The organism is Niastella yeongjuensis (genome assembly GCF_900110245.1).
Classification (GTDB): Bacteria; Bacteroidota; Bacteroidia; order Chitinophagales; family Chitinophagaceae; genus Niastella; species Niastella yeongjuensis.
In genome coordinates, this window is sequence record NZ_FOCZ01000003.1 from 519,043 (window position 1) to 576,713 (window position 57,671).

The 57,671-nt window shown below is 43.5% G+C and carries 43 protein-coding genes; 16 read left to right on the forward strand and 27 right to left on the reverse strand.

Features of this window, described 5'->3' with window-relative positions; genetic code table 11:
- Positions 1-161 precede the first annotated feature (161 nt).
- The 9 genes from BMX95_RS10605 to BMX95_RS10645 all read right to left on the reverse strand — a co-directional run bounded on the left by BMX95_RS10605 (position 162) and on the right by BMX95_RS10645 (position 16,400).
- Positions 162-1,826 carry a RagB/SusD family nutrient uptake outer membrane protein gene (locus tag BMX95_RS10605; protein ID WP_081204427.1) on the reverse strand — a complete coding sequence of 555 codons (1,665 nt, stop codon included), beginning with the start codon at positions 1,824-1,826 and terminating at the stop codon, positions 162-164.
- A gap of 30 nt (positions 1,827-1,856) precedes the next feature.
- A complete protein-coding gene (locus BMX95_RS10610; protein ID WP_081204428.1) occupies positions 1,857-5,087 on the reverse strand; it encodes a SusC/RagA family TonB-linked outer membrane protein in 3,231 nt (1,076 codons plus the stop codon).
- A gap of 106 nt (positions 5,088-5,193) precedes the next feature.
- Positions 5,194-5,943 carry a DeoR/GlpR family DNA-binding transcription regulator gene (locus BMX95_RS10615; RefSeq protein WP_081204429.1) on the reverse strand — a complete coding sequence of 250 codons (750 nt, stop codon included), beginning with the start codon at positions 5,941-5,943 and terminating at the stop codon, positions 5,194-5,196.
- Between the two features lie 429 nt (positions 5,944-6,372).
- Entirely contained in the window at positions 6,373-6,831 is a 459-nt protein-coding gene (locus BMX95_RS10620; RefSeq protein WP_090519379.1) for a hypothetical protein, read from the reverse strand.
- Positions 6,832-7,029: 198 nt separating this feature from the next.
- Positions 7,030-10,464: a TraB/GumN family protein gene (locus tag BMX95_RS10625; protein WP_081204431.1), complete on the reverse strand. Its 3,435-nt coding sequence runs from the start codon at positions 10,462-10,464 to the stop codon at positions 7,030-7,032.
- A 48-nt stretch (positions 10,465-10,512) separates the two neighbouring features.
- Positions 10,513-12,852: an OstA-like protein gene (locus tag BMX95_RS10630; RefSeq protein ID WP_081204432.1), complete on the reverse strand. Its 2,340-nt coding sequence runs from the start codon at positions 12,850-12,852 to the stop codon at positions 10,513-10,515.
- 12 nt (positions 12,853-12,864) lie between these two features.
- Positions 12,865-13,833 carry an MlaD family protein gene (locus BMX95_RS10635; RefSeq protein ID WP_081204433.1) on the reverse strand — a complete coding sequence of 323 codons (969 nt, stop codon included), beginning with the start codon at positions 13,831-13,833 and terminating at the stop codon, positions 12,865-12,867.
- Positions 13,834-14,183: 350 nt separating this feature from the next.
- On the reverse strand, positions 14,184-15,161 hold the full coding sequence (locus BMX95_RS10640) for an N-acetylmuramoyl-L-alanine amidase family protein (protein WP_081204434.1): 978 nt from the start codon (positions 15,159-15,161) through the stop codon (positions 14,184-14,186).
- A gap of 210 nt (positions 15,162-15,371) precedes the next feature.
- Positions 15,372-16,400: an N-acetylmuramoyl-L-alanine amidase family protein gene (locus BMX95_RS10645; RefSeq protein WP_081204435.1), complete on the reverse strand. Its 1,029-nt coding sequence runs from the start codon at positions 16,398-16,400 to the stop codon at positions 15,372-15,374.
- Between the two features lie 77 nt (positions 16,401-16,477).
- Here BMX95_RS10645 and BMX95_RS10650 point away from each other — a divergent pair, with 77 nt between their 5' ends.
- The gene (locus BMX95_RS10650) at positions 16,478-19,240 is read left to right on the forward strand and encodes a putative LPS assembly protein LptD (protein ID WP_081204436.1); all 2,763 of its coding nucleotides are present in this window, start codon (positions 16,478-16,480) and stop codon (positions 19,238-19,240) included.
- A gap of 187 nt (positions 19,241-19,427) precedes the next feature.
- On the opposite strand, the gene BMX95_RS10655 is transcribed toward BMX95_RS10650, so the two are convergent.
- Both BMX95_RS10655 and ung read right to left on the reverse strand, forming a co-directional pair.
- Positions 19,428-20,171 carry a lysophospholipid acyltransferase family protein gene (locus BMX95_RS10655; protein ID WP_081204437.1) on the reverse strand — a complete coding sequence of 248 codons (744 nt, stop codon included), beginning with the start codon at positions 20,169-20,171 and terminating at the stop codon, positions 19,428-19,430.
- Between the two features lie 48 nt (positions 20,172-20,219).
- Positions 20,220-20,891: a uracil-DNA glycosylase gene (ung, locus tag BMX95_RS10660; RefSeq protein WP_081204438.1), complete on the reverse strand. Its 672-nt coding sequence runs from the start codon at positions 20,889-20,891 to the stop codon at positions 20,220-20,222.
- A 195-nt stretch (positions 20,892-21,086) separates the two neighbouring features.
- Between ung and BMX95_RS10665 the strand changes: the two genes are divergently transcribed.
- The 6 genes from BMX95_RS10665 (at position 21,087) to BMX95_RS10690 (ending at position 32,389) form a co-directional block, all read left to right on the forward strand.
- Entirely contained in the window at positions 21,087-21,689 is a 603-nt protein-coding gene (locus BMX95_RS10665; RefSeq protein ID WP_081204439.1) for an RNA polymerase sigma factor, read from the forward strand.
- Positions 21,690-21,793: 104 nt separating this feature from the next.
- Complete coding sequence (locus BMX95_RS10670; protein WP_081204440.1) at positions 21,794-22,903, forward strand: FecR family protein; 1,110 nt, start codon at positions 21,794-21,796, stop codon at positions 22,901-22,903.
- A gap of 241 nt (positions 22,904-23,144) precedes the next feature.
- Complete coding sequence (locus BMX95_RS10675; RefSeq protein WP_081204441.1) at positions 23,145-26,639, forward strand: TonB-dependent receptor; 3,495 nt, start codon at positions 23,145-23,147, stop codon at positions 26,637-26,639.
- A gap of 36 nt (positions 26,640-26,675) precedes the next feature.
- The gene (locus tag BMX95_RS10680) at positions 26,676-28,253 is read left to right on the forward strand and encodes a RagB/SusD family nutrient uptake outer membrane protein (RefSeq protein WP_081204601.1); all 1,578 of its coding nucleotides are present in this window, start codon (positions 26,676-26,678) and stop codon (positions 28,251-28,253) included.
- Between the two features lie 15 nt (positions 28,254-28,268).
- The gene (locus BMX95_RS10685; RefSeq protein WP_081204442.1) at positions 28,269-31,727 is read left to right on the forward strand and encodes a VCBS repeat-containing protein; all 3,459 of its coding nucleotides are present in this window, start codon (positions 28,269-28,271) and stop codon (positions 31,725-31,727) included.
- A gap of 203 nt (positions 31,728-31,930) precedes the next feature.
- On the forward strand, positions 31,931-32,389 hold the full coding sequence (locus tag BMX95_RS10690; protein WP_207631725.1) for a group I intron-associated PD-(D/E)XK endonuclease: 459 nt from the start codon (positions 31,931-31,933) through the stop codon (positions 32,387-32,389).
- A gap of 346 nt (positions 32,390-32,735) precedes the next feature.
- Here BMX95_RS10690 and BMX95_RS10695 read toward each other — a convergent pair whose 3' ends face one another.
- The 6 genes from BMX95_RS10695 to BMX95_RS10720 all read right to left on the reverse strand — a co-directional run bounded on the left by BMX95_RS10695 (position 32,736) and on the right by BMX95_RS10720 (position 37,948).
- Entirely contained in the window at positions 32,736-33,281 is a 546-nt protein-coding gene (locus BMX95_RS10695) for a CRISPR-associated endoribonuclease Cas6 (protein WP_133054084.1), read from the reverse strand.
- 1,055 nt (positions 33,282-34,336) lie between these two features.
- Positions 34,337-34,831, reverse strand: a complete 495-nt coding sequence (locus BMX95_RS10700) for a hypothetical protein (RefSeq protein ID WP_081204444.1) — start codon at positions 34,829-34,831, stop codon at positions 34,337-34,339.
- A gap of 127 nt (positions 34,832-34,958) precedes the next feature.
- Positions 34,959-35,960 (reverse strand): hypothetical protein, encoded by a 1,002-nt coding sequence (locus BMX95_RS10705; RefSeq protein ID WP_081204445.1) that lies wholly within the window; start codon positions 35,958-35,960, stop codon positions 34,959-34,961.
- A gap of 6 nt (positions 35,961-35,966) precedes the next feature.
- Positions 35,967-36,500 (reverse strand): peptide-methionine (R)-S-oxide reductase MsrB, encoded by a 534-nt coding sequence (msrB, locus tag BMX95_RS10710; protein WP_081204446.1) that lies wholly within the window; start codon positions 36,498-36,500, stop codon positions 35,967-35,969.
- Between the two features lie 139 nt (positions 36,501-36,639).
- Positions 36,640-37,494: a helix-turn-helix domain-containing protein gene (locus BMX95_RS10715; RefSeq protein ID WP_081204447.1), complete on the reverse strand. Its 855-nt coding sequence runs from the start codon at positions 37,492-37,494 to the stop codon at positions 36,640-36,642.
- A 40-nt stretch (positions 37,495-37,534) separates the two neighbouring features.
- A complete protein-coding gene (locus BMX95_RS10720; protein WP_081204448.1) occupies positions 37,535-37,948 on the reverse strand; it encodes an OsmC family peroxiredoxin in 414 nt (137 codons plus the stop codon).
- A 187-nt stretch (positions 37,949-38,135) separates the two neighbouring features.
- Between BMX95_RS10720 and BMX95_RS10725 the strand changes: the two genes are divergently transcribed.
- From BMX95_RS10725 to BMX95_RS10745, 5 genes are all read left to right on the forward strand, one after another.
- A complete protein-coding gene (locus BMX95_RS10725) occupies positions 38,136-39,278 on the forward strand; it encodes a DEAD/DEAH box helicase (RefSeq protein ID WP_081204449.1) in 1,143 nt (380 codons plus the stop codon).
- A gap of 361 nt (positions 39,279-39,639) precedes the next feature.
- Positions 39,640-40,668, forward strand: a complete 1,029-nt coding sequence (locus BMX95_RS34935) for a hypothetical protein (protein ID WP_165759107.1) — start codon at positions 39,640-39,642, stop codon at positions 40,666-40,668.
- 6 nt (positions 40,669-40,674) lie between these two features.
- The gene (locus BMX95_RS10735) at positions 40,675-41,919 is read left to right on the forward strand and encodes a hypothetical protein (protein ID WP_090519381.1); all 1,245 of its coding nucleotides are present in this window, start codon (positions 40,675-40,677) and stop codon (positions 41,917-41,919) included.
- 33 nt (positions 41,920-41,952) lie between these two features.
- A complete protein-coding gene (locus BMX95_RS10740; RefSeq protein WP_081204453.1) occupies positions 41,953-43,521 on the forward strand; it encodes a hypothetical protein in 1,569 nt (522 codons plus the stop codon).
- Between the two features lie 34 nt (positions 43,522-43,555).
- Complete coding sequence (locus BMX95_RS10745) at positions 43,556-44,830, forward strand: hypothetical protein (RefSeq protein ID WP_081204454.1); 1,275 nt, start codon at positions 43,556-43,558, stop codon at positions 44,828-44,830.
- Here BMX95_RS10745 and BMX95_RS10750 read toward each other — a convergent pair.
- The 9 genes from BMX95_RS10750 to BMX95_RS10790 form a co-directional block, all read right to left on the reverse strand.
- The gene (locus BMX95_RS10750; protein WP_165759108.1) at positions 44,775-45,779 is read right to left on the reverse strand and encodes a helix-turn-helix domain-containing protein; all 1,005 of its coding nucleotides are present in this window, start codon (positions 45,777-45,779) and stop codon (positions 44,775-44,777) included. The genes BMX95_RS10745 and BMX95_RS10750 overlap by 56 nt on opposite strands.
- A gap of 344 nt (positions 45,780-46,123) precedes the next feature.
- On the reverse strand, positions 46,124-46,666 hold the full coding sequence (locus BMX95_RS10755) for a TetR/AcrR family transcriptional regulator (RefSeq protein ID WP_081204456.1): 543 nt from the start codon (positions 46,664-46,666) through the stop codon (positions 46,124-46,126).
- 85 nt (positions 46,667-46,751) lie between these two features.
- Entirely contained in the window at positions 46,752-47,303 is a 552-nt protein-coding gene (locus BMX95_RS10760) for a TetR/AcrR family transcriptional regulator (RefSeq protein WP_081204457.1), read from the reverse strand.
- A 94-nt stretch (positions 47,304-47,397) separates the two neighbouring features.
- On the reverse strand, positions 47,398-47,934 hold the full coding sequence (locus tag BMX95_RS10765; protein ID WP_081204458.1) for a DUF417 family protein: 537 nt from the start codon (positions 47,932-47,934) through the stop codon (positions 47,398-47,400).
- Between the two features lie 113 nt (positions 47,935-48,047).
- A complete protein-coding gene (locus BMX95_RS10770) occupies positions 48,048-48,902 on the reverse strand; it encodes a helix-turn-helix transcriptional regulator (protein WP_081204459.1) in 855 nt (284 codons plus the stop codon).
- A 78-nt stretch (positions 48,903-48,980) separates the two neighbouring features.
- Positions 48,981-49,988, reverse strand: a complete 1,008-nt coding sequence (locus BMX95_RS10775; protein ID WP_081204460.1) for an L-histidine N(alpha)-methyltransferase — start codon at positions 49,986-49,988, stop codon at positions 48,981-48,983.
- 39 nt (positions 49,989-50,027) lie between these two features.
- Positions 50,028-51,203, reverse strand: a complete 1,176-nt coding sequence (gene egtB / locus BMX95_RS10780) for an ergothioneine biosynthesis protein EgtB (RefSeq protein ID WP_081204603.1) — start codon at positions 51,201-51,203, stop codon at positions 50,028-50,030.
- A 577-nt stretch (positions 51,204-51,780) separates the two neighbouring features.
- Positions 51,781-52,002, reverse strand: a complete 222-nt coding sequence (locus tag BMX95_RS10785) for a hypothetical protein (protein ID WP_081204461.1) — start codon at positions 52,000-52,002, stop codon at positions 51,781-51,783.
- A 17-nt stretch (positions 52,003-52,019) separates the two neighbouring features.
- Entirely contained in the window at positions 52,020-53,318 is a 1,299-nt protein-coding gene (locus BMX95_RS10790) for a spondin domain-containing protein (protein ID WP_081204462.1), read from the reverse strand.
- Positions 53,319-53,440: 122 nt separating this feature from the next.
- On the opposite strand from BMX95_RS10790, the gene BMX95_RS10795 reads away from it, so the two are divergent.
- The 4 genes from BMX95_RS10795 (at position 53,441) to BMX95_RS10810 (ending at position 57,287) form a co-directional block, all read left to right on the forward strand.
- On the forward strand, positions 53,441-54,151 hold the full coding sequence (locus BMX95_RS10795) for a response regulator transcription factor (RefSeq protein WP_081204463.1): 711 nt from the start codon (positions 53,441-53,443) through the stop codon (positions 54,149-54,151).
- A complete protein-coding gene (locus BMX95_RS10800; RefSeq protein WP_081204464.1) occupies positions 54,152-55,621 on the forward strand; it encodes a sensor histidine kinase in 1,470 nt (489 codons plus the stop codon). It begins immediately after the preceding gene.
- A gap of 130 nt (positions 55,622-55,751) precedes the next feature.
- Entirely contained in the window at positions 55,752-56,414 is a 663-nt protein-coding gene (locus BMX95_RS10805; RefSeq protein ID WP_133054086.1) for a hypothetical protein, read from the forward strand.
- Positions 56,415-56,462: 48 nt separating this feature from the next.
- On the forward strand, positions 56,463-57,287 hold the full coding sequence (locus BMX95_RS10810; RefSeq protein WP_081204466.1) for a hypothetical protein: 825 nt from the start codon (positions 56,463-56,465) through the stop codon (positions 57,285-57,287).
- Between the two features lie 31 nt (positions 57,288-57,318).
- Here BMX95_RS10810 and BMX95_RS10815 read toward each other — a convergent pair whose 3' ends face one another.
- The gene (locus BMX95_RS10815) at positions 57,319-57,528 is read right to left on the reverse strand and encodes a hypothetical protein (RefSeq protein WP_081204467.1); all 210 of its coding nucleotides are present in this window, start codon (positions 57,526-57,528) and stop codon (positions 57,319-57,321) included.
- Between the last annotated feature and the right edge of the window lie 143 nt (positions 57,529-57,671).

The following is a 57,671-nucleotide window of genomic DNA, read 5'->3' on the forward strand; positions in this document are numbered from 1 at the left end:
TTACGGTCATATAAATCTACTGATAATTTGATGTACTCCGGATAAAATTATACCGGCCTTCATTTTTAAGGTGTTTGAGGTACGCTAAAAGAAAAAGTCCCCCGATGTAGCGGGGGACTTTTTGTATAACCTGTAATATCGTTGACCGAAATACGAAATTATTACCAGAATGGATTTTGCATAGCTTTCTGCATATCGCTGGGGTATAATAGTATTTCTTTGGTAGGAATCGGTGACAGGTAATATTTATCTTCATTAAACTTTCGTGTGGTACCGGCATCATACACCATCAAATAACCGGCTGGATTCAATTTTACGGAAGGGTTGACCGGTACTTTGGCGCCCAGGAGAATATCCGGGTTTTCATTTGTGTCCATCTTAACGCCTTTTTTCCAGCGCATAAGGTCCTGGTAACGGAAGCCGTCCATCATAAGTTCCACCCGTCTTTCGCGGCGTATTTCCCAAATGAGTGATGATACATCCGGATCTTTATTTGCATCAGTAAAAGCAGGAGTATTTACCAGGGTTAATTTCAGGGAATCTACGCCTGCCCTTGTTCTCAGTTTGTTGATGGTTATATCGATTTCGGGTTGCGTTATTGAACCCAGTTCGGCAGCCGCTTCTGCATAGTTGAGGTATACCTCCGATAAATAGAACAGGGGCGCATCGGTAAGGTTAGCGCCGGCTCCAACCGGATAGGTTTTTATTGCATTGGTATCTGGCAGGAACTTGGTTACTCTGTAACCTGTTGTTGAGCTAAGAGAGTTTTTAACATGCCCCTTATAATAAAGATAGGTGGTATCGATAGATAATTTTAATCGTTTATCCCGGTTGGCAAATACATTATTCGAATTAGCGTCACCCTGGTATAAGGGTGATTGGGAGATCGGTTTTCCATCGGTACACAGGTAAGATTCTACCGCATTTTTATTTAACCCACTGATGATTGTGCTACTATATAAATAAGTGATGGTGGAATGTCCCAGATAGGTTGACTCATATCTTTTATACAGGAGTACTTCTTTATTACCTTCTAATTTATCAGCATTATAAATGGTCTGGTATATTGGGTTAAGCGCATAGTCAGGGTTTAATATCAATACCCCGGCTGCATCTTTGGCTTCCTGCAGGAATTTATTTGCTTCGGCTGTAAGGCCCAGGGCAGGGTGGTATTTGCGATAGGTACCTTCGTATAAACAGATCCTTGCTTTCAGCGCCAGGGCTACATCTTTGTTAACAGTATTGGTAGTAGGTTTTTCGGCAGCAGGTGTGCGTAAATTATTAACCGCAAAATTTAAATCCTCCAGTACACTGTCCATAACCAGTTTGCGGGGATCACGGGGTTTATACAATTGTGCGCTGTCTGATGCTGCTATAGTATGACCATACCAGGGTACATCGCCGAAGTTTTGCACCAGGCGGAAATATTGCAGGGCACGAAAAAAACGGGCAATTCCCTTCCAGTGATTTTTTGCTTCATCGTTCATAGGAACTCCGTCTATCCGTTCCAGCATAATGTTCGCCTTTCTTACCCAGGTAAACGACCAATCGCCATTGGTAGGTGGTGCTGTTGCGGCATATTGTGCAAGGCTACCCGCGCACTGGTCATCGTTGAAGGTGGTGAAGTAAAAATCACCATTGAGGCTGCCCTTATCACCAAAACCGGGAAACATATTATAAAACTCCCAGCTATAGGTGCGTACATTGTTCTCATTCTTCCAAAACTCAGGGTCCGACAATGAATCCGGATTGGAAACATCGATGTACTTTTTACAGGATGTACCTGCCAGTAACAACAGGTACAAAAAAGCTTTATTTAATTTCATATATAGAAATTATAATGATTAGTTAGATGTTTAGTAGGTGATCTGAATGCCAAATGAGTACTGACGGTTGAAAGGGTAAACCCTTCCTGTATAACCGGATGTTAAGCTGGCATCTGTGATCTCCGGATCAAGCGGAGCACCTACATTGCTTATTTCAGCCAGGTTTTGGCCGCTCACATAAAACCTTACTTTCTGCACTTTGTATTTAGTAAGCAAACTGGTTGGCATGGTGTAACCGATAGACACATTCTTCAACCGGCAATAGGCCAGGTTCATCAGGTATTTTGTTTGCGGAATAAAGTTATTAGTCCCTGAAGATAAACCAGCCAGGCTGCCTCCATTACCCGGGAAAAGCGCCGGATAGCGGGCGTTTGGATTGTCGGGCGTCCAGTAATCCAATTGATTGGCGTATAAGATATCGAGGCCCTGGTACATTGGCAGTACGGTGTTTCCAACGCCCCACCAGCTGCGTTTGCCAACGCCCTGAATAAAGATATCTACATCAAAGTTTTTCCAGCTGCCACCGATACGGGCGTTATAAATATAACGGGGCTGGGTGTTGCCTATCACTTTCAGATCGCCATGGTTGCCCAACGTCATTGCACCAGTGGTAATAGAATCATTGCCATCCAGATCTTTATATTTGATATCTCCCGCCCCAAGGATGAATTTGGTGTTTGTATTCAGATACTGTTGAACCGGTGATTTAGTTACATCGTCTGCTGATACAAAGTACCTGTCTGTTTCAAAGCCCCAGATCTCGCCATACGTTTTTCCTTTGTAGTTAGACGTATTTACGATTGACATGGCCGGGTTATCCCATTTGGTAAATACTGTTTTATAGTCGCTGAAGCCAATGTTACCGTATATCGCAATGTCTTTTCCGATGGTGTAATTCGCATCGATATTGATCTCATAACCACGGGTGCGGAAGTTACCGGCGTTGATCTTGGGACCATCTGCACCAAAAGTAGCGGGCAGGGTAGTGTTCTGGATCATGCCTTTGGTATTGCGTTCGAACCAGTCGAAGGAAATGCCAATGTGATTGTCGAGAATACGGGCGTCGAGACCGAGATCAAGTGTGCTCACCCGTTCCCATGTCAATGCATCAGGAACCGAAATTGGTTGTTGAACGGTATAGGCGGTAATGCCTGCTGTATTTACCCAGTTTGCGGGAACGCCTTTCATGATCCGCTGATACACGCTTTGACCGTTTGCACTTACATCCTGGTTGCCCAGTTCGCCATATGAGCCACGAATCTTCAGATCGCTTACATACGCTTTTGAAAAGTCCATGAAGTCTTCCTGACTAATTCGGTAACCGGCAGATACCGATGGGAAAAAGGCCCAACGATCCTGACTTGGGAACAGGGAGGACCCGTCGTACCGGCCATTTAACTCCAGCAGGTATTTTTCTTTATAATCATAGTTGATGCGGCCAAAATAACCGGCAAACGCCTTTTTACCATGGCCCAGGTTGCTCCAGCCCAGGGGGACAGCTGTTGGTACACCTCCTGCGCTTGCTGCGCCATAGGTTGTATTGAACTCAGCCTGCAAGGGGTCTAATAATCCATTTTTGCCAGCTACATAGTTTATGTTTTCATTGTCTTCGGCATTGAAACCGCCAATCAGTTTCAGGTTATGATCGCCGAATTTATCTATATAAGTAGCAAAGGTGTTGAGGGTGTTAACCTTAACGCGGCCATTGTAATAGTTTAAAATGTTCTGGGCATCCGTGGAGAGGTCTTTCTGCACCAGTGCACCTGCTGTCCAAAAATCCCATCCAACAACTGGGCCGCCGGCCTCATTCCGTAAAATGTTATCACGGCCAATGGTATAATCGGTACGGATGTTTAATTTTTTACTGAGCTTGATAGTAGCGCCCAGGTCTAAACGCTGGTAGTTACTGCTTGCCTTACCCTGGCTGGCAGCAGCGAGGTAGGCAGAGTTGGTGCGGAAATATTTGCCCTGGTAGGTGCCATAAGGGAAATAAGCGCCCCACCGCCAGAAATAATACCAGTAGTCCTGATATTGAAACGGAAAATCATATTCGTAATTGCGGTACAGGGTTTTAACGCTTACATCGAGCCAGTCGGTAACGGCGGCATTAACACTGGCGGTTACGTTGTATTTTTTTACTGATTCAGGATTCATTTTCATGATGCCGCCATCCTTACTATAACCGGCAGAGAGATAATAAGAGATCTTTTCACTGCCGCCGGTGATACTCAGGTTATGTAATTGAGACTGGGTATACTTTTCCAGCATTTCTTTTTTGGGGTCCCATACTTTATAGAAGTAAGTACGGCCATCGGCTTCTACGTTCCAGTCTTCACCTTTTACCATCTCCAGTCCGTTCTTGCCGGCATAGTTGTTCTTCCAGTTAATGATACCATCTCTTAATGTTAACAGGTTCATGCCGAATAATTCCGGATAGGAAGTACCACTTCTTTTGCCTGCGTCCCATAAACCCTGTAATTCCACTACCGGATCGGCAAAGTCAGGTAAAATGGTTGGTTTGTTCCAGGCCAGGTTGTTGGTGTAGGTAATGGAGGCCTTTTGATTTTTGCGGCCCGATTTTGTTTTGATCATCACCACACCAAAAGCTGCACGGGCACCATAAATTGAGGCCGATGCTGCATCTTTCAGTACGGATATGCTTTCAATGTCCTGTGGGTTGATGATGGAAAGGTCGTCTGTTTGCACATTGTCGACCAAAATCAGCGGTCGGCCGTTCCCGTTAATAGAGCCCACACCGCGAAGGGATACAGTTGCGCCGGTAGTTAATCCACCGTTGCCGTATTGAATGGTTAAACCGGGAACAATACCCTGTAATGCCCTGGTAGGGTCGTTCAGTGGCTTACCGCCAAAAGTTTTGTTTACATCTACCGTGGCTACAGCGCCGGTAAGGTTGGCTTTCTTTTGGGTACCATAGGCCACTACCACCACCTCGCCGAGGGCGGAAGCTGCTTCCAGTTCAACCTGATAATTGGTAGTGCCGGGAATTACATTTACCCGTTGAATTTTATAGCCGGAATGAGATACTTCGAGAAATTCATCCCCGGCATCCAGCGTGAGGGTGAATTTTCCGTTCAGGTCGGTAATCGCTCCTTTTTTGCTTTTACCAGTGAGTACGTTTACACCGGGAATGGGGTTGTGGGTGGTTTTGTCGTACACCTCCCCGCTTATTGATTGGCTATATGCAGCGCCAAAGAAAGAGCTGCATAGCACAAACAGTGCAAGGAAATAGGCTTTTCTCATAAATTGTTTATTTATTAGTTAGTAGGAAAGTGCAGGTACGCAAGGGCGTAACAGTTTCTGGTTTTTCAGTTGAACTGGAAGTAAGAATTTGAGCGGATGCAGTAAGTTATAGCACCTGAATGCCGGCATCGATGTAGGGTCTTAAAACCGGTGCATCGGGTGGCAATTCTGTGATTAGTATGTCTATGTCTGAAATGTTGCAAATGTGAATCGGCTGCAGGGTGTTGATCTTTTCTGAAATGGTGCAGCACACTACTTTTTGTGAGGAGTCGATCATGATCTTTTTCAGCTGTGCAATCTCCCAATCGTTTTCGGTAGTGCCCCGTTTTATGTCGATGGCGTTGATGCCAAGGAAGCACAGATCGGCATTGATGTTTTTGATCTTGGAGATGGCTTCCGCGCCAATGGTGATCTTGGCGTTTTTCGATACCCGGTCGCCGATCATCACCACTTCAATACTGGGGTGTTGCATGTATTCGAGAATGGCGGGAATACTACCTGAAATAAACGTTGCCCGCAAAGCCGGGGGAAGTGCCCGGGCCATTTCAATAATGGTGGTGCCGCCACTGGTGAGTACAAACATGCCATCCTGGATCAGGGCTGCGGCTTTTTGCCCAATGATCTTTTTCATGTCTTGCGAATACACGCTCAAACCAGTATAGGTAACATCGTTAAAGGAATGCGAAAGGGCGCCGCCATGAACTTTTATCAGTTTGCCTTCGTCGGAAAGCTCCATCAAATCGCGGCGGATGGTGTCTTCCGATACGCGGATCTCATGACTCAGGAGCGAAGAGAGTACTTTGTTGTGCAGGTTCACCTGATGCAGGATATATGCCTGACGTTCTTTTTTCAGCATAATCTGGTTAGTTGGTTTCAGCCCAAATATAAAAGGAATGTGGCATGAATACGCAAAAACATGATTATTTATGGATGAATAACGCAAAATAAGACGCAGAATTGGATATTATCTTATTGTTAATGCAGGTTTGTGCGGTTATGGTATATGTGGGACGTATTTTTTGTGAAGTGGCTTGCAGGAATTGACAGGGAGTTGACAGGAAGTTGATAAGGTTGGCACGTTGGCAAGTTAATAAGGGATCAAATCAAGAGCGATTGGATGATTCTCTATGCGCTCTCTTTGCTTCCTCGTTGGCATCTCTTTGAATCCACCATGATGCCTCTCTTGGATTCCCTCCCTCGAGAATACAATTAGGTAGGATAAAGAATGGATTACCCTTTCAACCATATCAACCCTGTCAACATGTTAACATGTCAACTGGTGAACTTATTTCAGCGTAAACCGGATAGTAAGCGCAAACGCATCCGGTACAAAATTGATATCGGGGAGAATGTCAAGTTCGGGTTTCCAGTCGAGGGAGAGATTGACCGGCGCACTGGTGAATTTGTAATCCAGTCCTACAATGCCGGTAGGGCCCAGGTAGGTATCGCCATCCTGAAAACCAACATAGGCGCCGCCACCCATAAACCAGCTTAAACCGGGTGTGTTGAATTTATTATGTACTTCCAGCAAACCGCCAAAACCAAACCGGTTGCCCCAGGAGATCAGGCCCTCAAGTGCCGTTTTATCGGTAGCGAAATATTTAACTGAAATACCACTGCTGAGGGTGGGAGAGGAGTTGCCAAGCCGTACGCCGCCCGCCAGTCGGTAATCCTGGGCAGACGCGCGTTGACATACCAGCGTAATGAATACTATAACGGGCAGGGTTATGGAGATCCTTTTCATGAAAAACAATTTTTGATTTTCAATGATTAAATACAATCTCTACAAACAGCTACCGGCACGTTTACGGCTGGCCGTTCTTTATGCGCCAACGTTATTAGCTGGTGTATTGATCAATGGTGGTTTGATAAAAACGAAAATAATGCCAAATGTATTGATTAACTGATCGTTAAAGTAATAGCTTAACTTTTTAACTTATAATTAGTCCGTTTCCTCCTTTTGCATGTCTTCAATAAATGCATTAAACAAACTGTTTATGTTGTTTTCCTTGCAGGGTTCTTCCCAATAGATGCCGGAAAGATCTTCTGCCACTTCCAGCGAAGTGCTGCCGGGTTTATAGCCGCCGGCTATTCCAAGATAAGCCTCCTCATTTTCCATGAACGTTACCCGGTATAAATAGAATGTGTAGTTTTTGCCCCTAAATTTGGTGACCTTCCTGGTTAGGAATGTGATCTTTTTCACATCATAATCATCACTGGAGATATTGTATAACACGGATTCACCCATAGCCTGCTGGGTCGCATATTGTTGGGGAAACAGGCTGGTTTTGTTAAGGGCTTTCAGTTCTTCGTACAGGCTGGTTCGGGTACCTGTATCAGCGGCCAGTTTCAATAATTCACCGGCAGGTACCGATTGTTTGTTTTTGATCAGTTGCAGGGCGGCTGTTTTTTTAATGGCAGGGTCCTTTAGAGTAAGGTAATTCTTTAAGAGGTCATTTCCGGCAGTACTGTTACAACTTCCAATCACCTTTAGCAGGCCTGAGATATAATAGTTGCCATCCCCTTTTTTAAAAGAAGGAAGATGTTTTATAGCCGATTGTATATAATCATTTTCCGCCACCGCTATTTGCTCCTGTGTTATATACCCCTTGTCTTTTAACTGCAGTGCCAGATCGGCCACAACCAGGCAGCTGGCACTGTCTTTTGCCAGTTTTTGCACGGTTGAAAAAATAGGGACCAGTAAATTCAGGCTGTCTTTGAGTGCATACAGGCCGTGATATTCAAGGCCTGTTACCGGCGGGGCGTACAGTTCCAACAACTGCCCTATAACTGCAAAACTTTCCTGCGTTTTCAGTTTGGCCAGGGTTAACAGTGCCGTATTCTTGAGATAATCTTTTTCGTTTATTAATGAGGGGTATTGTTCTTTTATATATGCGATGGCCGTAGTGTCTTTTAAGCGGCCAAGCTCATAGGTCAGCTTCAAATTGATCTCATCTGTTATAGAGTCTGTATAAGGTGAATAATACTGTTTTAGCAATGCCTGGTGAAGGGCAGGCACATCCTGCTGCTCAAATTGACCATACACATACCGGCCTGCCGTAGCTCTTGTCAACGAATCTCTGCTGGTCAGGTCATGCAGCAGCAGCGCTGCTTTCGATTGCGTTATAAAATGGCTGTTTTGTTGTGGAATAAGTATTTTAAAACTATTCAGAAAGGCCGTAGCGTTGGCATTGTTTACAAAATCTTTATCACCTGCGATAAAGATTTCATACACGATATTGCCGTGCGGTACAATGCGCCATCTTTTATAACTGTAATCTTTATTGATCAACAATTCTTTAGCCGGCTGGCCATTGACTAACAGATCTGTTTCGCTTACCAGACTGTCCGTTTTGATGTAATTTTTTAACGTGCTTTTCCAGAACAGGCTGTCATTTTTGTACCAGGTGTATTTTGAAAGGGTGTCGGAACCCACGTAGTAAGAACTGGCGGTGGTAGAATCGAATGAAAACCGGAGACTGCTGTGTTTATTGTTGTTCATCCGGAATGGGCCAGGCGCCAGCGCCGAGAAGGAAGAGTCTTCCGAGATATATGTCTTCCAGGGTACAACAGGCGCCGGAACGGCACGCAGGGATGAAAAAATATTTTGGGCAACCGGTGCCTGCAGGTGAAGGGAGTCGGCAAGCACCATCAGCACGATGTTGCGATTGTTCTTTACCAGCGAAACGGTCTTCATAAAAAGTCCGGACTGAATGGTATTGACGCCTTGCAAACTAATACCATTATACCCCGCCATTTGAACAGGAGCTGTTTGCAGGTTGGCGTATCGCGCCTGCAGGCTTTTTATTAACTGCTTTTGAACAAGTGTGTCACTGTTGAGGAAATGACCGGGCGTCATGTCTTTTAAATATAAAAAGATGTACATGCCATTGGTCATATCAGAGCCGGTAAAGGCGCTTACATTCCAGCCATCGTGTTCGGCGCTCAGCTTCTTGTTATAAGTTAATTGGGCGGGCGTCATAAAAGCGATGCCCATCACTGAATCGATGAAGGGTTTTGCATCAGCCGCTACAGGTAATTTTTTGGTAATGGTGAATGAACTGAAGAAATGTTCGGCATCGGCCGATGTCAGCGTTTCCTGTTTTAGACTGCTCATAAAGGCTATGTACACCACATTCTCATAAACGAATGCCTGCATGCGCATTTGCTCACCCATGATGGGATGCTGGTATTCGTTGCCTTCCACGCCATTATTGAATACTTTTTTTACCGGTATTTTTTCAGTGGTGCGGAAGATATTATGAGCCAGATCGAGCAAAAGACTGTCTTTATGGATGCCTTTGCGTGGATTAATCACTGCCATGGTGCCGTAACTCGACAGGTTAATAAGATCGAGCATGAATTTCATTTCCATAAACCCATATACCTTAACGTTGGCTGCATTGCCCGGTAAGGATACTTTATAAAGACCACCCTGGCCTTCGGTTTCCGTCCAGGGAAGTTTTACTTCTTTGAATGTGTATTCTTTGGCGTTGATCTTTTTTGAGGAGAACACCGGTTCTACCGTAAATCCCCGTTTTTGTAACAACTGTATAACGCCGCTGTCGCCGGGTAAATGGGCGGTACCAATGGCAATAAACATGGTGCGCAGGGCCGTAAGGCTGTCGATGCGCCGCGCCATTTTTATATTCCGTTTTATCAGTAACAGGTCCCGGTAACCAGGTGATTGCCGGGCACTCGTTGCTTCAATACCGGCAAGGTCCTGGTTGCTGTACATACTGACCATGCTTTCCATCGTCTTACTGCCGGTGTTTTTTATATAGGCAGAATCGCCTGCAAGCACATTGTCTATGTCGGTTTTATCAACAAGTTCATCGATCAGGCCGGCCTGATCAGACATGTCTTCCACGCCGCCCACCCATTTACCCTGGTGGCGGGCAATATTGTACAGGTAGGCATCGAGAAAGGTGGGCATTTCGCCTTTTGCCATGTATTCGCGCAGCCACTTATTCTTTTCTGCCACTATATCGCCGGTGGTTATTTCCGCCGCAGGCTTTTTAAATTTTTTGGAAAGGGCGTCACTGTATTTGTTGTAATCCTTTTCGCTCAGTATCTTCTTCAACTGGGCACCTTCCGCTTCATCGAGGGATTTATTTACATAATAGGCGGCCATTTCATCGGGGTTTAACTCAATAGCCAACCCGTCTGATTTTTCAATAGCCCGGTATACCGAATCGCCTAAATTGAACAGGCGTTTATCGGTCAGGTGCATAGTACCGTATAAATAAGATGGTTCTGTGAGCCCTTTGCCGGTAATGCGCCATAATAAAGTTTTGGGAAGGGATTGCTGACTGTAGGAGCAGGTGAATACAAAGCACAATGCCAGCAGACAGCATGCAAATGAAATACGGCGCATAAGTAAGGGTTTAACTATATGATACGTTGAAATTATTCAAACATGATCCTATGGCTTTTTCCTGCGAAACGTAGCTGGTTCTTTCTTATCGGCCGGTGGGATTGACTGCTCAGCGGGTTGCTTTGACTGCTCTTTCGGTTGGTCAACCTTCGGTTGTTCTTTGATCGTGGGCACTGATGGCGTGGTTACGTGCATACTATCCCCGTGCAAACTGTCAACCAGTGTGCTATCCATGAGCGTGCTGTCCATCAACGTGCTGTCCTTTAAGATAACCGGCTTTTTAATATCTTCAAACAATTCAAACTTGGTTTTGGGCCGCAGGCTTTCGAGCCATTTGAAACTGCGCAGCCGTTTGTTTTCATCCTTAGCCTGTTTTATGGGGTACATGGTACCGTTAACTTCGCTAATGAAAACTACTTTATTCAGTTCCTTGTTCTTGAACCGCATGTCGATAATATCGCTGGTAGCGTTGTTGATGCCTACCAGTTTGCCTTTATCGTCTTTTACATAATAGATGCTTTCGCCATTACCTGTTGCCCGCATATAGTCCATTTCCCCGTCTTTAAAATAACCATTCAGGCGATTGCCTTTTATCTGATTATACATTTCTCCTACGGAATCACTGGTGTTAACGGCAAACCCGTTCTCGAACACGTACATTTTATCTGGCTTCTTATTCTTTGTATACAGGAAAATGGTGTCGCCGGTTACCTGGCTTTTGCTGGCCCACAGAACCGGGTCTTTAAATAATCTGAAGATGGAATCTTTTCCTGAATACCAGAGACTGTCAGCTACTGCCTGCATGGAATCGGAAAAAATACGCACGTGGTTCCAGGCCATGAAGTAGCGGTCGGTACTGTCGTTTTTCTTTTCTGTTGCCGGCTTTGCAGGTTTACTGGAATCCGGTTTTGCGTTGGGAGCCGGGGTTTTGGTAATTACTGCTTTTTTAACCGGAGCTTTATCTTTTAAAACAAGCTTAACCGAATCGCGGGGCAGGCTAACCGAATCTTTGACCACTGGTACTTTTGCCAGTGCCGTATCGGTAACCACCTGTTTGGCAGAATCGGGAAGCACCTGAGTTGAATCTTTGATCACCGGGGTCTTAACCAAAGCCGTATCGACAACCACCTGTTTGCCGGAGTCGGGTAGAAGGGGAGCTGACTCTGCGATCTCAGGTGTTTTTGCCTGCACCGTATCCATAATCACTTTCAGTTGCCCGCTGGTTGAATCTTTATTTACAGACAGATTGCCCAATGTATTATAATTGGTAATCCTCCATTTAAGCGCCCTTGGTTGCAGCTTGAGGCTGTCTGGACGTTTGATGACTTTTTTAGCTGCTGCAGAATCTGCTGCCGCTTGTATCTGTTGAAGGGAATCACGCACCCGTTTGGCTTCCATCAATTTCATTAACGTGCTCAACCGGCCCGAAGCCAGGGTGTCACCGGTAATGTATAAGGAATCTTTGTCCTGTTTTATGATCATTAACGGACGCTGGGTTGCCCAGAAAGTCCCTTCCTGGTTATTGGCTTCAATAAAATTGGCCAGTACCGATACGCCCTGGGCTGTATCTACATACACGGCTCTGCCGCGCAAAATACTTTTGCCTGAACTGTTGTCGCTATCTATGTTATCGGCGGTAATTCTTACTGCGCCGTCATTCAGTACGGGGCGTTTGCCAAAAAAGGCTTTGCGGTTTTGTGTATCGTAAAACCCATCACTGGTTTTGATGGTCCGTTTTGAACTGTCTACAATGGTAGTGGGGGCAATAAATGTAGCTATCTGGGTATTGGTATTATATAATAACGAATCGGACTTTAGGGTGTATTGCGGGTCTTTAAGGTCCACATTTCTTTTGAAATATACATCCTTCAGTTCTTCGTAGTAGGTTCCTTCTTTACTGGTTAGTACCGATTCCTTGTTGATGAGTTTACCGCCATTGTGGTATTCCCCGATCTTCAGGTTCATGTCGTACGTTAGGTCATTGGTGGTTAACGTACTTTTGCTATCGGTTAATGATACATTGTTTTTGAGGTAGGCCATCCTGGTGTCAACATAGTATTGCAGGTATTGCGATCTGATGTTGACGGTGTCATTATCTATGATATGCACGTTGCCAAATGCTTCAACGAACCGGGTCTTTTTGTTAAACACGGCGCTGTCGCAATTGATCAGTGTATTTTCCTGTTTTAGCTGAACATTGCCGGCCAGTATTTGCAGATCGGTCGCAGTATCAGTATGTTTATAACTAAGCCGGTCGGCATTGATCAGCGTAACTACTTTCATGGTGTCAGCGCCGGGCCGGGTAGTTATTACCTGGGAATGTACTTTACCAAAAGATAACAACGCTATAAGCGCAACTATCAGCGGTAAACCCACATATCGTATCATTTAATAAGCTTGTTATTTCAGTGAATCCAGCGGCGCTTTTAAGGGTCCCTTTTTGTCTTTTCCTCCAAACAGGGATATATTAATATAACGTTTTGGATTAACCCGCAGGTCGTCGAGCAAGATAGTCAAACTGCGATTGGTACGGCGGATCTCATCGTACAATTGGCGATCATTTAACAGCGCTCCGGCAGTGCCCTCTTTGCTATCGAGTTTGCCAATGGCGCCTTCCAGTTTCGACATGGTCCTGGTCATACTTTCAATCGCTCCGTTAATATTTGCCTTCGCTAATTTATCGGTTGTTGTTTGCAGATTGCTAAAAGTGCTGTCGATCTTTGGTCCATTACGCGCAAAATCACTGGTAATAGTATTCAAATTGCCAATGGTTTTTGCCAGCATTCCGGTTTCAGTATTGAGCAATTTCTGCAAAGAAGCGCTCGATGTGGCCAGGTTGGCAACAATACCCTGTAAATTGTTACGGGTATTGGGGTCCAGAATTGTGTTCAGTTTTTGCAACACATCATCCAGTGAAACCAGGGTTTTATTGATGTTGTTGATAGCTGGGTCAATGCTTTTCTGAAGCTTATCGGTCAATCCCAATGCCCGTTCGGTATGTATGGTATCGCCTTCTTTCAGAAAATCATTGCCATTACCTAAATAAATATTTACAGCTGTAGTTCCTAATAACTCACTGTTAAGGGTAGCTACGGAATTACGGGGAATGTTCAGGTCCTTCGTTAAAGTAATGGTCACAACAATCCCACTCATGTTCTTGTCTTTTTCCTTCAAACCGGTTACTTTACCTACCTGTAACCCATTAATAAAAACCGGGTTACTTGGGGTCAGTTTTTCAACGTTCGGAAACACAGCGTACACGTCATTGCCACCGGTGCTTTTCCCTTTCAAAAAATTAAAGCCAAGTATAAGCACCGTTATCGCAATTGCGGTTAAGGCGCCTACTTTAGTTTCATTGGAGATTTTCATCTGAATTAGCTATATGTTTTCAATGGCCAGACAAATCCCCGCCTGCAATTGTTCACAACTGGGTGAAAATCTTGCAGTGGTGGTTTCATCTGAACGGGTTTTGTTTCAAAGGTTACCCTTATAAAACGGCTAGTTTGCAGCAAAAGTATATAAAAAATTGAAATAGACGGGGTTGGAATAGTTCTTAGTTCAAAGTTGAAAGTTCAAAGTTCCAGGTTCCTGTTATTAAATTGGTGGGATATTGGGTTCTTAGGTTCTGAGTTCTTTGTTTGCTTTGCCCGCTGAATCCGCCGGCTGGCGGAGTAGGAGGGCCTCATCGCGGATCTTTGCCCTCTGCCTGCTGCCCTGTTTTAGGCTTTCTGCTTTTGGCTTTGGGCCTTAGGAGTGGTCACTTTTGAAACAGGCTGGGCGGTAGTGGTAACCCCCACATTCAGGTAGCGTTTAACGGCTTTTACGATGGCGGAGGCCATTTCTCCCTGTCCTTTGGTGCTGTTCAGCCAGGCTTCATCTTTACTATGGGTAATATACCCGGTTTCTACCAGAATGCTGGGCATGGCAGTGGCCTGCAATACCCAGATACCTTTTTCATTTCGTTGTTTAACCCCCCGGTTCAACCGCCCGTATTTGGTAATTTCTTCCTGTACCAGGGTGGCCAGCAGCATGCTTTTATTAAAAAATCGCTTGGTCCATAATAATGATTTGGCCCTGAACTCAGGGTCATTAAGGTCTGGTACAAATTCATCACCTTCTTCAACATCCTCGGCAATACGTTCGCCCACAGCGTCGCCCTTAAAACCGGTACGATCGGCCGCCCAGATATAGGTTTCCGTGCCGCGGGTGGGGCCATCAGTATAGGTGATCTTATAATTCTTAACCTTGCGGGTGTGTTTTATCTTCTTTTTACCTTTTTTGGTATAATAGGTTTCTTTTTTATACCCTATAAATGTCGAGTGTTTGATTTTGGGAGCAGCATTGGCATGAATGGAGATGAACAGATCGCCTTTGTTGCGGTTCGCATAATCGGCCCGGGCTTTTATTTCGGGGTAAGTATCACCCATGCGGGTATAATATACTTTTATGTCGGGGAAGGCCTGTTTTATCTGGTTGCCGAGTTTCAGGGCAATGGCCAGACAAACTTTTTTTTCTGTGGAAAAATCGCCATGGGCGCCGGGGTCACGGCCGCCATGACCGGCATCTATAATAATAGTTTTAATGCCCGGCTTGAATGGAGCATGCGCATGATCGGTCATTGCAGGGGCAGTATCATAGGCGGATACGACCATGCAACAGACTGTGCCCAGAATGCAATAAATCATTTTTTGCAGCATGTATTCCGGGATTTTAAATTTCAATCAGTGTTCCGGTATGCACAAAGATAGTGCTGCAATTGACTTATCAATTAGTTAATGTTCAAAAAGTGTTGAAATTCAAGGTAAAAAGGGATTTCACTAACCCCGGGGCTTAAACTGGCCGACACGAAACACCAACTGCGCCTGCATTAGGTAGTAGTGATCGTAAAACTCCTATCCCAAAATAAATTATTTACTGGTTTCAGCCGGTTCGGTGGCGGGGGCTGGGGTAGTTTGTTGAGCCGGGGCTGCACCTCCTTCCAGGCTTGACTTATATCGTTTGATGGCGTTTACAATAGCGGTGACTATTTCTTCCTGTCCCTTTTCGCTATTAATATATTCTTCTTCTTCAGTTTGGCTGATAAACCCGGTTTCTACCAGTATACTGGGCATGCCGGTGGCCTGTAATACCCAAATACCTTTCTCATTCCGTTGTTTAACCCCACGGCTGAAGCGGCCTTGTTTTCCAAATTCATCTTCTACCATGGTGGCCAGTAACATGCTTTTGCCAAAATATTTCTTTTCGTAAAGCTGGGAGCGGATCAATGCTTCAGGCGAATTCAGGTCAAGCATGTTGGTGCTGTCTTCTACCACCTCACCACCTGTAGTATCATAGGCATTCCCGCCACCGCCGCCGGTTGAGTTGATGGCATTTCCTTTATAGCCGGTACGGTCGGCAGCCCAGATGTAAGTTTCGGTACCGTGCTCATTATTTTTCTGCCAATAACTTTCGTATATAGGTTCGCGAATCGTTTTTTTACGTCTTTTTGGGCCTTTTCCCACATATACGGTGCGGTTTTTATGCCCAACCACGCGTTTGGCATACCAGCCGCCGGCCCGCATACCATTGGCATTACAATGAATGGCAATAAACAGGTCACCTTTGGCTTCATTGGCCATATCGGCCCGGTAGCGTAAGGCGTCGTGAATACTATTTAAACCGCCCGGTAATTCATCGGTGGTGCGGGTAAATATCAATTTGCTGTCGGGTAATTCGGTGGTCAAAGCCTTGCCCAGCTTCAATGAGATGGATAATGCGACTGCAGCCTCGGTGGAAAACTGACCACTGGCGCCCGGATCAATGCCGCCATGGCCGGGGTCTATTATTATAGTACCAAGTACGGGTTTCTGTTGCGCCCATGCGCCGAAGCCTGAAAACAACAAAATTCCTGCAACAAAAAAGCTTTTAACGCAGCGATATAATTTATTTTTATTCATTTATTGTTCAAGAATTTAGGCTTTAATCTTCACATATTCTTAATGCATTAATACCTATTTTTGCCCACCACCTGCATATGATGAACGGACGCAAAAATAATTTAAAAGATGGTTCGGCCCTGATTTTATCTATATGGCTTTTGCTATTAACGAGTAATATCTGGGCCAATTATTTCTATACACCTCATTTTTACAAATCCTTAACCCAAAATAACCAGGATACAACAAAACCTGTACGGCCGCTAGATACTATTCCTAAGAAGCTCGACAGCCTTCCCCGCATAGCCGATACCATTCCTTCGAAAGATACAGTAATAAACAAAACTGACACTGTTAATGTTCCGGCATCAGAAGATTCGCTGGATGCACCTGTAGCTTACAAGGCTTCCGACAGTATGGTTTTAAGCGTACCCGAAAAAAAGATTACGCTGTTCAGCAAAGCGAATATCAAGTATAAGGATATGGACCTTTCTGCCGACAGCATTGAAATGGACAACGCCAAACAGACAGTGACCGCTACCTATCGTAAAGATACGGCAGGTAAGATAATTGGTAAACCGGTAATGGTGCAGAGCGACAGTAAAATGAATTCAGACGTTATCAGGTACAATTTTAAAAGCCAGAAGGGGATCACCGAAAATACCATGACCATTCAGGGTGAAATGCTGGTGATTGGGGAAAAAGTAAAAAAGATAAACGATAAAGACTATTATGCTTACCGGTCGCAGTTTACTACCTGTAACCTCGATACGCCGCACTTTGCCTTTCGTGCCAATAAAATGAAAATGGTCAGTCAAAAGCTGGCCGTATCAGGACCAATTCACCCGGAGTTTGAAGGCGTACCGGTGCCTATTTACCTGCCATTTGGGTTTTTCCCGCTGTCGCAGGGCCGTCACTCAGGGATCCTGCCTCCGCAATTTGCACAAAGCGAACAGTTTGGTTTGGGGTTGGAGGGCCTGGGGTATTATAAAGTGCTGAATGAATATTTTGATGTGACCCTGCGTTCTAATTTATATTCTTACGGCGGATACTCCCTGTTCCTGACGCCTACGTACCGTAAGCGATACCGGTATAATGGTACCATGAACCTCTCGTACCAGTATACGCGGATGTTACAAAACGCCAGCGAACAGGAATTCCAGACTTACAAAACATACAGCATTAACTGGAGCCACTCGGTAGATAGCCGGGCACGACCCGGTCAGTCGTTTTCAGCAAACGTAAACATTGCCTCTACCAAATACAATCAACTCGTTACTAATAATCCAACGGTCAACTTTACTAATACACTCAGTTCCTCTATTTCATATTCCAAAACCTGGGGCAGCCGGTTTAACCTGACGGCTACGGCAAACCACAGCCAGAATAACCAGACGCAGGATATCCAGTTAAGCCTGCCCAATTTGTCGTTCACCGTCAATACCTTTTATCCTTTGCAGAAAAAGGAATTTACGGGTACTCCCAAATGGTATGAAAAACTGGGTATCGGCTTAAACACTACGGCAGCCAACCAGATGAATTTTAAGGAAAAAGATTTTAGTGTCAGAACGCTGCTAGACACCTTGCAATGGGGCGCCCAGCACTCTATTCCTATTCAGTTGTCGCTGCCTTCATTGGGACCAATACAGATATCACCCGGTATCAGTTACCAGGAAAAATGGTATTCCCGCAAACTGACCCGCAGCTGGGATACCGTAAATTATAAGGTGGATACCTCCGTTACCAAAGGCTTGTACCGGGCCAGCGATGTGTCGTTCAGTCTGGGTATCAATACCGCCATGTACGGGATGTTCGACAAGTTTGGGAAGAAAAGCCCTATTGCGGCCATCCGCCACGTAATACGGCCCAACGTTTCTTTTAGCTATAAACCCGACCTCGGTGCCAAACATTACTACAACCTGCAGGTTGATACAGCGTTTGGGAAAAACCAGGTAACTGGAAGGTACGAGGGACACCAGCAACGGTTCTCTTATTTCGATGGAAGCATTTACGGCCCACCGTCTGAAGGCGTTTTTGGCGGTATTGGCTTCGGGATAGATAATAATATAGAAGCTAAAGTGCGTTCGAAAAAAGATACGGCCAACGGTGGCATGAAGAAGGTCCGCCTGATTGATGGATTTGGTTTCACCAGCAGTTACAACTTTATTGCCGACTCATTTAAACTGGCGCCCTTTAGCCTGTACATACGCAGTACCCTGTTCGATAAGATCAACATTACGGCCGGTGCTACCCTGGATCCCTACCGTACCGACTCCATGGGATTCCGCATTAACCGATACACCTGGCAAAGCGGCGCGTTTGGTAAAACAAGCATAGGCAGAATTACCAATGGTAACATTGCCATTTCCACCTCGTTCCAAAGTCAGAATACAAAAGATAAAAAAGCTGCACAAGCAAAAGAAGCCGCATTGCGGGAACAGGGTGGGGTATTGACCGCCGAAGAGCAACAGGCGCAATTGGCGTATGCCCGTGCGAACCCGGCCGAGTTTGCCGATTTCAATGTGCCCTGGTCGCTGAGTTTGTCGTACTCTCTGAGCTTTAGCCGTACTATAAAAACGGATTTTACAGGCTGGCAAACCCAAACGTTCTCGAACCTAAGCTGGAACGGCGACTTTAACCTTACGCCAAAATGGAAATTTGGTATGAACGGGTATTACGACATCAAGTCGTCCAACATACAACAATTTACCATGTACATTTCGCGGGAAATGCACTGCTGGCAGTTAAGCATAAATGTAACACCGGTAGGTTTATACCGTACGTTTAACTTTACCATCAGTCCGAAGTCGGGTATCCTGCGCGATCTGCGGTTGAATAGAACAAGGTATTTCTATCAATAAGGCAGAAGGCAGAGAGCCGCGACGCGGCAACAAAGGAATGGTTAAAAATATTGGGTGAAAGCCTAAAGTTTAAAGCCTAAAGCGAATACAAAGCTGTATTTGCTTTAGGCTTTCTGCTTTTATCTTTAAGCTTGTTGCTTATGGCTGTTTTCTCTCTGCCTTTTGCCCTCTGCCTTCTGCCCATTACCTATTTTGCATTGGCCACATAATAATCATACATTATCTGATGCACCTTTTCTTTCAACGAAACTGTAGTATCGCCGGGTAGAACCGGAATGGGCGGCAGAAAATGCATTTCCATTTTATGGGGAAGCAGAAAAAACGGTTTGCTGGCAGGTAATACTTTGCGGGTATTGAAGATGAGGCTGGGGATTATGGCCTTGCCACTGTCGATGGCCAGGCGAAAAGCGCCATCATGAAAGGTTTTCAGCGGTTGATCGGTAAGGTTACGGGTACCTTCCGGGTAAAGACACATATGTAAACCCATCTCAAGCACTTTCTTCATTTTCAGGTAACTTTCTTTGCGGCTGGCTTCACTTTTACGGTCAACCAATACTGAACCCGTTCTATACATCAGCCCAAAGATGGGGATTTTAGCCATTTCAATTTTGGCGATGGTTTTATTACCACCAGGGATGGCGGGGTAGGAGATAGGCACATCCATAAACGAATTGTGGTTGCAAACCACTACATAGGTTTCACCAGGTACAAAATTCTTTCTGCCGCGCACTTTTAATGGGCAACCGATCAGCGGAAGATACGTGCCCATCCAAATACGGGCTATAGTTGCCCACCGGTTTGTTTTTTTAGGTTCTTCAGCGAAATAACTGAATAACAAAAACGGAAGAAGTATCAGCAGCATGGTAATCACAAATGCCAATGCTGCCCAGAGAGCACATATACGACCTATTATTTCTTTAAAAAACTTCATGGTGTGCAAGTTACAAGTTCTTTGTTGCCGCGTCACAAAACATAGAACTTAAAGTGCCCAATTCACCGGGTCAATCCCATTTCTTACAAGGTATTCATTCGCCTTTGAAAAATGCCGGCAGCCAAAGAATCCATTATAGGCCGACAGCGGGGAAGGATGCGCTGCTTTTAAAACCAGGTGTTTGGTTTCATCGATAAGCACCTGTTTCTCCTGTGCAAATTTCCCCCACAGAATAAACACCACATGTTCTTTTTGTTCGGAGATCTTTTTTATGACGTTATTGGTAAACTCGGCCCAGCCAATTTGGGAATGGCTCATGGGTTCCGCAGCACGAACCGTTAGCGATGCATTCAACAATAACACGCCCTGTTCAGCCCATTTTGTCAAATTACCGTGGTTGGGAATGGCTACGCCGGTATCGGAACTCAATTCTTTAAAAATATTGACCAGTGAAGGCGGTGGCGGTACACCATCCGAAACGGAGAAACACAATCCGTGCGCCTGTCCGGGCCCGTGATACGGGTCCTGACCCAGGATCACCACTTTTACATTATCGATGGGAGTGGTATTAAAGGCATTAAAGATCAGAGAGCCGGGCGGATAAATTGTTCTGCCGGCCATTCTCTCGGTCTTTAAAAACGTAACGATATTTTGGAAATAGGATTTGGCAAATTCGGGTTTTAAGGCTGATTTCCAGCTGTCCTCAATTTGTACGTCCATGGTTTGTCATTAATATTTCGGATAAAAATAAGCAAAGGGAATTTATTTGATATATTAATTTCCCTGCTATGTAACTGCTACGTTTACCAAGTGCTAATATTTTTTTGCAGTTAATTATCGGGGATGCAGTAATATTGTAAGCATTGTAACCAAAACCAAAAACGCTGAACGCACCATTAACGTTAGGTGTTCGGCATGAATATTAACCTATCCAAACTGCTGAAGTTGAATAACGACACCCAGTTGGAAGCCTTGTGGCTACAACGATTGCAACAGAACGACGAGCAGGCTTTGGCTGCCATCATGAGAAAGTATTATACCGCCTTATACAATTACGGGACCCGTTTTACCAACGACGATGCCCTGGCTAAAGATTGTATACAGGAGGTGTTTATCAGTCTATGGCAGCGAAGGGAAAGTGCTGCCGAAATTTTATCTCCCCGTTATTACCTGTTACGCGCGGTAAAGAATAAAGTATTGAAATCCCTGCACAAGCAAACCATCAGAGCAGGTACCATCGATGACGAATCTGCTTACGATTTTTTACAGGAGTTCTCCGTTGAAAAGCTGATCATCGACAAACAAATGTCTGAAGAACAGGCCGCCATCTTACGCAAAACAATGGCGCAGTTAACCAAACGCCAGCATGAATTGATTTACCTGAAGTTTTACCAGCACCTCGATCATGCCCAAATAGCCGGGCTCATGAACCTCAGCAGGCAATCGGTATATAACTTATTACATGAGACAATTCAAAAACTGAGGAGCCTGTGGCAGGCCGAGTTGTTTAATCAATAATACCCTGATACTTTTCCTACCACTTCTGATACTCTTTTAACAAAATCCTTATTTCCCCAGTAGGATTATGGGGTAGCGGGTACTTACAGATATAACCGAGCTGTATGAAGGATTTCCGGCTTTATGATATTTCTGATTTTGTAATAGATGAAGACTTTATCCGCTGGGTACACGAACAGCGCGAAGAAGATAACCTGTTTTGGAATACCTGGCTGCAACAGCATCCCGACAAACACCTGGTGGTTGCCTCTGCCAGGCGTATTGTAGAATCTATACAATTTCCGCAAAGCAATATCAATGAAGCCCAGGTGGAGCAGGAGGTGAGCCGGTTAATGAATACCATCACTTCCCAGCAAATAAAACGGGAGCCAGTAAAGGAAACAGTGATGGTGACAGGTTTTAAATGGTGGTATGCCGCTGCGGCCATCCTGCTGTGTGTAAGCGGCACCTGGTATTTTTATATCAGGGATACCCGCGTGCAACCTTACGCCTATTCCTCCATGGTGGCGGCCAAACAACTGATTGAACATACCAATACCTCGCAAAAACCACTGGTGCTGAAACTGCCCGATGGAAGCCGGATAACCCTGGGTGCTCAAAGCCGTATCAGCTATGCACATACGTTTGGTTCGGCCGATACAGCCAGGAACGGCGTTACACGCGATGTGTATTTATTGGGCGAAGCCTTTTTTGAAGTAACTAAAGATCCGCAACGGCCCTTCCGGGTATTCGCCAATGAAATAGTGACCAAAGTATTGGGCACCAGTTTTACCGTACGTTCTTTTGAAAAAGATACAACCATACAGGTAACCGTAAGAACAGGGAAAGTAAGCGTGTACCCGCAGGCAGCTACCCTGGCTTCTTCGAAAATGAGTGAGATCATACTAACCCCTAACCAGCAACTGGTATATGAAAGAACCGGGCAAAAGTTCCAGAAAGTATTGCTCAACAACCCCATCATAATTGTACCCCCGGCCGTAGAACGATCATTGGTATACGATGATGCGCCGCTCGACAAAGTGTTTGGCGACCTCAGTAAAGTATATGGGATCAATATTGTGTTCGACAGCGATCTGCTGAAAAAATGTACGGTAACTGCCGACCTCAGTAATGAACCGTTCTACCAAAAGTTAAGCCTGATCTGCAGCGCCATTGACGCCCATTACGAATTGATAGACGGACAGGTAGTGATTGAATCGACAGGATGTAAGTAGTGAGTAGTGAGTAGTGAGTGGTGAGTAACCTCAGCGAGGCATGAAATACAAAATATGATAATTGATAATAGTTAAACCCACCAATATGATCCAATTACCACCCTGATAAAGGGTAAAAAAGAACCCCAACATTGTTCGCACCAATGTTAGGGTTGCAGATAATTTGTCCTGCTGGTTTAAACAGTAGCGGGACAATCATTGATTAAAACTGATTGCTTTAACCAACTAATAGTACAAAACTATGAAAAAAGTACTCGTTAACCAGTTAATCTACCGGTTTATGAGAATAGGATTGCTTCCATTACTATTGATCACCGGCTTTGCCGGCATGATGTACGCCCGTCCGGTACACGGACAGGAGGTTCTGAACCAGCGTATTAACCTGGTTGCAGACAACAAGGACGTTAAAACAGTACTGAATGAGATCAGCCGGTTGACTGACCTCAAATTTGTATACAGTTCCCAACGCATTCCGGTTCGGCAAAAGATCTCAGTGGCCGCCCGTAACGAACGCCTGGGCGATGTACTGGAAGTATGTTTGTCGCCATTGAACGTGTTGTATTTCGTTTCGGGCAACCAGATTGTGCTGATGCGGAAGGGCGAAGCCTATAACGTAGCCATGTTGATCACTGATGATCCCCGTAAATTGCTGCTGGAAGAAGAAGCTCCGGCCAAAACCATAACCGGTAAAGTGACCGACGAAAGCGGCGATCCATTGAACGGCGTATCCGTTATCGTTCGCGGTACTAACAGGGGTACCAGCACCAATGAAAAAGGCGTGTTTGTGATCACAGCCGATGCGGGCGAAACGCTGTCATTCACCATGGTCGGGTACAAAGAAAGTACCGTAAAGGTGGGCAGTGAAACCAACATGGCAGTACGGTTGGTATCAGAAACCAGCAACATGAACGAAGTGATCATTGTAGGGTATGGTACCCAGCGCAGAAGTTCATTGACCGGTGCTATTTCATCTATAAATACCAAAGCCATCAATGAACTGCCGGTGGCCAGTGTGGAACAGGCGCTGCAAGGCCGCGTAGCCGGTTTAACGGTTACCAATAATGGTGAGCCGGGCACATCGCCCATTGTGCGCATCAGAGGGGTTAGCTCAATCAACTTCGCTTCTGATCCATTGTATGTGATCGATGGATTTCCTACCAGTAACCTGGTCAACTTCGATAACCGTGACATAGAGTCGGTAGAAGTGCTGAAAGACGCCAGTGCAGCCGCTATTTATGGTTCGCGTGCAACCAACGGTGTTGTATTGATCACTACCAAAAAGGGCAGACGCGACAGAAAGTTAAAAGTAACGCTCGATAGCTATGTTGGTACGCAAAGTCCCTGGAAAAAGATCGATCTGCTGAATACCGAACAATACCTTAAATATGAACGCGCACTGAATGGCGCTGCCAATATTGATCTGCCACCCCGGTTGCAGTCTGCTAATTTCAATCAGCCGCTTTATACAGGAACTAATCAAACCTATGCCCAAACAAATACCGACTGGCAGGATGCTTACTTTAAAAGCGGTGTATTAACGCAACACAATCTGGGTGTAAGCGGCGGCAATGATATCAGCCGTTTCTACACATCAGCCGGTTATTTTAAACAGGATGGGATCTCCCAGGCGGTGTATTATGAAAGAGGCAATTACCGCATCAATTCAGAACATAGGATCAGTAATGTGTTCTCATTTGGTGAGAACCTGTTCCTCTCGTATTCAAAACAACGCTACGACAATACAACCGGTAACAGAACCCGGTTGATGAATGTGATCCGGGGCTTGCCTTATCTGCCCGTGTATGATCCAACAACAAATGGCGGATTCAGAAATGCAGAGAACAGTGTAGACGGCGCCGATCCCACCAATCCGGTTGAAGATGCCGTGTTGCTGGGCAACGCTGTTCGAAAAACATTAAAAGTACTGGGTACAGCCTATGCAGATGTAACATTTACGCCCTGGTTAAAGTTTCGCTCAACCTTTGGGGCTGACCATGTGAACCTGTACCAGCATCAGTTCAAACCTATTTATAACGATAAAGGACGTAGTGATCCGTTAGCTACGATCGATGATGTACGCACCTCCATCACTACTTTATTATTTACTCAACAACTTACGGTAGATAAAAACTTCGGCAACCACCATGTTACGGTTACCGGCGTGTATGAAACACAAAGCGCCAAATCATTTGGAGAACAAATGATCGGTAACCAGGCCACCAACGATGTGGAAACCATGTTAGGTGCTACGAATGTAAGTGCATTCAGTACTAAAAGTGAGAACCTGCTGATCTCCTATGTAGGCCGGTTGAACTATGAGTATGCCGGTAAGTACATGTTAAGTGCAGCCATTCGCCGCGATGGATTATCAGTGTGGGCACCCGGAAAGAAATTTGCCAACTTCCCATCGGCCAGTGTAGGCTGGCGGATAGACCAGGAGGAGTTTATGCGCAACATAAAAGGGATCTCAGAATTGAAACTACGCGGCGGGTACGGCGAAACCGGTTTGAATGGTATTGGCATTTTTGGCAGGCTGCCCAACTCACAATTGTTTAATGATTATCCCTGGCAGGCGATCGTTTCGTTGAATGGGGCGGTGTATCCATTTAATAATACGATGCCGGCAGGTGGTAATGCATCCTACTATAATGCCATTTCAAACCTTGACCTGGAATGGGAAAAGACCAAGCAATTGAATATTGGTGTTGACCTCGGTTTGTTCAATAACCGGATTGCTATCTCGGCCGACTATTACCGTCGTAAAACAGATAACTTAATGCTGAGTGTACCAACACCCGGATCGTTCGGTTTCTCCCGCACGGGCGTACTGGCCAATGTGGGCGCTATGGATAATAATGGGCTCGACTTACAATTGACCTATAAAAAACCGGCAGGTGATTTTAAATGGGACATCACCGGTAACATCAGTTTTATCACCAACAAAGTGGTAAGCCTGAACACGCCTAACGCAACTATTGATCAGGGAGGCGACCAGGATTTTGGTGGTGGTGCACCCATTACCAGAACAAAAGCAGGAGAGGAGATCCAATCGTTCTACGGCTATATTGTTGACGGTATATTTCAAAGTGATGCCGAAGTGACCAGCAGTCCATTCCAGACAGATAAAACAAAAGCCGGTGACCTGAAGTTCAGGGATATCGGCGGCCCGGATGGTAAACCAGATGGTGTTATCACTGCCGATGACAGAACGTTCCTGGGCAATTACATTCCTGACTTTACTTACTCACTGAACTATACGGCCAATTATAAAAACTTCGATGCATCGGTATTCTTTCAGGGGGTGCAGGGCAATCAGATCTTCAATGCAGCCCGCATCATCAGTGAAGGTATGGCGCGTTTGTTTGGTTCCGGTACAGAAGTGTTGAATGCGTGGACGCCAGGCAATACAGGCACCAATGTTCCCCGGGCAATCAGTGGCGATCCCAATCAGAATGTTCGTCCGTCGACCCGCTGGATAGAAAACGGTTCCTACCTGCGGTTAAAAAATATTATGATAGGCTATACGGTCCCTGCCGGTTTTTTACAATCATTTACCAAGGGTACGGTAAGCAGTTTCAGGTTGTATGTTTCCTCGCAAAACCTGTTCACCATTACCAAATACAAAGGCTGGGATCCCGAGATCGGATCAAAAAATACTACACTTACCAACGGTATCGATTATGGGCAGTATCCTGTAGCCCGCTCGTTCCAGTTTGGTTTGCAGGTAGGTTTTTAACCGGATGTTTTATTCATGAAAAAACAATTGATTATTATGAAACCAAAACATATTCTCAGGTATAGCATCGGAGCTGTTTTAATACTTGCCGTTACGATCATAGCCTGTGAAAAGCAACTCAACAAAACTAACCCCAGTTATCCCACGCTGGATACCTATTTCCGTAACACCGATGAATTATTAAAAGGAACCAATTCCATTTACTCGATCTTCCACTCGGGATCATTGATAGGGCGGGAGTGGTTCTTTATACATGACCTGCGCAGTGACGATATGGCATCGGGTGGGGGACAACTGGAAGTGCCCCGGGCACAGATCCTGAACGGGTCCACCACCCCCGATAACTCGGTGATGAATTTGGTATGGAATGGTTTGTATACTGTTATACATCGTTCCAATACTGTTTTAAAATATGCGCCTACCGTTACCGGTAATATGGCATTGCGCGATCGCAATGTAGGCGAAGCAAAATTCTTCAGGGCCTGGGCGTTGTTTGAACTGGTATCTATGTGGGGACCTGTACCTATGTACATGGACCCTGTTACTGCATCGACTCAGTTTCAGTCGCGCGCAACAGAAGCGGCCCTTTACGATCAGATAATAAAGGATTTTACAGATGCTGTGGCCGCATTGCCTACCGTGTATGCAGATGAAGACCGGGGCCGGGTTACCAAAGGAGCAGCTTATGCCATGCTGGGCCGGGTTCAAATGCAAAAAGGTGATTATGCCGCCGCCAAAACTGCTTTGCTGGCGGTGAAAAACCTGGGGTATACCATCAATATACCATATGGCGACAATTTCCTGGAAGAGACAGAATTCAATAAAGAATCCATTTGGGAAGCAGTGTACTTCGAGAATAAACCCAACCAGTTCAACTGGGGTGGAGAGGCTGGCCCTATAGGCGATGATCCCAGTCAGCCACAGGGAACAGTACGCAACCAGGAATATTCACCTATTGCCTGGCGTAACCTGATCCCATCGAACCATTATTTAAATGAGTTTGAAAATACGGCAACCGGTGCCACTAAAACCGATCCGCGTTTTGCCATGTCGGTATACCAATCGGGCGATACCTATAACAATGGTGCCTCTGTGCTTACGGATGATGATCAGAATGGTAATTCATCCGTACTGAATGGCGTTACCAAAAAAATAAGCTGGCGGAAGTTTACGATCATTTATAAACACGGCAAAGGCGGTGATCGTGCGGGTGGGGGTAATAACCAACGGATCATCCGCTATGCAGAAGTGTTGTTGATGCTGGCAGAATGTGAAAATGAATTAAACAATCCGGCAGCAGCCGTAGATTATCTGAACCAGGTGCGCGACCGGCCGGGCGTGAATATGCCGCATTACCCTACCGATCAATTCCCAACTGGAAGCAAAGCAGAAATTGTAAAGGCCATCATGCATGAAAAGACAGTAGAGCTGGGCGGGGAAGAAATTCGAAACCGCGATATTTTACGCTGGCGGAAGAAAGGCTATTTCACTACAGATCCGTTGTCATACTTCAAGGCCGGCCGTGATGAATTGCTGCCCATTACGCAGCAGGAGATAGACAACAATCCGCAGCTGGCTTCGGGCGGTATCAATAAACAAAACGGAGGATACTAAAATTATTTCTAGCCTATGGGTTCATTAAAAAAGCAGATTGCTTTTAGGTTGCCGGTATTATTGATATTTATTTTTTCGATAGGTTGTAAAACAAAAGAAAGGAATAGTTTATTTACGTCATTGCCCTCAACAGCGACAGGTATACATTTTATAAACCAGGTAAATGAAACAGATTCAACCCATTCATTCATCAATGAGTTTGGATATATGGGAGGAGGCGTAGGTATTGGAGATTTTAACAACGATGGATTAAAAGATATTTATTTTACCGGTAACCAGGTGAGCTCAAAGCTGTACATCAATAAAGGCAATAACCGGTTTGAAGACATTACAGCAAAAGCAGGTTGCGGCACCACTGGATGGGCAACCGGAGTAAGTATAGTAGACATCAACAACGACGGATATGATGACATATATGTTTGTGTGTTTGGAAAGAATTTGTTGGAACGCGCGGCCAACCTGCTATTCATCAATCAGCACGATCTTACCTTTAAAGAATCTGCCGCGGAATACGGACTGGCAGACACCAGTTATTCAACCCAGGCAGTTTTTTTTGATTACGACAAAGACGGCGACCTGGATATGTACCTCGCCAATTATTTGCTCAGCAGTGCCAATGCCAATACCATTTACCCTCGCGATCAAACAGGCCGCTCATTGGCCAATGACCGTTTATACCGTAACGATGGGGTAGTGGGCCGGGGGGAGGCTTACCATCCGGTATTTACCGATGTAACGCTGGCCGCCAATATCAAAGACGATGGATATGGATTGGGCGTGGTGGTAAGTGATTTCAACAATGATAACTGGCCGGATATTTATGTGGCCAATGATTTTTTGTCGAACGATATTTTGTGGCTGAACAACCGCAATGGCACGTTTACCAATTGTATAGCCCGCAGCATGCAGCACCAGAGCTACAGCAGCATGGGCGCCGATGCTGCCGATGTAAACAACGACGGCTGGCCCGATGTAGTAACGCTGGATATGATGCCCGAAAACAATGAACGCCGCAAACTTACCTGGTCAGTGATGAATTACGAACGCTACCAGGCCGAACGTTCCTATGGCTATGAGCCGGAGTTTATGCGAAATATGTTGCAGTTGAACAATGGTAATTGGGAAAGTCAGGAAGATATATTCTTGAGCTTGAAAAAACAGCGTGATGCAAATATAAGCGAGACTACCAACACCTCCCCCACCGGGGGAGGCCGGGAGGGGGCCGCCCCCTTCTTCAGCGAAATTGGCCAACTGGCGGGCATCTCCAATACCGACTGGAGCTGGAGTGTGTTGATGGCTGATTTTGATAATGATGGCTGGAAGGACATGCACATCACCAATGGCATTGGGCGCGATTTTATAAATGCCGACTTTCTTGAATTCAGTTCAACTGTAATGGGCAGGGTGAGTGATATAAAGGAACAACGAAAGCTGATCAATAACAAACTGGCTTCACTGCACCATGTTGAATTGGGTAATTATCTGTATCGCAATAATGGCAATTACACGTTCACCGATGTGTCGCAACAGGCGGGGGTGAATGAAGCGGCTATGTCGAATGGGGCCGCCTGGGCTGATCTGGATAACGACGGTGACCTTGACCTCGTAGTGAATAATATCAATAAAGAAGCATTTGTACTCATCAATGGTACCAATGCGGCCGGGAAGCCGGTAGCCAATCACTTTCTTTCCATTGAATTAAAAGGCATGGGTTCCAACCAACATGCCTTTGGCGCAAAAGTAAAGGTGTATACGGGTGATCAGGAGCAGGTACAGGAACAAAGTCCTATACGCGGATATTTTTCAACGGTAGATACCAAACTGTTGTTTGGGGTAGGATCGCATACGTATATCGATTCCATTGTAACCATTTGGCCCGACAATACCTGCCAGGTATTGCGGCAGGTGGCGGTAGATTCGTTATTGGAGATAACGCAACAGCCTGTTAGGGAAACGTGGAGAGCAAAGGACACGCACGATCTGCAGGCTGTATTTTCAGACGTAACATCCGCGACGCAGATCAACTATCGCCATGTAGAAAGTAATTACAACGACTTTGCTGAGCAACGATTGTTGCCACAGAAATTTTCGCAGTTGGGTCCGTATATAACAACGGCCGATATCAATCACGACGGCCTCACCGATCTGTTCGCAGGTGGGGCCTTTAATTTTTCTGGCCGCGTGTTCCTTCAACAAAAGAACGGACAATTCATTGATCATGTCCTCACCGACAGTATAAAAATGGAAGAAGACCAGGATTGTGTTTTCTTCGATGCCGATAGTGACGGCGATGCCGATCTGCTGATCACTGGCGGCAATATACAGGTGGAAGAAAACTCGCCCTACAACACCCCGCGCTTATACAGCAATGATGGTGCGGGGCATTTTCATTTACAACCCAAAGCCATACCACCTGATATCCGAATCATTGCAGGTTGTGTGCAGGCAGGCGATTATGATGGGGATGGACACCCCGATCTGTTTATCGGCAGCCGGGTCACCCATCACTATCCGTTGCCCGGCCGCAGTTATATTTTGCATAACGACAAAGGCGTCTTTACTGACGTGACGGCGAGGGTTTGTCCGGCCCTGCAGCAACCCGGTATGGTCACTTCTGCTGTATGGACAGACCTGAACAACGATCACCAACCCGACCTGATAATAGCCGGCGAGTGGATGCCCATACGCTTTTTCCAAAACGATCATGGCCATTTACAAGAGTTAAACACCGGGGTAGGGCAGTTGAGTGGCATGTGGCGAAGTTTGCGTGCTGTTGATCTCGATCAGGATGGTGATATGGACCTGGTGGCGGGCAACCTGGGTATGAACTGCGATTACCAGGTGAGCGATTCTACCCCCATGGAGTTATATGCCGCCGATCTGGATGGTAATGGAAGCATCGATCCCATTCCTTTTTATTATATAAAAGACCATACGGGCGTAAAGCGATTGTACCCCGGCATCAACCGCCGGCAGTTTGCCGACCAGGTTCCTGCCATCAAAAAGCAGTTCCTGCACCATGCCCAGTATGCGCAGGCTACTTTCGACGACATCTTCAAGGTAAAGGACAGTCTGCACCATTATACCTGTACGGAAACCCGCAGTTGCTGGTTCGAAAACGCCGGGAATGGACAATTCGGCCGCCATTACCTGCCGCCTGAGGCCCAATTTGCCCCGATAAACGCCATTTTGAGCGATGATTTTGATGGCGATGGTATTACCGACCTGCTTTTGGCGGGCAATGAATACCAGTCGGAAGTAATGACTGGCCGGTACGATGCCAGCTACGGCTGTTTCTTAAAAGGTGTAGGACACAAGCAATTCCAGGCAATTCCGCCCGTCCGGAGCGGTTTTATCATCCGCGGTGATGTAAAAGATATGGCATTGATAACCACTGCACGGGGCCAAAAAATGGTGGTTGTAGCCATAAATAATGATTACCTGAAGGTTATGGGAGTGAATTCGATGAAATAGTTTGCTTTGGGTGAGGAAATGTAGCGGTAAAAAGCTATTTTTGCGTCCCCGATGAAAGTTGGGTAGGGTCCGGTAGCTCAGTTGGATAGAGCAACTGCCTTCAAATTACTAGGAGCCTTATAAGGGAAACGAAACCTTATAAGTGGATGCCACTATATCGGTGAAACCTTCCTGCGCAAGCAGATGGCAATACCGAGGAAACTTTGAATCATCTGGTAAGGGTAAATTCTGATGGTACAAATCATATGATATATCATCATACCAAGAACAAAGGTGATTTGGGTGTTTTGAAGGTTAAACTAGATCTTTATTTACAAGGATTTTTGATTCTGGTTCCTGAAACAGAACATGCACCATTCGATATAGTTATTTATAAGGATGGAGTTTACAAGTCTGTTCAGGTTAAGTACAGAAACCTAAGTAAAAATGGAGTGCTTCAAATACCTTTTAGAAGCTGTTACAGTACTTCAAAAGGTGCGATAACAAAAATGATTGATAAGACAAACATTGCTATTTATGCAGTGTATTGTCCACAAACAGATTCTTGTTATTATTTTGATCCGAAGCATTTCAACAGATGTATAAGTTTAAGGGTAAAAACATCATTGAACAATCAGCAACAAGGAATTAGGTTAGCTGAGGATTTCAAAAAGGTTCCGTAGAGACTACACGTGGCACACCTGAAATGGTGAAGATATAGTCCAGACCACAAATTCGCCGCGGCGAAGCAGGGAAACCTGTAGCGGGTAAGCTAAGCAGTAGGTCATTGGTTCGAATCCAATCCGGATCACAGGAAAGCTTCACAGAATTGTGGAGCTTTTTTTATGCCGATAACTTAAAGCATTTGACTATGGAGCAAAAAGGTTTCAGAAAAAGTTAACAGCTCGGTTCCTGAAAAACGGCACCTTTTTTCTTTTTAATTCCTAAGTGGTGCGATTTAAGCATCCATCTGCTTTTTTAGTGTCTCTTTTATTTCGAAGTTTCAATTCCACTATGGTGCGATTCAAGCTATCGTACTTTGTATTTAATGAGTTTTGTTTTTGGAGAGGTATAAGAGGTGTCAAACTTTACTTTGATATTCTCAAAAGGCAGATTAGCAGCTTTTAATTTCTTCTGTAATGATTCAGTTAAATAATCATTACATTGGGCATGGTCAAACGTAATATGTTTTAGGTTATTATCAAATCTTCTTTTGATAAATACAGGACTACCAATTAAAAACCTTTCTGTTGTAGCGAATAACGGCGTATCCTTAATTTGAATCTCAGCAACTTCGGAGCCGAAGCAAATAGATGGATCTTTCATAATGCCATGAATAATTTGCTTTATCAATTCCTCCTTATAAGCACTTATGAAAAAGTAGGAATTGTCATTTAGCATTATTCCATCATTATTTTTCACTGTTGCATTTTCAAACCAGGAAAATGAATATAGACTTAAGAGTCCATGGTGCTCATTATTTCCTAACCATTTATGAATAGCGCCGGTTAAATAGGATTGGTAGTTAAATCCAATAGGCTTACTATTCCTGGTAACTTGCAGATAGAGTCGCATAACTATAGATTTAATGTTTATGATCTTTCGGTTGTATTTATAGCTTCGCCTCCTAAGTCCCATAAGCTTAGTTAATATAATCACAAATAAAACCATAAGTCTTACTGTGTGGGAAATTAGAATGCTCAATGTGTTGGTTGGGGAACTACAGAAAAAGCGACGTTAGAAAAATGAATGCTTTTCTTTTGGGGTGAACTTATGGCCGCATAATAATAATAATAATAATAATAATTTTTATGAGTCTGATGAAATAATCTTTAGATAAATCGCAGTTATTGATTAAAGACAAGTTTACTTATTTCTAACTCCGACTTAAGTATCCGAAGTTCCGGTGCATACAGGGAGGACACGAAGGAGAATTCTTCGTGTTACTCATATGTTGGATCCTTGGCAGAAGGCCATCAATTGCCAAGTAGGAGAGAACATTGGTTTATTCTCATCCATCTAAGAAAATACAATCGGTACGTTATACCGTATCAAAATATTTATAAAAAGATTGTTCCTCTACTTTTTTTGACGATACAGCTGTATCTATAGAAAGATTCAAATTCTTGCTATTTGTTGTGTTGCCTGCAGAAATCGAATCGACACTACATATAAATGATGAGCCGAGAGAAATCTTCCATTATATTGACCAATACAGTGATCGAAAAAGACACCGAATGCAGGTTGATCTATCAAGGGCGGAAAATTTAGTTAAAGAAGGGTATACGCCTCGAATGAGAATTGTGCTTCGTTCAAAATATTTTGATTTTTCCTTGATAAGATACTTTTTAGATTATTTGGCGGAAAATAAAAATAGAAATTAGCACCCCTTATCTGCCTATGCAAGACTATAATGTAAACACTGTTCGGGGCTCTAAGTATGCCATTTGTAAATAGTACCCATCTTCAGCATGGCCAGCATCCGGATATACTATCAACCGGGCATTGGGTAAGCTTTTCGACATAAAACCGCATTTAACTCTATGATCCGACGGTGAAGTCACAGTGAAATGTTTTCAAGTGGGCATATTGGATGCTTAACCAGGCAGATTCAAGGCGCGAACCAGGCATCAGGCCCGCCGCGCCTTATTTATTTCCCGTTGTTTTCTAAATTGTAAAACAGAACCGACTATAAGCATAATAAAAAGCAAAAGAATTGATATTCCAATCAATGGATCATTAGGTCCCTGAGCTAAAGGATGTCCCACCGGAATACGGGTAAATGTTTCATTTACAGTAGGAAGCATTGATAAGAAAAAACTAAATGAAAGAAAGAAATTCTCGACATAACGAGCGCTGTTATTTCCTTGCCTTTTAGCGGAAAGAAAATAAGCCACCGATATCAAAACTATTATCAAAAATGCAAGTATATGTCCAGGATTGACACCCTTAACGCTCGACAATCTTAATGCGGTCAACGAAGTGACTAGTGTAAAATAAAAATAGATTTTGCCTGGGAGTTGTCTCAAATCTATTTTGCCGCTTTTGATAAAAGCCGTAACTGCGGCAACAATCGCAATGACGCCTATAGCCGTGTGAAAAATTCCTAAATTAGAAAGCCCCATTTCTTTAAATTTTAAATTGTAATGTTTTATTGATTATGCGAAATTGCTGTACTGAAAGTGGTTTTATTTTGCGAATCAGGTCAATTATTTGGCAATAAGGCTCAGTAAATACCTGGTAAGTTTTTATCTAGAACGACAAAAGTGACAGGCTGACGTTTACGTAAGCAGCAATTTTATTCTTACTTGTTATAGAAGCACTACCATAGTCTTCCCCATTTCTAAAAATTTTAGAAGATAAAATGTTATTAACTCCTTGTCTTATACTCAGCATGATATTTTTTACAAAAAGATATTCAAATGCTACTCCATTCTTCAATTCGATTGTATTGTAACTTATCTTGCCATTCAGAAACGAATTATGCTGGTTGTAAAAAGTGGAATAAGATTGCTGATTGGAACCAACCATTAACCAGGCATTTTTAGCAACTTCTTTTTTTACATTAATTCCATTGGGCAGGTCCACTATTAATTCAATTCCTGAGGATGTAAACTTATGGTAATAGTTAACGATAGGTTCAACAGGTATGGGTGAGGAAGGATCAATCAATACCAGAAGACCAACAGAGAAGGTGGTATTTTCTTTTCTTACCAAAGGCAAACACAAGCTTCCGTTAAAATTAAAACGACGAACACTGTTTATGCCATCTGAAATGCCTCTTGCCACCAGTGAATAAATAAACTGGTGATTAAAGATCCTATCTGATCTGGAATAATTTAAAGCCAGATCAATCGTATTATTATTAGTAGTCAAAGGTGCCAGTTGTTCATCAGACAATTCATTTGTAATATCTTTCAATTTAAGTGATGTGTATGTATAATAAATAGTGGCCGATAAGGCATTGCCTTTCCATTTGATGGCAGGCGTATTTATAGAAGCGCTGATGCGTTCCGTTTTTACCTTACCGCCAGCAAAATTTTTATCATTCAATTTGGCGTCAAAATCACTATATCCAAAGCTATTAGCTGAGATGTTGAATTGCCTTAAACCCGGATAACGAATGGCCAGCTCTTTTTTGCTGACACCGAGCGTGTCAGCCTCAGCATGTATTGAAGATGTACTGACCATATTCTGCGCCTGGATGCAGCAGGACCAAAGTATAAAACCTGCTAACAGAACTTTTAATTTCATGTTCCTTTATTGTATATGATTTTTAGAAAATGTTTTCTCAGGTTCAAAATCAAGGCTAATGGAATTCATGCAGAATCTTTTGAAAGTTGGTGCCGGACCGTCATTAAAAATATGGCCGAGATGGGCGTTACAGCGTCCACATATTACCTCTATACGATCCATTCCGTAAGAACAGTCTTCAATGTATTGCACACTATTTACCCTTATGGGCTCATAAAAAGCCGGCCAGCCACAACTGCTGGCGAATTTGGCATCCGATTTGAAAAGTACGTTTCCACAAGCAGCACAGTAATAAGTACCTTTTGTGTCGCTTTTCCAGTATTTTCCCGTAAATGGCTTTTCGGTATTTTTTTCTCTTGCTACCGCATATAGATCTGCTGATAATATTTTTTTCCATACAGCATTGGATACGTTCAATTTTGTAGTGTCTGTCGTTGAATAGTATGGATTATTTTCGTGCCCTTTATCTGATTGCTGGTTTTGAGCATAACTTCCAACATAAATTATCACCAGTATATAGCTGAAAATGATTTTCTTCATAGTGATAAAGTTGCGACATAAGAAAGAAAAGGGTTTTGTGGATCAGTCCGGTTATTTGTCAATTTGGTTCAAAAAAAAAGCATACTTAAAACGTAAATTTTAAGTATGCTTTTTGCGGGACGCCAGGCGCGTGTATCCACTATTGCTTTTTGTTAAGTTCTAAACGGTGATTTGTAGGTGTGGTGTTGTATCTATCATGAAAACTTTTAGTAAAATTAGCCAGATCATTAAAGCCGCATTCAAAAGCGATGTCCGTTATACGAGCATCAGAAATCCTAAGCAGTTCGACAGCTCTTTCCAGCCTTTTGTTTTTAATATAATTGGCAGGGGAATCGTTGTACAGCTTTTTAAATTCTCTTTTGAAAGAAGAAACGCTTAAGTTGACTTTTTGCGCCAGATCTTCCACGCTAACCTGTAAAAACAAATTGGCTTCTATAATTTGTTTAAATGTATAGGTGGTTGGCGAAAAGAGTTGAGATAATATGACCTGTATGGTTTCAGCATTCTGTGTCTGTGATAATAAAAGGATTATTTCCTTCAATTTTAAAATCAAAATTTCATCATTTACCAAAGAGGGGTTTTCAAAATAAAAGAGAAGCCCTTCAATATATTTTTGAATCAAAAAGTCATTGTTTATTTTTCCCCATGACTGATTGCTCACTTTATTACCTGGCTGAAATACCAAAGGAAGTTCTCTTTCATAAATTTTCTTTAGTATGTCCGGATGAAAAGTAACGATCACAATTTCCCCTTTGCTCTTAGCGCTTATATCCTGTATTTGTTTCCCGGAGTTGATGCAGTTTAGCAACACTGAATGATTGGTAGGGATATGGATATGATCGTCATGAGATTGATATTGCATTTCACCTTCTAACATATACAAAAAGCAAGCTTGCTCTGCAACAGGAAAAGCAAACTCAAATGGAGGTTTTAATACCACTTTTTGTATGAATGATTTTCCAAATAAGTCAAATTTCTTATAGTCTATAACCATTTCCAAATTTAGAAAAATATAGAATGAGAATGCAAATTTACTATCTAAGATGTGCTTCGGAACTGATGGGTAAATTCAATACTTTGGAAATTAAACAATTCTGTTCGGCCTGCTTCGTGATGGCTTCAAATTCCTCCGCGCTGATACCCGGTACATTACCGGTTATAGAGAGATGCACAGCCGTAATTCCCGCCGCATCCATTGATACAATGGCTTCCGTATCCAATAAAGTTGGATTTAATCCTTTTCCCGTCAATGCAAAACTAACTGCCATTGTAAAACATCCGGCGTGGGCTGCTGCCAGTAACTCTTCTGGATTTGTGCCTTTTTCTTCTCCGGTAAAACGGGTTTTAAAACTGTAGTTGGTGTGGTTTAAAACTTCGCTTTGTGTGGTTAATTCGCCTTTGCCTTCTTTTATACTACCTGCCCAATGTGCTTTTGCTGTTCGCTTCATTTTTTACTTTTTGAATTTTACTGTCATTATTGACAATGCAAAATTGCAAAACAAAAAATCGAAGGATTTTGTGAATCAGGCCAATTATTGGGCAATTTGGTTCAAATAAATGGAAGGTTTCCGGATAGCTGGCACCAGTTGCTTCATTTTATTAGACAAGATAGTATAGTTTTGCGCAAAAAAGAAGATGGCATTTTCCGCATTGGGTTTATCTGCCCCGTTATTAAAGGCAATAGGCGAGCAATCATTTACACAGCCTACGCCTGTGCAGCAGCAGGCTATTCCTGCTATCTTACAGGGAAAGGATATACTCGGCATATCTAAAACCGGTTCTGGCAAAACTGCCGGTTATGTACTGCCTATACTGGAATTGTGCCAGCGCCGGGTAGAAAAGAAAGACAGGCACGTGCGGGTACTGGTAATGGTACCCACCCGTGAGCTGGCTATACAGGTAAATGATGTTTATAAAACCTTCTGTGCTCACCTGCCCAATAAAATAAAAACTATGGCGGTGTATGGCGGTGTTTCCATCAATCCGCAAATGATGACCTTACATGGCATCGAAATATTAATAGCTACACCGGGCCGGTTGCTTGATCTGATAGATCATAAAGCCGTGCACTTGTCACAAGTAGATATACTGGTGCTGGATGAGGCTGATCAAATGCTGAACCTGGGCTTTAAGGAAGAGATGGATAAGGTGTTTCAGCTGCTACCGGCCAAACGCCAGAACCTGTTGTTCTCTGCCACTGCCAGTGATGATATTAAAGATATGCAACGTCACCTGCTGCACCAGCCGGTAACGATTGAGGTGACAGAAGAAGAACAGAACATTGAACTGATTGAACAACTTGCCTATCATGTAACCGCAGCGCGTAAGGGGCCGCTTTTACGCTATCTGATCAAGAATGAAGGTATGCAGCAGGTGCTGGTGTTTACTTCTGCCATAAGAACGGCAGATAACCTTACCGGAAAGCTTATCAAAAATGGTATACAGGCAGCTTCTTTGCACGGTCACTTGAGCCAGACTGGCCGTCTTGAAAAGCTGCAACGCTTCAAAGCAGGAAAGCTGCGGGTACTGGTAGCGTCTGATCTTGCTTCGCGGGGTATTGATATTCCACAATTGCCCATCGTCATTAACTACGAGCTGCCACGTTCCCCCAAAGATTATATTCACCGCATCGGCCGTACCGGCAGGGCAGGGGTTTCGGGCAGGGCTATTTCCCTGATATGTCCTGAAGACCAGCATCATTTTGGCATCATTCAGAAAAAGATGGGGAAAAAAGTAGAGATACTGGAAAGTGACGATATTAATCTGCAGGGCTTTTAATGATTACCGCCTCAATATTGATCTTACTGTAGACTTTGGAAATAATTCAAGATAACCATTCGTCAAACGACGGATGGTTTTTTTATGCCCCTAACCCAAGGCATTTGGCTATGCATTGAAAGGTCTCATGCGATATCACATAATATAAACAGCATACTATCTCCAACAGCCAAAAAATATGGCCGAAAATCAATCCTTTTTGGCCGGAAAACAAACGCGTTTTGGGCGTATTACAGCAACCTTTACAACAGCGGTAAAATAAACTTCCCCACCGCAAATACTAAAATTATGCTTGCCTACAGAAGCATCCGCTGTAGGGGCCCCAAACCGAAAAGCCTAACGAGTAGGAGAAATTGTAACTATGAAAATGCAAAGCGAACTTATTCCCCAAAATCCAGCAGGCCAAATTGTACAACTTACCACCGAGCAAGACTGCTTAAAGTATTTAGGTAAAAGCGGCCTGGAAAAAATGAATGCCTCTTTGCCGGACAATCAAAAAGTGCAAGACTATTTGCCTTTTTATGTAGAGTATTTAAGCACAAGCAGCGTAACCATCAATACTGACATGGTCTATTACGGTTTGCCGCAAGTTATTACCTGCGACACCATAGTGTTCGATGGCGGAAGCATTACTTCTTATGTGCAGTTGGTAATTAATGCCAACACTACACAGTTGGTAACTCCAAGTACTAAAAACGATTACCAGATACTTGTAGTAGGCGCCGCCGGAACTGCAGGTACCAATGGTGCAAATGGCGGACCAGGAACCAATGGCCAAAACGGACAATCAGAATCCGGTAACAGTGGTAAGCCGGGAGGCACCGGAAATACCGGGGGAAATGGATTAAGCGGCGGAAATGGAGTAAATGGCGGGGCTACACCTGTATCAAACCTTAACCTCGGAACTATTCAATTGAGCGGCAGCGACCTCTTCACCATTCTTGCGCAGGGAGGCTCCGGTGGCAACGGAGGTACGGGAGGCACCGGTGGCACAGGTGGAACGGGTGGAACCGGCGGCAACTCAAGCAGCACGGATTGCAGCCAGCATCACAACGGCGGCACCGGCGGTAACGGTGGCGCGGGTGGTATTGGCGGACAAGGTGGCAACGGAGGAAATGGCAGCCCCTCAAATAATCCAGTGACAATCACTGTAGCCACTCAGGCCGATAAAAATAACTTATCAACTACTCCAATACCCGGTAGCGGCGGCCAATTAGGCGCTGGTGGAACTGGCGGTAACGGTGGTGCGGCCGGAAGCGGAGGAACGGGTGAAAAACATGGCCACGACGGAACCTCCGGTTCTAAAGGTACTGCCGGAAGCCAGGGTGGCAATGGTATCAGTGGATCCAACGGCAGTGTGCCTGTAATTAATGTCACCGTTTCTAACTGATCAATTATGGACAGCAGCATTATAGCATTACAAAACCGGGCAAACCTGAACGCCCGTAACACCGTACGCTACCTGCGTATTCCTACGGTTGAAGAAGCCAGGCATTTTTTTGGTCCTGTTGCAGCCGCAGAACGTGTATGGCGTAATGCTGTTTGCTTCGATGCATTACTAACCTCTCCGCGGTCACGGTTAGGCATAGGGGAGCACGACAGGGCAGAGGCTTATATATTCGGGAATGGCGTCTTTCCCGAAGAAGATCGTGCCGCTCATCGAAGGCATTTCCCCGTATCGGTAAAAGTGATGACGATAGATGAATTGTTCATTGCTCCTCATGAAGTGGTTGATCTGAGCGCTCATGCCGATGAATTTCCCTGGAATACTGATGGGGCTGAAATTTATTTACACCTGACGATAAACAGGTTGGCCCTGCATGCTCAAAGTAAGCTTGTAGTGAAAGGCAATGTTTTTATCCTGAATTGTTTAAAAGCGATCGGAAATATCATAGGCGATAACCAGGCTGTGATAGAACTAGGCAGTTCTTCCCTGGTACAACATAGCATCGCCTCTCGTACGATGCCAATGAAACAGTTCAATAATAATGGTCATGATGGTGCAGCTGGTGAACCACTAAAGCAAAGTTCCACACCATTGGGCATACGGGTAAGCGAAGCCTCAGATGCCTGCAATGGACAAAAAGGAGGCGATGGCAGTAGGGGCGCTGATGGATCTGCAGGTGCCAACGGGGCTATGCTTTTCCTGTCAGATCTCCGGTTCGGTGAACTGGAAGGCTTTCAAAAACAGGGCATCAAAATAAGGGCAGGCGCAGCACCCGGCTTTCCGGGAGCTATTGGTGATGTAGGTGGCGCCGGCGGAAAGGGCGGTGAAGGCGCCTCTGGATTGATAACACCCTTTGGCCTTATAAAAGGCTTCGCCGGGGGCAATGGGGGGCACGGAGGCAGCGGTGGCAATGGCGGAAGAGGTGGCAACGGGGGATTGACCTGCGATGTTTTTGTGTCGGTCCCTCATCAGAAATCGACTGTATTTGAAATCGAAACCTTTGCCTCTCCCGGAGGCAAAGGCGGTGATGGTGGCAAAGGAGGAAAGGGAGGTGCGGCAGGTATGCATGGGATGTTTTACGACGATGGCGGTCTTACGCATTCATTAGCCGGTGAAGACGGTGTGAACGGTTTAAACGGACAGGATGGCAAAACAAGAAACGCCCCGAATGTACATATCTATGAAAGACCATAAACAAACAAGCTAACAAACTTAAAATCACTTTTTATGGTTAATGACTATTTTATCAAAGAAGAAGTCTATGATATTCTCGACAACGCCCAAAACAAGATAGGGGTGGATGTTGTAACTTATAAGATCTTCAAATTACTGGACACAAAGAATCTAACCGTATCCAATACCTATTCCGTAACAGTAAAGCACCGGCTTCAGGTAGGTGGATCCGGATGGGAACCAGGTGGCAATTACCAAACAGACGGTTTTAATAATTACCCGATCCTGATAAATGTTCAATCGGGTATAACAGAAGTAAGCAATGCAGGCACAGAAATTATCCTCAAAAAGATCTTTCCAAAAACTATCAACGCAAACGTTGAGCAAAGCACGAATCTCTCTACCGGATCTTCCAGTTCTCAAACAAATCAAACCACATCCGGTTCCAGTTCGTCGAATGTCAACACATTTGGCGTTGACCTCTCATTAGGTTTTTTTGATGAATTGCCAATGGGTTCATTAGGGGTCAGTTATTCCCATAGTTGGGAGAACTCGCAATCACACTCGAATACTGTAGGTATGGCCAATGATACTAACCGTCAGGCGACCTCCGGGAATGAGATGAGTGTGAAAGATTGGTCTGCCTACTCCTTTATACAAAATCTCGATCAAACAAGTGATGATTTTTCAGGTGAATACATCCAATGGAATTGGGGACAAACTTACCCGTGGAATATATTTGATTATAATGAAGCGGGTTCGGGTTCTAACATTCTATTACCTGAAGATGTTGCGGCCCGTCTCTTGTATTATGGTCCTTCCGACAGCGGGGGAACAAATAACCAGAACATTCTTCTTCCTCCCAGTGACCTGTCACTTTTTGGGCTTGATTTTACGATGGCAGCAGAATGGCTGGTAACTTTTCCCAATAGTTTAACTTCTTTTGAAACCTTGTCATTTCAGCACAACGTGACTGTGGTGCAGGCCTCCCATTTAATGACACCTCCTTCCGGAAATGGCGAAGCAACCCTGGTAACCTCATTGACCGCGGGATATAACAACACGATGGCGCAGTCAACGCCAATGGATCTTGGTCAATATGCGCTGGTGCCATTGCTGGAAGGTGACCGCAAGGGCCTGGGAGTAAGTTTTCAAAGCAATCTGTTCGACATACCGCCTGTTAATGCGGCAACAAATTTTAAAATACGATCGAGGGGGAATGATCTGTTGGTCACAGGCCAGGGATTTGGCGCTGGAATGTCGGCAGCGTTTCCGGCCGGTTATACAGGAACGGGAGCAATTTTAAATATAGGGTTTAAAGTGGCCGACGTAACTACCCAATATGCTTTGATCCTGAAACATTGGATAGGGGCGGGAAGTGGGAACATTGTTTTAACCTGTAACGTCAACGGTAATCAAACAGTGATCAATGTTATGGACCTGGAAGGGCAGGGGTCTTCAAACAACATCAATCAACTGGATTTAAGAAATTATGACCTGCGATCTGCTAATTTTCACGACTACCTGGTGCTGGGGTGGAATGTAGTTACCATCGCCATAACGCCATTCAATCCTGCTGCTGCGGCAGAATATATAATCTCAGCATTTTCGTTGGAAGGATAAGCAATTTGATAATGTACTTAATATACAGGAAAAGATGCCAGGGGCTGTAAAAAACAAGGAAGAAAAAAAGGGGCTTAAAAAAGTAGCGCCTTATAAAATTAAAAAGAAATCTGCTGACTCGAATGTAAACAAATCCGGGTCAGCAGATGGCCTTAAGATGTTACGTTCTTATAGCGAACTGGGTTTTGTACGTACCAACAGCGTTAACGATTTAGGTTCGCTGCTGAAACACAGTGAAAGAAACCTGGCGAACGCAGAACATACGGCTATGGCTGTTGACGACAGGGAATATTTCAGCGTTATTGGAGTTTTTTCACGTGAGGCATCCAGGAATTTTGGCAAAGCCTGGCAATCGCAAATGTTGACAGGCCCTCCCGGACAGCGTATGACGGGAAATTCAATGGCCGACGTATCCGACAAGGATATTGCCGCAATGGATTCCCGCCAATCGAGGACTGAGGTATCCACGGACTTTGAAGAGCAAATCCAGGCATTGTTTAAAAACAAAACAGTTCCCCACGTAATTGCAGTCATCGAAGGAAAAGAAGAACAGAACTCTTTTACCTTCAAAACGGAAGTGCCTATGAAAGATGGAAAAAAAGAAAAAAAATCTTCTCTTGCTTCCAAAACAGAGAAAGAAACTAAATCTATTGAACTCGGGTATAAGAAGATGGATTTTTTCCAGGGATACACTGGCGGGGGGACAAAGGACCATAAGCAGAATATGACCTATTATGTGAGGCGTGACCTGGAGAAAGCGTATAGCGTGTCTGAAGTAAAAGTTGATCGAAATGACGAATATATAACCTGTGCTGCTGTAGATTACAAAACGGAAGACGGCAAGCGCTACAGGTCGCTTATTGTTCATATTCCAAATAAATTTATCAAAACAACAGGGGAAGTAGAGAAGACTAATGCCGCTTTTGTCAATTACGCTAAAACAGTTGCAAAGACGAATATCACGGTTACTAACTATTTGGGAGATACCAATTTTAAAAGTCCGTTTTTCGATAAGAGCGTGCCATCAGTGGGAGGACATTTAAAAAAAGGTGAGACCCTCAACCCACAGAGCAGCGGTGCGCAAAGCGAGACCAATTTTATGCAGAGCGTTTCGTTGGGGAAAGGTGAAGAAGGATATAGTGTTCTGCAACCCTCCGTTGCGAATTATATATTTTTAAAAACGGACAGTGACAATAAAGAAGCCACCGATCATCCGAGTACGATCAATTACGTTGCCCATAAAAGTCCGATAGCTAACAGAGATCCGAAGGTTTTTCCGGAATATTATCCATTGGAACAAGTGGTATAAAAGCATATTCAACCCTGCTTTTTTTTACATATTCCGTAGGCGATAAACCATAGAAATTTTTAAAAGCAGTGCTGAAATAGTTCCTGGTTTCAAAACCAACCTTCCAGGCGACTTCCTCAACACAATGCCCGCTTTTAAGGAATTCAGCAGCTTTTTTTAACCGGTAATGTTTGATCATAGTATGGGCGGAGATCCCAGCGATAACGTTCAGTTTCCGGCTCAGGGAACGGGTACTTACGGCTACCCCGGCAGCCAATTTGTCGACGGAAAAACAGGGATCGTCCAGGTGTTGTTCTATGAACTGGTAAACCTGTTTCAAAAAAAGGTTTGGTTTTTCTTCTTCCTGCTCCTGCTTACCCGGTTGGGTTAACTGACTATGGTAACACTTGCGCAGTTGTCGCTGACGGGTCAGGATATTATTTATTCGTAAATTTAATTCACGCGCATTGAATAGTTTGGTAGTACGATCATCTGCTTTCTTTTTTAAGCCTGTTTTAATGCTTTTCCTGGCTTTTACTACCAGCAATTGCAGGGTAAAAGCGGTTCCTTTTTCGAGCAGGTTACTGCTAACTTCAATATAGCCGTTCAGCACTGCTATCAATTCTTTTACCGATGGGTAATACCAGTCGAACGTAAAGGGAGGCTTATCGTTCGATTGCGCTGTTTTGGTATTGGTTATTTTTATAATGAGTAGATCGGTATCGGCGTCTACGTATTGCAAGGTCAATTGTACGGTGATGAACCCTCCGGGCGGCGTACATTCCAGGGCATGGTGTAATAAATTAAGGCATATTTTCCGCAACTTGTTTGCCTCAAACAAATGTTTTCCACGAACATCGGTTGTATTATATATAAGCGATATTCGTTTGGTATGGACATAAGGCATAAATTCATTCGCTATTGCTTTGACAAAAGCGGTTAGGTTATCACGATACAATGCTAACCCCATGCTTTGATGTTCCGGTTTGGGTGGATTAAGGATTTGGATTATTACAAAGCAATGTAAGCAGAGATTAGTATCAGCGACATACATTTTTGTGTATTTAACATACACAATGCCGTTATTGGCCACCTGTAAGCCGGGGATAAATAATTTAATCCGGTTCACAAAAAGATACCCACGTTTTGACGTGGGTATCTTTGCCTATAACAAAAAAACTTGCAAATCTTCCGATTTACGAGGCTTCGTGCCCAGAACTTATCTGAGAATTAGATCAGCAAGGGACGGCGGGTTTTAGAAAATTGGTGGCATGGTTATAAACAGACCACTCTGTTTTTAGAGTATTTCAAAAATTAAATCAATTTTCGAATTGAATTTTTTGCCGAAACGAGCGGCCAGATTTCCTTATGAATCTTGTGAGCGATTAAAGCACCTTCGAATAGCGTGTATATTTCATTGGCTAGTTCCTCCTTTTCTTCAGATGATCCCAGGATGCTGCAGAAAAGTTCTCTGACGTCATCTTTTTGCTTTTTGATCTGTAGTCGTATTCTTTCCTCGCCATCTGGCATTTCATATACGATATTCAAAAAATTGCATCCGCAAAAATCCGTACGACCGACCAACTCCAATAAATGATCGAAAATAGCCAGAATTTTATCTAACGGTGTTTTGCCTTTCTGGGAAGCCTTATTCAAACCTTCCATGGTTGTTACTCCTGTCTCCTCCAGATACGCTATTAGCAAATCCTCTTTAGATTGAAAATGTTTATACAAGGTGGCTTTTGCAATTTTTGCTTCGTCAATGATTTGATTTATACCAGTATTTGAATAGCCCTGCTTATAAAATAACTGGGAAGCTGCTGTCATTATCGCTTTTCTGGCCTGGTGACGATTCATACATTCAAAGGTAAAGTAAAATAATAAAAACAGACAAGTCTGTATTGATATGGCTAAAAAAAATTCGCCTTTTCGCGAATAATTTTTAAGACAGTATTTTAGCAGCTATTTTTTTGGCGCTTTCAACTGGCCATACTTTATGATGCACTTTATTGGCAATGAGCGCGCCTTCAAATAATACATATATATTATCGGCGAGATCTTCTTTCCCTATCGGTTCCAGGATGGTGAAAAAAAGCGTTCTAACGCCATTCTTTTGCTTTTGAATCTGTTTGATCACTCTTTCTGCCTCTGCAGGTATTTCGGAAATAATATTCAAAAAATTACAGCCATAGTATTCTTTTTCCTGTACCAGGTCGATCAGGTAATCGAAGACAGCCAAGACTTTTGCTTTGGGGTCTTTACCTTTATCCGAAGCTGCCTTCAAAGCCGCATCAGTCGATGCACCGGAGCTAATCAGATATTCCATCAGGATATCTTCTTTGGTACGAAACGTAGCATACAGCGTCGATTTCACAACTCCTGATTCTTCAATGATCTGGTTGATGCCCGTATTCACATACCCCTGCTTGTAAAACAGCCTTGTAGCCGTATCTATGATAGTTTGGCGAACAGCATTTTTTCTATCCTTCTGCATGCCCTCAAAGATAGTAAATAAATTGGCAAACAGACAAGTCTGTATAGTTGGTTATGGTTTTTTAAATATATGTTGCATTTCGGAATCTGTCTTATTATTGTTGAATAGCTTTTTCGCCGAAATAGCTGATTAGGTAGAAGGCAACGCCCAAAGAAATGACATCTTTAAATAAGAACAATCCAAGGAAGCTCATGTAGCCAATTCCATTAACTGATATAATAGCATCAGGTGTGGTAATCACCATTGTACTGGTCACAAAGAACATTACCATAGCTATCAGCCCACCGATTACACCTGCTTTAGGCTTAAAATATCCAATGATCATAAATATGGCGGCAATGATTTCTGTAAGACCGATCAAATCGGACCCAATGTACCTGCCGAATAATTTAAATTGCCAGCTAATTAAAGGGCTGTTGGTTACTAACGGCACAATGCCATCAGCTCCTGGTACTGTCATCTTATAAGCGCCTGCCCAAAGGAGCATTACAATCATACCAATACTTGTAATTAAAAAAGGAATGTTGCGGTTATTTACCCAGGTTGCTAATTTAATTAAAGGAGTTTGCGCGGATGTCATTTGATTTGCAGAGACTTTTTGTTTTTCTGTTAAAGTTGAAGCTGTTTTCATGTTTTTTTATTTAATTATTGAGGCCTCAAAGGTCCAATGAAATCCACTTGCGAAACATGTATGAATAGCCCGAAGAATTGGTGATATTTCCCGAGAAAATAAGAACTCGTGGTTTAGCTTCTTGTAAAATTTATTTTTTTAAATTCAGTTGGAGATTGTCCGCTACGACTTTTAAAAAATCTGCTAAAATGTGCTGCGTCTTCAAAACCAAGATCATAACCGATCTCTTTGGCAGTCTTATCTGTATAATATAATAACCGTTTGGCTTCCATGAGAAGTCTGTCCTGAATTATCAACAGGGGGCTTTTATGGTTGTATAAGGCAAATAAATTTGAAAGAGTTTTTGGTGATTTGAAGAGCTGCTCAGCATAGAATTTTACCTGATGCTGATTTTTATAATGCGTTTCAACGAGAATGTTATATTTACGAATAATATCAAATTTATCTGTCGGAAGTGAATCTTTATTGATGTACTGCTGCTTTGCCAGCCTGGTCACAATTATAATGAGTTGTTTTAGCAGGACTTGCATCATGTCACCTTGTATGCGATCCCGGTTTTCAAATTCATCCTGACACATTTGTAAAATCGTTTCAACTTGTCTGCGGTCATTTTCTGCCAGTTGTATAAACATCTTTTTGGGAGGACCAAAAAAGATGAAACCTACGCAACTGACTTCTTTATCATGGTCTACTATGCAGTAAAATTCACGGCTAAATTGCCATGCGACGATATTTTGAGGTTGTTCCAACTGAAATGTTTCACTGACCATCAGGCAGTGTATGGTATTTGCCGGAAAGATGAAGACGTCCTTATCTATGGTGATATTTTGATCTGCTCCCCGGTTCCAGGCAATGGTCAATAATTTCTCTTTATGATCTCTGCCATAAAAGTTCCGGTCCAGTGTGGCTTCATCATATACCATTCTAAAAAGTGCTTTTGTTTGGTCGTTAAAGATCTGGTGCTTCATGTAATACAATAACCATTATTTATTTAAATCGACTTTATTTCTCCGCTGTCCATTCTAATAGCGGTGCCGGTTTTTTTATTAAATAGCTTCCCAAAGAGTGTCTACAAACCAGGCTTTACTGTCATAAAATTGAGCAGCCGTTTTAAAACCCGCCTTCATGGCCATCTGATCGATTTCACTGGTAGTGTATTTTTGGGACACTTCCATATATATAGCCTCTCCCTTTTTAAAGTGGATCTTTTCGAAACTACCTTTGTTTGTTATTTGTACCACCTGGTCTGACTGACTTATTAAGTAACTCTTGCAAGACCCTGTTACAGGATCATACGTAGGATAATGCGCAAAATTTGTGAGATCGAAGTCTGCTTTCAATTCTTTATTGATCCTTTCCAGTAAATTTAAATTGAACTGTTTCGTAATTCCTGCCTTGTCGTTATAGGCAGCTAATATTGTGCGTGGGTCTTTTTTTAGATCCAGTCCAACTATCACCATATCTTTCTGCTGTAAATGACTACGTAAAGTGCGGCTAAATGCGAGGGCCTGGTCAGGCAACATATTACCAAGATTAGAACCCAGGAACAATATTACCTTGCGGCGGCAAGACAGGGCTGATGCTTTTGCAAGCATTTCACCATACTCTCCATGTAGCCCCATCACCTGCACGCCTGGCACAGCTATCGGTAATTTACCTACGAGATAACTGATAATATTTGCCGATATGTCGATGGGCATATAAGTAAACTCAACCTGCCTTTTCAACAGTTCTTTCAGCAGGTATCCCGACTTCGTACAATCTCCGGCGCCGAGTTCAATCAGGTCAAAACTTCCGGTTTGATCTGTGATCGCTGTAACCAGTTCAGCGGTACGCTGACTGAATATTTCCAACTCCGAGCTGAAGGGATAATATTCTTCACACCGCATGATCTCCTGGAACAGGCGGTCGCCTTTGGCATTATAAAAATATTTTGACTGCAGGTATTTTTGCTCCGCCCGCAAACCTGCTATAACATCCTTATAAAATGTCGACCGCTCATTAGCCTGTGTTGTCTTACTCACGGGCCTGTATACAGTTTTGATGTTTGTCATTGGTTCAAATTATTATTAAGACCAGCTACCGGGGCCGTATTATTTTGCCAACCTTATCCCGGTAAACTGCCATCTTTGATTTGTGGGAAAAAAGTTGCGGTAAGTTCTGCGGCTATGGCCTGCCGGTGTTGCTATTGAAGCGCCTCTGAGGACATGTTGATTAACCATGAACTTACCATTATACTCACCGAGTGCGCCTGGGGCTTTTGAAAAATGGGGGTAGGGCAGGTAGGCGCTCTGTGTCCATTCCCAACGCTTTCCCCATTCGAATAGCAGTGATGCCACTTCCCATTCAAATTCAGTTGGCAGCCGCAAGCCCTTCCAGGTGGCAAATGCCGCCGCTTCAAAGAAATTTATATGGCAAACAGGCTCTTCTTTATTCACAGGTTGCAATCCATTAAATGTATAGTTCATCCACTGACCATCTTCCCTGTGCCAGTACATCGGTGCATGGATGTGCTGCTTTTTTACCCAGTCCCATCCTTCTGAATGCCAATGTTGAAACTGTTCATACCCACCGTCTTCCATGAACTCCAAATATTCTTCATTGGTAACAAGACTGTCTGAAATTTCAAATACATTCAGGTATACCTTATGTCTCGCAAGTTCATTGTCCCAGCAGAAGCCATCACCCTCGTAGCCTGTTTCATAAATACCCTCCGGAATCACCATCATTTTAGTTGTTCGCCCCGGTTGCGATGTCATCTCCAATTTTTCAGTTGAATAGGGCGGGAAAAGTGGATTGTGACCTAAAATGTACTTGATATCGGTATACAGTAACTCCTGGTGTTGCTCTTCATGATTAAAGCCCAGGATTATCAGGTGGATAAGCTCAGATGTTAGTGAACATTTACCTATAAATTCCACCATTGCGTTGTCCACATATTTTCGATACCTGTAAATGTCTTTTACGGTAGGACGGCTCAGATTGCCACGATTTGTGCGGATGACCCTGGCACCCACCGATTCGTAATAGCTGTTGAATACATAATTGTATTGCGGGTCAAAAAGCCGGTAACCCGGTGCATGAAATTTTAAAATAAAGGTTTCAAAGAACCACGTTGTATGTCCAAGGTGCCATTTAGGCGGACTTACTTCCTGCACCGGTTGAACCACATAGTCTTCGGCTTGAAGCGGGCTGCAAATCTGTTCACTATTCATACGTACCTGCTTGTATCGATTGATCAACTCGTCTTTTGTCACCAAGAGTTTCATTATGATTATATTTATTTTTACGATTGAACATATAAGCTGATCTGTCAGATTTAAAACAAACAGGTTTGTTTTATTGATGTTGAAAAAACTGGCTACTTTCCTGCAGTTTCCCCTTGCCACCCTAATTTGATCCATTCACGCCCTAATCTGCTGTATATTCCGAAATGGACTCCTTTAGAAATAGTTAACTTTCTAACCAATTTATTTTCGTTGGATCAAAGATATAAAATCTAAACCAATACAGACAAGTCTGTTTTGTAAAATATATAATTTATCTTCCTGAATCTCATAAAGTGTAAATATAAGAACCATTGATAGTTAAACACTATTTTTCCAATGAAAATGAAATATTTCATGCACATTTACCCGGGTCTGTTGGTTGCCAGGCATCTTAAAAGCGAGTAACAATAATAAAACAAACTTGTCTGTATTGTTAGTAAATTTTAATTTATTCTATACTCTTGAGGCATCCTGGATGGTCCATTCAGCACTGTAAGTAAATAGAGTCTTGTACTGTTCTTAAGAGATGAAATACAAAGGCGGAGACAATGTCCCCGCCTTCGTATTTTCTTTTCATCTATTTTTTACAGGCATCCGTACACACATGTCCTTTTTCTCCATGTGCATACACATGTTTGCCGCTATCATGACAGGCCTGGGTACATACATGTTCTTTAAGCTTCATCTTCTTCTCTTTTTTGGGTTTTTCCGGGTCCTGTTTTTTGTCCTGCGCCTGACTGGCCAGTGAAAGGTTCAACAGAATAACGGTGGCCGCAAATACCTTGCTGATTGATTTCATATTTCTTTATTTGTTTGTTATTGAATTGTTACTTTGATGATGTTGTTGTTGGCTGGCAGCGTAGTAAAACCATTAGGATTGGGCACGGCCTGAATTGCCTTTGATTCACTGAGCGGAGTACCTGCCAGGTTGAATTGCGTGATGCCGGCACCGGGGAATTGATTAATAGCAGTACCATCATCATACAAACCAATAGCTGTAGAAAGATCGCCTTTCTGCGTAGCATCCCAGTCATTGCCTGAAGTGGCAAAGAACCAATCGTTCGAAAATCCATACATGGTGGCAATAGCAATTCTATCCCCTTTAACAACCGATAAAGCCTGCGATACTTTTCCGCCGTTCGCGCCATCGATGCGGGGGAGCAACACAGTGTTGGCGGCGTCTTTCAGTACATACACCGCTTTTACCCCTTGTTTTGATTTCAGGGCAGCAGCGAGTATATCGCCATTGCCTTTTTGCGCCAGGTCTTTCAATCCTTCACCACGGTCATTCTCTCCGGTCATAAAAAATGGATTCTGCTGGCCATTATATACAACTACCAACACGGGGGACAATGGTGTGAAGATGCCTGTTTTACTCATCAGGTACGTATTCAGTGCGGCGTTGTCGCCCATTTCTGCAATATTGGTAAGGCCGTTTGCGGATGGCTTGCCATTTGAGTAGATGGCTTCTGGCAATAACTGGTTACCGCCAGCTACATACGAAATGGTCCAAACGCCCGGACTGAATGGCGTTTCATTGGCTGTTCCGCCCGATTTGTTGGTGATGGTTGCCGTAAATACTGAGTTGCCATTGTAAGCAAGGGACACCTGCATCAGCTTTGACGCAGCCAGGTAGGTATTACCATAATCATCCGTTCCATTTACTTCTTTGATACTTTTAGTGGCTTTTTCCAGGGTGCCGGGGTGAACAACCGCTGAACCTGGTACCTGATTTACCCGCGTGCCATTGTCCCAAAGTTTTATTTGTGCAGAGACATCGCCCGTAATGGGTGAACCATCATCGTTGTACAATTTGATACCCGGATTATCAGGCGCAAAGAACAGGTCATTGCTCCAGCCATACATAGTGGCAAAGGTGAGCCGCTGGTTTTTAGCTGCTGAGAAAGTAAAGGTGGTTGACTGGCCGGGCAGGATAACAGGTGGGTTACCGGTTCCCTGGAAAGTACCGGTTTCCACCAGTGGTTTGCTGTCCAGCACATTTTCAATGGTAATGGTGGCAGCCTGGCCAGGAGGCGCATCATTATCTTTTTTACAGGCGGCCAGAGATAATACAGAGGCGAATAACGTACACGTTTTTAATAAGTTATATTTCATTTGTGGTATGTTTTAATACCACAAAACAAAAGAAACAGTATCCCATAGGTGTCGCGGAATTATAACAAAAGTATCACGGTGACTATTCCTGTGTTTTATTTATCAACTTTGCAGCTATCATTATGGATAATAAAACTGTATTGATCATCGAAGATGATCCAAACATAGTGGAACTGCTGCGCATACATCTGCACGACCTGGGTTGCAAAGTGGCGGCTGAAGGTGATGGACTGAAAGGATTGGCGTCGGCAAAGGAAGGCCATTTCCATCTTATTATACTCGACATTACTTTACCCGGGTTGAATGGTATGGAGATCTGCCGGAAAATACGACAAACAGACCGGCAAACGCCCATAATTATGCTTACCGCCAGAAGTGAAGAAATTGATAAAGTGATGGGCCTGGAAACCGGTGCTGATGATTACCTCACCAAACCTTTCAGCATTCGCGAATTCATTGCCCGGGTAAAAGTTATCTTCCGCAGAAGCGAAGAGTTTGCTATCGAAACAGACCCCACTCCGGCATCTGCTGTAATAAATTGTAATGGTCTTGAAATAGATCTCGATAAAAGAAAGGTAACGCTCAATAACAACCGGGTCGACCTGTCGCCCAAAGAGTTTGAACTGATCACGCTGCTGGCATCGAACCCCGGTAAAAGTTATAGCCGCAAGCGGCTGCTCAACCTGGTGTGGGGATATGATTTTGAAGGCTATGAGCATACGGTGAACAGCCACATTAACCGGTTACGGGCGAAGATCGAAGAGGATGTGTCCAACCCAAAATTTATTTTAACCACCTGGGGCGTAGGCTACAGGTTTAACGAGGAGTTATAAATGTCAGTACGAACAATCCACGGGAACAGGTTATTCTGGAAGATCACGGCTGTGTTCACAATACTATTGATCGTATTGGGAATTGTGTTTGTAGTCATTGCCTCAAAATTCAGCAGGTCATATTATACTGCTGCCCACCAGGAATTATATGGCGATATAGCTCAGCACCTGGCTACTTTTACCCAGCCCTTTAAAAATGGCAAACCTGATACTACCGTAACGCATGATATCATACATTCTACCATGGTGGCCAATCCCAGTGTTGAAGTATATCTGCTGGATACGGCAGGTAATATTAAAGACTATGTAGTGCCCGACAAAACGGTGCAGATCCACCAGGTGAATATTGCCAAAGTAAAACAGTGGATTGCAGCCCCCAGGATGCAGCGCCCCATGGGTGATAATCCCAAACAACCCGGTGATCCCAGCATCTTTTCTGCAGCCCCGGTTTATGAAAAAGGCCGGTTAGTGGGATATGTATACGCCGTGCTGGCCAGTGAAAAACAAAAAGCCATTCTGCAGTCCTTGGATAATAACTTATACCTGCGGCTGGCCAGCTATATGTTTTATGCGGCCCTTGTAGTGGCGTTTATCGTAGGCATTGTTACTTTTTTCCTTATAACAGATAGTATTTGCCATATAGCCGGGGTAGTTAAACGTTTTAAGGAAGGCGATTATGCTGCACGGATAGAAGGATATAAAAAGGGTAACCTGGGCATGCTTACTTCTACCTTTAATGAAATGGCAGATGTTATAGTTGATAACATTGACAAGATCTCTGCCACAGACAAGTTTCGGCAGGAGCTGATCGCGAATGTATCACACGATCTTCGTACGCCTTTATCCATCATGCAGGGATATGTTGAAACGCTGATGATGAAAAAGGACGGGCTGACAGCAGCAGACAGGGAAAAATACCTGACGATCGTATATGACAGTAATCGCAAATTGTCTGTACTGGTAGAGCAACTCTTTCAGTACGCCAAACTGGAGGCAAATCTGATAACGCCGGAAAAAGAGCCATTCCTGATTGCAGAACTGGCAGCAGACATTATGATGGCTTACCAGCTGAAAGCTGAGGAGAAGAAGATCTGGCTCAACATTCAGGCCCCTGATAATTTACCGCTTGTTTTTGCAGATATTTCACTTACAGAACGGGTGCTGCAAAACCTGCTGGACAATGCATTTAAGTTTACACCTGTCGGTGGCAGCATCACTATTCTATTATCAGAAACCAATGCCGGCATAAAAGTGGCGGTGACAGATACCGGGGTAGGGATCTCTCCCGAAAACCTGGCGCACATATTTGAACGGTACAAACAGATCCACCCCAGGTCTGCAGAGTCGAAGGGTATGGGTATTGGCCTGGCAATCGTAAAGAAAATCCTGGAGTTGCATCAGGCATCCATTATAGTAGCCAGTGAGCCCGGTAAAGGAACAACTTTCAATTTTGAGTTACAAGCTATATGAATAAATTCATGGTATTTTTTTCCAACGTATTATTGCTTTTTGTTAAAAGTGCCGTATAATAGCGGAATATATTGTTGACAGCAGCGCAATGAGTCGCCTGCAAGCAATACCGAACTGCTATATGCTATTTATGAAAACTATTTTATTTATAATATCTTTCTCGATTATTGCTAGCTGTAATTATTATTCCCAGGCAGACACAAATCAATTGCCTCCTGAAAAGTCGTCAATTAAAGTAATAAAACTTGTTGACAGTTTAGGTAGTATTACATTTTCAATTCCGAGCCGCTACGACACAACTTTTATTTGGACACATTATTCTGATTGTGGCAAGCCCTGTGACGAAATAAAATATCGCTTACAACCCAAAAGCTTAAAAATATTTCAGGAATCGGGATTTTATTGGAGAGGAGAGCCTAAAGACTCAGTAGAACGATTTACTATTGTACATTCCGGCTATTTCCCATTTTATAACAATACAGATAGTAATTCAATATTTCAACAACACTTTGCAAAGAAGCAGAATACAATAAGCGATCCGGACACTTACAAGATCAAGTCAGATACAGTGGAGAAAATCGGCGATAGGTACTTTTCAATAATTGTCATAGATCTTTATGATACTTTGAAAAATCAATATTCAAAAAAATTATTAGCGTCAACGACCATTAAAGGCAATATTGTTGACTTTAAGTATGAGCTATTAACAAAAAGAAATGATTCGCTGAATAAGAATTTTATTACTAATTCAAAGTATTATTTAAGGACAATTCGCATTAGCAACGGCATGTAATATTAACCTTTATAATATAAAAAATATAACGTTGTTAGCAAGCTTATTATGAAATATTCCGTTAGACAAATGATTGAAAGTAGTCCAGCTCTTACTTCGGCTACACCTGTTTATACTGACAACTTCGCGCTTACAATTGGTGGCGTTCTTAATATTTATTATGATCTTACCAAAGAAGACTGCGACTTGATACTTGGCGCAGAAAAGTTCACTCAAATTCAATTTGCAGGTGACAAACTAAACGACAAAACACTTAATTACATAAACGAGCTTCTATTATCTTCCCGTCAAAATATTTTCTTACGAGTAGTGATGAACGGATACGGTGTGTTTAATAACTTAAACTTCTTATCCAAACTTCCAAACTTAAAAAATTTAACAGCAGACTTATTCCGAACAGATGAGATTGAAAAAATTAATGAGTATTTGAGGTTGGAAGTATTGGCTATAGGTACTCATAAAGTGTCTTTAAAGCCAATTATTCGGCAAACGGCTTTAAAAAAATTATTTGTTTTTGACAAACCCAAAGACATCGAGGTAATTGGACAAATGCCCTGGCTTCAAAATCTCACATTTTCTATGCAAACCTTAAAAAGCCTTGACTTTTTGACTCCTTTATGTAATTTGAAGGAATTACATTTTTTACTTGGTGGGACAAAGAATTTTGTTGACTTGCCAAATATTGGTAAAATAGAAAAGCTTTCTTTTATAAGGGTACGACAACTGATGATTGAAAATCTATTGCCAATTAATGAAATGAAATATTTAAAAGAGCTTTCGTTTGACACACAAGCTCATTTGACAGATTTGGATTGGCTAAAGGATAAAAGCATTAAGACCGAAATAATCAATTGCAAAAACTTTAAACGATGAAAGTCCGCAGACAAAACATAGTTGCCTGCAGTTAATGATGTGTCTGCGGGTGCAATATCTTAAACAGCTCCTTTTGCAGATCTTCGTTTGACAGTTTGTTTAATAACTCGGATTCAATTTCATACCATTTCTTTTTATTGCCTAATACACCAATTACATAGGTGTGTCCGGCCGGCACTGTTTCGCCGGTTTCGGGATGCTTTTTTGATAGTGTTACCACTACATCTTTAAATTTTGACATAACAGGAAGTTAACAAAAAAAAATGACAGTACCGAAAAGTGCGGGACTACACGAATCCGTACATCGGGCTGTTCGCTTTCGTACAGTTATAGGAAATGCTTATTCCGAAAACGGTTGACCTGTAAGGTCTTAAAGATTGGCAC

Coding starts and splice junctions, on each gene's coding strand:
- BMX95_RS10605 (WP_081204427.1), bottom strand. CDS start 1,826: ATGAAATTAAATAAAGCTTTTTTGTACCTGTTGTTACTGGCAGGTACA.
- BMX95_RS10610 (WP_081204428.1), bottom strand. CDS start 5,087: ATGAGAAAAGCCTATTTCCTTGCACTGTTTGTGCTATGCAGCTCTTTC.
- BMX95_RS10615 (WP_081204429.1), bottom strand. CDS start 5,943: ATGCTGAAAAAAGAACGTCAGGCATATATCCTGCATCAGGTGAACCTG.
- BMX95_RS10620 (WP_090519379.1), bottom strand. CDS start 6,831: ATGAAAAGGATCTCCATAACCCTGCCCGTTATAGTATTCATTACGCTG.
- BMX95_RS10625 (WP_081204431.1), bottom strand. CDS start 10,464: ATGCGCCGTATTTCATTTGCATGCTGTCTGCTGGCATTGTGCTTTGTA.
- BMX95_RS10630 (WP_081204432.1), bottom strand. CDS start 12,852: ATGATACGATATGTGGGTTTACCGCTGATAGTTGCGCTTATAGCGTTG.
- BMX95_RS10635 (WP_081204433.1), bottom strand. CDS start 13,833: ATGAAAATCTCCAATGAAACTAAAGTAGGCGCCTTAACCGCAATTGCG.
- BMX95_RS10640 (WP_081204434.1), bottom strand. CDS start 15,161: ATGCTGCAAAAAATGATTTATTGCATTCTGGGCACAGTCTGTTGCATG.
- BMX95_RS10645 (WP_081204435.1), bottom strand. CDS start 16,400: ATGAATAAAAATAAATTATATCGCTGCGTTAAAAGCTTTTTTGTTGCA.
- BMX95_RS10650 (WP_081204436.1), top strand. CDS start 16,478: ATGATGAACGGACGCAAAAATAATTTAAAAGATGGTTCGGCCCTGATT.
- BMX95_RS10655 (WP_081204437.1), bottom strand. CDS start 20,171: ATGAAGTTTTTTAAAGAAATAATAGGTCGTATATGTGCTCTCTGGGCA.
- ung (WP_081204438.1), bottom strand. CDS start 20,891: ATGGACGTACAAATTGAGGACAGCTGGAAATCAGCCTTAAAACCCGAA.
- BMX95_RS10665 (WP_081204439.1), top strand. CDS start 21,087: ATGAATATTAACCTATCCAAACTGCTGAAGTTGAATAACGACACCCAG.
- BMX95_RS10670 (WP_081204440.1), top strand. CDS start 21,794: ATGAAGGATTTCCGGCTTTATGATATTTCTGATTTTGTAATAGATGAA.
- BMX95_RS10675 (WP_081204441.1), top strand. CDS start 23,145: ATGAAAAAAGTACTCGTTAACCAGTTAATCTACCGGTTTATGAGAATA.
- BMX95_RS10680 (WP_081204601.1), top strand. CDS start 26,676: ATGAAACCAAAACATATTCTCAGGTATAGCATCGGAGCTGTTTTAATA.
- BMX95_RS10685 (WP_081204442.1), top strand. CDS start 28,269: ATGGGTTCATTAAAAAAGCAGATTGCTTTTAGGTTGCCGGTATTATTG.
- BMX95_RS10695 (WP_133054084.1), bottom strand. CDS start 33,281: ATGCGACTCTATCTGCAAGTTACCAGGAATAGTAAGCCTATTGGATTT.
- BMX95_RS10700 (WP_081204444.1), bottom strand. CDS start 34,831: ATGGGGCTTTCTAATTTAGGAATTTTTCACACGGCTATAGGCGTCATT.
- BMX95_RS10705 (WP_081204445.1), bottom strand. CDS start 35,960: ATGAAATTAAAAGTTCTGTTAGCAGGTTTTATACTTTGGTCCTGCTGC.
- msrB (WP_081204446.1), bottom strand. CDS start 36,500: ATGAAGAAAATCATTTTCAGCTATATACTGGTGATAATTTATGTTGGA.
- BMX95_RS10715 (WP_081204447.1), bottom strand. CDS start 37,494: ATGGTTATAGACTATAAGAAATTTGACTTATTTGGAAAATCATTCATA.
- BMX95_RS10720 (WP_081204448.1), bottom strand. CDS start 37,948: ATGAAGCGAACAGCAAAAGCACATTGGGCAGGTAGTATAAAAGAAGGC.
- BMX95_RS10725 (WP_081204449.1), top strand. CDS start 38,136: ATGGCATTTTCCGCATTGGGTTTATCTGCCCCGTTATTAAAGGCAATA.
- BMX95_RS34935 (WP_165759107.1), top strand. CDS start 39,640: ATGAAAATGCAAAGCGAACTTATTCCCCAAAATCCAGCAGGCCAAATT.
- BMX95_RS10735 (WP_090519381.1), top strand. CDS start 40,675: ATGGACAGCAGCATTATAGCATTACAAAACCGGGCAAACCTGAACGCC.
- BMX95_RS10740 (WP_081204453.1), top strand. CDS start 41,953: ATGGTTAATGACTATTTTATCAAAGAAGAAGTCTATGATATTCTCGAC.
- BMX95_RS10745 (WP_081204454.1), top strand. CDS start 43,556: ATGCCAGGGGCTGTAAAAAACAAGGAAGAAAAAAAGGGGCTTAAAAAA.
- BMX95_RS10750 (WP_165759108.1), bottom strand. CDS start 45,779: ATGGGGTTAGCATTGTATCGTGATAACCTAACCGCTTTTGTCAAAGCA.
- BMX95_RS10755 (WP_081204456.1), bottom strand. CDS start 46,666: ATGAATCGTCACCAGGCCAGAAAAGCGATAATGACAGCAGCTTCCCAG.
- BMX95_RS10760 (WP_081204457.1), bottom strand. CDS start 47,303: ATGCAGAAGGATAGAAAAAATGCTGTTCGCCAAACTATCATAGATACG.
- BMX95_RS10765 (WP_081204458.1), bottom strand. CDS start 47,934: ATGAAAACAGCTTCAACTTTAACAGAAAAACAAAAAGTCTCTGCAAAT.
- BMX95_RS10770 (WP_081204459.1), bottom strand. CDS start 48,902: ATGAAGCACCAGATCTTTAACGACCAAACAAAAGCACTTTTTAGAATG.
- BMX95_RS10775 (WP_081204460.1), bottom strand. CDS start 49,988: ATGACAAACATCAAAACTGTATACAGGCCCGTGAGTAAGACAACACAG.
- egtB (WP_081204603.1), bottom strand. CDS start 51,203: ATGAAACTCTTGGTGACAAAAGACGAGTTGATCAATCGATACAAGCAG.
- BMX95_RS10785 (WP_081204461.1), bottom strand. CDS start 52,002: ATGAAATCAATCAGCAAGGTATTTGCGGCCACCGTTATTCTGTTGAAC.
- BMX95_RS10790 (WP_081204462.1), bottom strand. CDS start 53,318: ATGAAATATAACTTATTAAAAACGTGTACGTTATTCGCCTCTGTATTA.
- BMX95_RS10795 (WP_081204463.1), top strand. CDS start 53,441: ATGGATAATAAAACTGTATTGATCATCGAAGATGATCCAAACATAGTG.
- BMX95_RS10800 (WP_081204464.1), top strand. CDS start 54,152: ATGTCAGTACGAACAATCCACGGGAACAGGTTATTCTGGAAGATCACG.
- BMX95_RS10805 (WP_133054086.1), top strand. CDS start 55,752: ATGAAAACTATTTTATTTATAATATCTTTCTCGATTATTGCTAGCTGT.
- BMX95_RS10810 (WP_081204466.1), top strand. CDS start 56,463: ATGAAATATTCCGTTAGACAAATGATTGAAAGTAGTCCAGCTCTTACT.
- BMX95_RS10815 (WP_081204467.1), bottom strand. CDS start 57,528: ATGTCAAAATTTAAAGATGTAGTGGTAACACTATCAAAAAAGCATCCC.